Origin of the sequence: Streptomyces sp. NRRL S-87 (genome assembly GCF_000719335.1) — a bacterium.
GTDB lineage: Bacteria > Actinomycetota > Actinomycetes > Streptomycetales > Streptomycetaceae > Streptomyces.
Map to the genome: position 1 here is coordinate 113,875 of NZ_JOGB01000019.1, position 56,832 is coordinate 170,706.

Consider the following 56,832-nt stretch of genomic DNA (forward strand, 5'->3'; position numbering starts at 1 on the left):
CGGGACCTGTACGCGCCGCCCGCGGCCCCCGGGGGCGGCGACCCCGTACGGGCGCTGCACGTCCGCGAGCCGTTCCTGACCCTGCTCCCCAAGGGGCTGCGCGTGGTGGACAAGGGCGGCGACGGCGACGCCACCTACGCTGTGGTGGACGACGGCAAGGGCCGCTCGCTCGTGCAGATCAACGTCCAGCCGCGCATGGGCGACGTGGAGCAGGAGCTCTTCCCGGCCGGCGACTCGTCGGTGAGCCAGCTCGCCGACGGCACCAAGGTCCGGCTCATGCAGCGTCCGGGCGAGAAGGGCGGCCAGGGCGTCGTCTGGTGGACTGTGGACACGATCCGCACCGACGGCCTGCGGGTGGTCGTCTCGGCCTTCAACGCCGGGTCCCAGAACAAGGCCGCGACACGGGCCGAGCCCGCGCTGACGATGGAGCAGCTGAAGGCCGTCGCGCTGAGTGAGGTCTGGAAGCGGCAGGGTTAGCGGGGAAAGCGCGCCGGTCCAGGGCCGGGGGCCTGCAGCGGGGCCGGCTGGAGGGGCTGGTCAGGGGGTTGGCTGGTGGGGCGGCCGGATGGGCTGGTCGGGCGGGCCGGAGGGGCCGGCCGGGGGCGGCAGGGCTGGTTGCGGAGGTGCTACGTGGTCACTTGGCGTCCGCGTAGCACTCCACGACGGCCGTCGTGAACGGGAAGCGCACGGGGGTCTCCCCGAAGGCGATCCGCCCGGCCAGGTCGCCGGCCGTGCGGATCGCCCGGGCCACCTCCTCGGCCTCCTCCGCCGGGCAGTGCACCATCACCTCGTCGTGCTGGAAGAACACGAGCTCCGCCCGCAGGCCGGCGGTGGCCTGCCGCAGCGCAGCCAGCATCAGCAGCGCCCAGTCGGCGGCGCTGCCCTGCACCACGAAGTTGCGCGTGAACCGGCCCCGGGCCCGGGCGTCGGAGGAGGCGTACCCCGGGCCCCAGCCGTCCCGGCCCCGGCCGCTGCCGTCGCTGCCGCCGGTGCCGTCGTCACCGGGGCCGACCGCCGCCGGGTCGTACTGCGGCAGGCCCGCCTCGCCGCCGGCCCCGTCCGCCCCGTCCGGGTCGGAGCCGGCCGCGGGCGGGCAGGTGCGCCCCAGGTGGGTCCGGACGAGCCGGCCCTCCTCGCCGGCCTTCGCGGCCTCGTCCACGTACGCCACCGCCCTCGGGAAGCGGCGGCGCAGCGCGGCCAGGTTCTTGAGGCCGTCGCCGGAGGTCTGCCCGTACACGGCGCCGAGCACGGCGAGCTTGGCCATCTCGCGGTCACCGGAGAACGCCCGGTCGGACACGGCCTTGTACAGGTCGCCCGGCTGCCCGGCCACCTCCATCAGACCCGGGTCACGGGAGATCGCCGCCAGCACGCGGGGCTCCATCTGGTCGGCGTCGGCGACCACCAGCCGCCAACCCGGGTCCGCGACCACCGCCCGGCGGATCACCTTGGGGATCTGCAGCGCGCCGCCGCCGTTGGTGACCCAGCGGCCCGTGACCGTGCCGCCGGGTACGAACTCGGGCCGGAAGCGGCCGTCGTGCACCCAGTCCTGGAGCCAGGACCAGCCGTGCGCGGTGTAGATCCGGTACAGCTTCTTGTACGCGATCAGGGGCTCGACGGCCGGGTGGTCGACCTCCTGGAGCTCCCACCGGCGGGTGGAGCGGAGCTTGATACCCGCCTCGGCGAAGGCCTTGACCACGTCGGCGGGCAGGTCGGGGCGGACCCGGCGCCCGAAGGCGCGGGACACCTCGTCGGCCAGCTCGGCGAGGCGGCGCGGCTCACCCCGCCCCGCGTACCGCTCCCCGAGGAGCTCGGTCAGCACGGCCCGGTGCACGTCGGCCCGCCACGGTATGCCCGCCGCGTTCATCTCCGCCGCCACCAGCGCGCCCGCGGACTGGGCGGCGGTCAACAGCCGGACCCGCTCCGGGCGGGCGGTCGCCGCGTGCCGGCGGACCTGGTCGGCGTACACCTCCAGCAGGGCTTCGAACGGCAGCGGCGGGGCGGCCGCGGAGGCCGGGTCGAACAGCGACGACTGCGACTGGGGCGTGGCTGCCCGCTGCGGCGGGTCGGGGGGTACGGGCGCCCCGCGCAGCCGCGCCCAGGCGGCGGCCGCGGAGCGGGGCTCGCCGAACCGGCCCTCGTGGCCCAGGAGGAGGAGTTCGGCGTCCTCGACGTCGTAGCACCGCTCGACGCGTACGCCGGCGGAGAGGAGCTGGGGGTACACCTCGGCGGTGGACCGCCAGACCCAGCGCGTGCCGGGCGGGGCGGAGCGTACGGCGGTGGCGGCGTCCGGGGCGGTCCGGACGGGGGCGGCGGGGAGGCCGTCGGGGGTGAGGGGGACGTATGCGACGCCTTCGGCCTCGTCGGTGTTCCGGGCCTCGTTGGTGTCTCCGGCCGCGTCGTTGGTTCGGGCCTCGTCCCTGGTGCGGTTCGTGGCCGGGCCCAGTGCCCACCGTTCGCTCACGGGTGCGAGTGTGCCACCGGGGACTGACAGCGAGGGCATTCCGGCAGCGGGGGCAGTTGGGTCGGGTCGCCTGGTTCACCGGTGCGGGTGCAGGTGCGGGTGCGGGTGCGGGTGGTGTGTGGTGTGGTGTCGATCCACTGTCCACAGGCTGTGGACAGTGGGTGGTGGGAGGCGGGAGGGGGGTCGGTGGCGGGGCGTGCGAGGCTGGGCGTGTGAACCCGTCTGACCCGGTCGTCGACCGTGCCTTCGCCGCAGCCCTCTACTCCCAGGACGACACCGGCCTCGACACCGGTGCCTCGCTCCTGGCCGCCGATGCCGCCGGCTGGTCGGAGACCGGCCGCGAGCTGCTGGCGCGCGGCTCGGCGTTCGTGCGTACCGCCTGGGAGCGTGGGTGGCAGCCCGCCGACGTGCTCCGGCTGGTGCGGCGCGACCTCGACGAGCGCCACGAGCGCCTCGCCCTCGACCTGATCGCCGCCGAGGGCCGGCGCTACGGCGCCGGGCAGCTCTCGGAGCGCTGGACCGCGCAGCTCGCCGAGCTCGGTGGCGCCGGGGCCTGGTGGGGGAGTGACCCCGAGTACGCGGAGGGGCTCGCCCGGCGCGAGTCGGCGGACCGGTTCACGCTCGCCACCGCGCTGCTGGAGACGCTGCGGCTGCTGGTGCGGCTGCCCTCGGTCGAGCCGGTGGGGCCGGTGCCGGGCGATCCGCTGGCGGCCGTACCGCTGGAGCACGGCGACCCGAAGACCCTCGGGCGGATCCGGGCGCTGCTGGCCAAGGCCGAGGCGACGACCTATCCCGAGGAGGCCGAGGCGCTGAGCGCCAAGGCCCAGGAGCTGATGGCCCGGCACACCATCGACGAGGCCTCCCTGGCCCGGCCCGGACAGCGCCCCGGGGCGTGCCGGATCGGCGTCGAGCCGCCGTACGAGGAGGCCAAGGCGGTGCTCCTGGACGCGGTGGCCACGGCCAACCGGTGCCGGGCGGTGTGGAACTCGGCCTTCGGGTTCTCGACGGTGGTCGGCTTCGAGAGCGACCTGGAGGCCGTGGAGCTGCTCCACACGTCGCTGCTGGTGCAGGGCACGGCGGCGATGACCCGGGCCGAGGCGGGCCAGCGGGCCGGCGGCCGCAAGCGGACGAAGACGTTCCGGCAGTCCTTCTTCCTGGCGTACGCGAGCCGGGTCGGGCACCGGCTGGCGGAGGCGGCCGAGCACGTGGCGGAAGCCGTGCGCGCGGAGGCGGGGGAGCGGGCGGACGCGCTGCTGCCGGTGCTGGCGGCGCGGGACGTGGCGGTCGGCGCGCGGGCGGAGGAGATGTTCCCGCGGACCACGACCACCCGGCTGCGGGGCGCCACCGACGAGGCGGGCTGGCTGGACGGCACCGCGGCGGCGGACCGTGCCGACATGGGCGGGCGGCGCGGCCGTATCGGGCGGGAGGCCCGTTGACCTGAGGACCGCTGAGGCGGCGCGGGTGTGCTCCGACAGCGACCTCGCCGCCGCTTCCCCCGGCCCCCGAAGGAATGACGGGGCGCGCTGCCGCGCCGCGTCACGCAATCCGCTGAAGGCGGTGCGGAACCCGTGGGATGCGGCGGGGATCACATACGCCCGACGCGGAACCGAACCCCTCCGGAAATTCATCTCGGAGAACGGGAAAATTCGCGACTGCCGTGTGACACGTGTGACGCCCGGCAGGCACGGCAAGCCGCCCGCACCATCGGGAACGCCCGGGAAATTGCCCTTTTGCCCCACGGTTCCGGGCCGCCCCGAACCGCCGCGTGACCAGGGGGACACCCCGCGTGCACGTGCATCTGCCCATGCAGCAGCATATGAACACAGCTATGATCCGGTGGAGTTGACATCTGCACTATCGGGGGATTCCTGTGGACCACGCGTACAACGGCATGGCCGCCACAGAACTCGGCGGAGTCGTCTGGCAGAAGAGCCGACACAGCAACTCGCAGGGCTCCTGCGTGGAGTTCGCCAAACTTCCCGGGGGGAATGTCGCCGTCCGCAATTCCCGGCACCCGGACGGCCCGGCCCTCGTCTACACGCCGGCCGAGATAGAGGCGATGCTGCTCGGCATCAAGGACGGCGAGTTCGACCACCTCATCGCACCCTGAACGCCCTGAACGCCCGGAACGCCCTGGCCACCCTGAACGCCCTGGCCGCCCCGACCACCCTGGGCCGCCCTGAGCGCCGCCGGCCGAGGCGTCCCGGCGTACGCGGCAAGCGCGCCACGCAAAAGGGGCGGGGTCCCGTCGGCCCCTACCGGGCCGGCGGAACCCCGCCTCCTCCGTGTGCCGGTGTGTGCCGGCGGCGTACGCACGCGCCGCCGCGGCTCAGTCGTGCAGCATGAACAGCGCCCAGACCACCTTGCCCGTCAGCCGCCCGGCGAGCGGGTGCCAGCCCCAGCCGTCGCTGTACGAGTCCACCAGGAACAGTCCGCGCCCCGATTCCAGGTCGCAGTTCTCGTCCAGCCGCTCCGGGGAGAAGCCCTCGCCCTCGCCCGGTGCCGGGCAGTCCTCGCTCGGATCGCGCACCGCGCACACCAGGCGCGTGCTCCACCTCATGAGGTGCAGCCGTACGCCCGATTCGGGCGCCGCGCCCACGCCCGCCGGCAGGGCGTGCCGCAGGGCGTTGGTGACGAGTTCGGAGACCACCAGCGCGACGTCGTCGAACCGGTCGTCGAGGCCCCACTGGGAGAGGGTCGATCTCGTGAACGAACGGGCGCCCCGCACCGCTTCGAACTGGGCGGGCAGGGCGCAGGACGCGGACCCGGAGACGGCCGAGGGGTCGACCGGGGGCAGCCCCTGCCGTAAGGGCTCGAGCATGGTCGATCCATTCGTCCCCATGCGAGGCACTCCCGGGAGTCGCGGACGGAGCGGTACTGCGGGGTGGCGCCTTGCGCCCGCGCGAGAGACGCACGGTACGCGCCAACCATGGTTCCGAATGCGATGGGCAGATGCAAGGGCAGATGCACGTGCACGCGCCGGACGTGTCCGCTCCCGTGATGCTTCTTGCCCATTTCTTCCTACGCCGACTTACGGACTTCTTTTCCAGGAAGCCGGATTCCGTTACAGAACGAGTACGGGCGGCTGCGTTTTGGTGGCAGACTTCGGGCCCGGGGTACGGGGGTCCCGCAGGCAGCCCCTCGCGCCGGTGGGCGCCGGGGGCACGAGCGAGATGGGGAGGGCTGGAGAGTGACCGCAGGAGAGTCGAACAGCGGCTCCGTGGTGCGACGCATCCTCCTGGGATCACAGCTGCGGCGACTGCGTGAATCCCGTGGGATCACCCGTGAGGCGGCCGGCTACTCGATCCGCGCATCAGAATCGAAGATCAGCCGTCTGGAGTTGGGAAGGGTGAGCTTCAAGGCCAGAGACGTAGAGGACCTGCTGACGCTCTACGGGGTCACCGACGGCGCGGAGCGCGAGTCGCTCCTCGGTCTCGTGCGCGAGGCCAACGCGGCCGGTTGGTGGCACAGTTACGGCGACGTGCTGCCGGGCTGGTTCCAGACGTACATCGGCCTCGAAGGCGCGGCCTCCCTCATCCGTATCTATGAAGTGCAGTTCGTGCACGGCCTGCTGCAGACCGAGGCGTACGCGCACGCCGTCGTCAGCCGCGGCATGCCCGGGGCCTCGGCCGCCGAGATCGACCGCCGGGTGGCGCTCCGCCTCGAACGCCAGAAGGTCCTCGTCTCCGAGAGCGCGCCGCAGTTCCACGCGGTCCTCGACGAGGCGGCCCTGCGCCGTCCGTACGGCGACCGGGGGGTCATGCGCGGCCAGTTGGAGCACCTCATCGAGATCTCCCAGCGGCCGAACGTGCGGCTCCAGGTCATGCCCTTCAGCTTCGGCGGTCACGCGGGCGAGAGCGGGGCGTTCACGCTCCTGCGCTTCCCCGAGTCCGACCTCCAGGACATCGTCTACCTCGAACAGCTCACCAGTGCCCTCTACCTCGACAAGGACGACGAGGTGGCCCAGTACGGACGGGCGATGGAGCGCCTGCAGGGGGACTGCCCCGACCCCGGGGCGACCCGGGATCTTCTCCGAGGTCTGCTCCAACTTTCTTGACACGCAAGTAGGATGACGGCCATTCAGGCGCCAGTGCAGCGCAACGGTGCGCGCTCGCAGTAAGGGATGACATGTCCATATTCACCGAGCTGGCTCACCAGTACATCGACGGGCAGTGGCTTGCCGGTACCGGCTCGTGGGACATCATCGACGTCAACCCCTACAACGGCGAGAAGCTCGCGGCGATCACCGTCGCCACGGTCGAGCAGGTCGACGAGGCCTACCGGGCCGCCGAGCGCGCCCAGCGCGAATGGGCGCAGGTCAGCCCGTACGCCAGACGCGCCGTCATCGAGGGCGTGCTGCGCCTGACCGAGGAGCGCGAGGACGAGCTCGTCGAGGCGATGATCGACGAGCTGGGCGGCACCCGCGCCAAGGCCCGCTACGAGGTCTGGCTCGCCAAGGAGTTCCTGCGCGAGGCGATCCAGCTCGCCGTCCGGCCCGAGGGACGGATCCTGCCCTCCCTGGTGGAGGGCAAGGAGAACCGGGTCGAGCGGCTGCCCGTCGGCGTGGTCGCGGTCATCAGCCCGTTCAACTTCCCCTTCCTGGTCACCCTGAAGTCCGTGGCCCCCGCCCTGGCCCTGGGCAACGCGGTCGTCATCAAGCCGAACCAGAACGCCCCGGTCACCGGCGGCGGGGTCATCGCCAGGCTCTTCGAGGACGCGGGCCTGCCCGCCGGCCTCCTCAACGTCCTGGTCACCGACATCGCCGAGATAGGCGACGCGCTGCTCACCCACCCCGTGCCCAAGGTGATCTCCTTCGCCGGCTCGGACCGGGTCGGCCGGCACGTCGGCGCCGTCGCGGCCAAGCACTTCAAGCGCACCGTCCTCGAGCTCAGCGGCAACAGCGCGCTCGTCGTCCTCGACGACGCCGACCTCGACTACGCCGTGGACGCGGCCGTCTTCAGCCGCTTCGTCTACCAGGGGCAGGTCTGCATGGCCGCCAACCGCATCCTGGTGGACCGGGCGGTCGAGCACGACTTCACCGAGCGGTTCGTCAAGCGGGTCCGCTCCCTCAACACCGGCGACCCGCACGAGGACGACGTGCAGATCGGCCCCCTGATCAACCCCTTCCAGGCCGACGCCCTGACCGCGCTCGTCGACCGCGCGCTCGAGGAGGGGGCCACCGCGCTCGTCCGCGGCGCCACCCGCGGCAACCTCGTCGAGCCGACCGTGCTGACCGGCCTGCCCGAGGACTCCCCCCTGCTGGGCCAGGAGATCTTCGGCCCGGTCGCGCTGCTCGTGCCGTTCGACGGCGAGGACGAGGCCGTACGCCTGGCCAACGCGACCCCCTACGGGCTCAGCGGGGCCGTGCACACGCGCGACGTCGAGCGGGGCGTGCGCTTCGCCAAGCGCGTCGAGGCGGGGATGTTCCACGTCAACGACTCCACGATCTCGGACGAGCCGCTGGCCGCGTTCGGCGGGGAGAAGGCGTCCGGGCTCGGGCGGCTGAACGGGGACGCGACCGTCGAGGCCTTCACCACCCAGAAGTGGATCTCGATCCAGCACGGGCGCTCGCACTTCCCGTTCTGAGCCGAGCGGGCGGACCGTTTCTGCTTCCTGCGCCGCGGACGCCGCTCCTGAGCCGCGGAATTCTCCCCGCCGTGCCGCGGGTGATCGCGGACAGAAGCTGACCGCAAGCCCCCGTAGCGTCGTTCCTGTCAGAAGGAAGCAGGCGCAAGCCAGACGCGAAGGCGGCGGTCGGTCATGGTCACTCACGTTCCCGCGGAATCCCAGGGCGACGAGCGCGGCGCGCTCCTGAACTTCGTCGAGGCCCAGCGCGGTGCCCTGCGGCGGTCCGTCCTCGGCCTCACCGCCGAGCAGGCCGCCAGCCGCCCGAGCGCCAGCGAGCTGTCCCTCTCCGGCCTGCTCAAGCACGTCGCGGAGACCGAGCTCAACTGGCTGCGGATGGCGCAGCAGAAGCCCAACGAGAAGCAGCGCGACGAGTCCACCTGGGCCGACAGCTTCCGGCTGGTCGGCGACGAGTCGGTGGAGGGCGTGCTGGCCTTCTGGGACGGGGTGGCCGCCGAGCTCGCGGACTTCATCGCGGCCGTGTCCAGCCTCGACGACACCTTCCCCCTGCCGGACCAGCCCTGGTTCCCGAAGGAGGGCAAGGTCTCGATGCGCTGGTTGCTGCTCCACCTGGTCGAGGAGCACGCCCGGCACGCCGGCCACGCCGACATCATCCGCGAGTCCCTGGACGGCCGGACCGCCTTCGAGCTGGTCGCCGCCGCCGCGACGGACGCCTGAGGGCCGTCCGCCCCGGCGGTCCCCACCCGGCCCCGCCGCGACCCCACCTCCGTCGCCGCCCGGGCTTGCACCTCACGCCGCGTGAGGGGCCAGGCTGGAGTGCGTACCGAACGACAGGAGCGGGAACGATGAGCTATTCCGTGGGCCAGGTCGCCGGTTTCGCCGGGGTGACGGTGCGCACGCTGCACCACTACGACGAGATCGGCCTGCTCTCCCCGAGCGGGCGCAACCACGCGGGGCACCGGCGTTACGACGACGCCGACCTCGAGCGGCTGCAGCAGGTCCTGTTCTACCGGGAGCTCGGCTTCCCGCTCGAGGAGGTCGCGGTCCTGCTGGACGATCCCGACACCGATCCGCACGAGCACCTGCGCCGTCAGCACGCGCTGCTGACCGGCCGGATCGATCGGCTCCAGCAGATGGCCAAGGCCGTCGAGCAGGCGATGGAGGCACGCAGAATGAGCATCAACCTGACCCCCGAGGAGCGCTTCGAGGTCTTCGGGGACCAGGACCCCGAGCAGTACGCCGACGAGGCCGAGCAGCGGTGGGGCGGCACGGACGCCTACAAGGAGTCCGCCCGCCGGACCGCGACGTACACCAAGGAGGACTGGCTGCGCATCCGGGCCGAGGGCGACGCCCTCAACGGGCGGCTCCTCGCCCTGATGGAGGCGGGGGAGCCGGCCGACTCGGAGGCGGCCATGGACGCCGCGGAGGAGCACCGGGCGCAGATGAGCCGGAACTTCTACGACTGCCCGCACGCGATGCACCGCTGCCTCGGTGAGATGTACGTCGCCGACGTCCGCTTCACCGAGAACATCGACAAGGCAGGGCCGGGCCTGGCCGCGTACCTGAGCGCGGCCATCGTCGCGAACGCGGAGCGGCACGGGGCCTGATCCGAAGAGCCCCCTAGCCGCAGGGGCGCCGCAGACGGTAAAAAGGTGGCAAAGGAGCCCCCCTCCGGGCTGGAACCGGGCGGGGGCCCGCCGCGTTCATAATTGTGGGCAACCGCCCGGCGCACCTGTCCCCGCGACGGCACACCTGTCCCCGAATCCCAGGAGCCCGGATTCCCGTGTACACGACGACCCTCGCGACCGGACTCTCCGAGTGGATGTCCCCTGACTACTGGATCTCCAACTTCGGTCTGATCGGCATCCTGGCGATCGTCTTCGCCGAGTCGGGGCTCTTCGCCTTCCTCCCGGGCGACTCGCTGCTCTTCACCGCCGGTCTGCTGGTCGCCAACGGCCAGTACATCGAGGAGCCGCTCTGGCTGGTGGTCACGCTGATCGTGGCGGCGGCCGTGCTGGGCGACCAGGTGGGCTACCTGATCGGCAAGTTCTTCGGCCCCAAGCTCTTCAACCGGCCGAACTCGAGGCTCTTCAAGCGGGAGAACCTCGACAAGGCGCACGAGTTCATCGAGAAGTTCGGCCCCAAGGCCATCGTGCTGGCCCGCTTCGTCCCGATCGTGCGGACCTTCGCGCCGATCGTGGCGGGCGCCGGCCGCATGAAGTACCGCACGTTCATCACGTACAACGTGATCGGCGGCCTCGGCTGGGGCGCCGGCGTCACGATGGCGGGCTACTGGCTCGGCCAGATCGACCTCATCAAGAACCACGTCGAGTCGATCCTGGTGGTGATCGTCCTGGTGTCGGTGGTCCCGGTCGCCTTCGAGGTCCTCAAGGCCCGCCGCGAGGCGAAGAGCGCCCCCGCGGCCCCCGCCGGCGCCCAGGACACCGAGTTCACCGCGCCCCCGCAGCGCGGCCGCCACGCGCGCCGCTGACGCCGTACGCGCACTGCAGACTCCGCACGGAGGCCCGGGGCGACCGCCGCCCCGGGCCTTCGTCGTGCCCCGTGTGCTGCGGGCCTTCGCCCCGCAGGCGCCGCGCAGCGGCCGGGCGGGCTCAGTACCCGCGGGTGCGCTTGGCCGCGCCGCGCTTGGCGGCGCTCGCGCGCACCGGCCCGCGCATGAACAGGCGCGAGATCTCCGCGCCCAGGTTCACCCCGATCGCGATGGCCAGCGCCAGCGCGGCCGCGTTCACCAGCGAGGCCAGGCCCTTGTCCAGCCGGCCCTCCGCGATCGACAGCAGCCCGTAGTACGTCGCCGAGCCGGGCAGCAGCGGCCCGATCGCCGCCGTGACGTACGGCAGCGCCGACGCGTACCGGTAGCGCGAGAACAGCTGGCCGAACAGGCCCACCAGCCCCGCCGCGACCGCGGTGGACGGCACCGGCGGGATGCCGCCGGCGTAGTGCAGCGCCCCGAACGTCACCCAGGCCACCCCGCCGTTCAGCGACACGATCCACACCGTGGCCCACGGCTGCTGCAGCAGGATCGCGAACGTGAACACGAGCACCAGCGCGGCAGCGATCTGCACCGGCGGCCGCTCGGTGATCTGCAGGACCTCCTCCGGGTTCGGCGAGGTGTGCAGCTGCAGGCCCAGGTAGAGCACCGCCAGCACGCCGATGATGATCCCGATGAAGAGGTACATCACCTCCAGCAGGCGTGCCGAGGCGGTGATGTAGAAGCCGGTCAGGCCGTCCTGTACGGCCGCCACCAGGGCCCGCCCGGGCAGCAGCGCGAACAGCCCACCGGTGATCACCGCGGAGGCCTTCACGTCCCAGCCCGTCAGGCTGATCGCCACGCCGATCGCGGCCGGCGGCATCGCGGCCACCACGAACTGGTAGAACTCCGGCAGCCCGCGCCCCGCGCACACCCATGCCAGCCGGTCGCCCAGGATCGCGCCCAGTGCGGCCGCGAAGAACACGAGCACGCCGCCGCCGACCAGGATCGAGGCCGCGCCCGCCAGCAGGCCCGCCGCAGCGGTGAGCACCCAGCCGGGGTAGGGGTGGCGGTTGCGGCGGATCACCGCCAGCCGCCGGTACGCCTCCTCCAGCGAGATGTCGACCTCGGGCGCGCTGACGTCGTCGACCAGGCGGAACACCGCCGCCAGCCGGTTGTAGTCCGTACCGCGGCGGCGCACCGTGCGGCTGGCCGAGACCGGGTCGTCGACCAGCGAGGGCTGGTGCGTGATCGACAGCATCGTGAAGGTGACGGTCGGCTCGCACCGGTCCAGCCCGTACGAGCGGGCCACCGCGAGCATGGCGGCCTCGACGTCCTCCGCGCCCTCCCCGCCGGCCAGCATCAGCTCGCCGATGCGCAGGGTCAGGTCGAGGACGCGCGGCACGGCCGGGCCGCCCTCGCCGTGCTTCTGGGCCGGCTCCGGCACCGGCCGGTCGCCGACGGGCATGCGCAGCATCGTGCGCATGCGGTCCTGCCAGGGGGACTCGGTCATCCGGGCGAACGGCAGGTCCGCGGCGGCCTGGTGGCCCGGCGGGCCCGGCGGGCCGGACGGGGCGGCGTACGCGCCGGGACGGGCGAACGCGGAGCCCTCCAGCTCGGCCGGCGGGGGCTCCAGGCCCTCCGGGACCGCGAACTCCGACGTGGGGTGCTCGTCCTCGGCGGGCGGCGACGCGGCCACGCCGTCGGGCGGCGCGAACGCGCTGTGCGCCTCGTCCGACCGCGGCTTGCGGTCCTCTGCCCCCTCGGACTCCGCCACGCCCACTCCTGTCCCTGGCCACCCCGATCATCAGTATGCGGAACCGTTTCGTCCATGGCGAAAGCGGGTCGAGGGGGAGTGAGCTGAGGGTGTGGGGGGTGGTACGGGCGTGGGCGGGGGCGCGGGTACGCGAACGGGCGGCACCCCGTGCCGGGGTACCGCCCGTTCAGCTCGGCTCCGTCAGGAACCGGAAGGCTCGGCGAAGAGCCGGGGGCCTCAGTGGCCGCCGTGCTCCTGCAGGCGCTTGAAGGAGCGCTCGATCTCGGCCTCGGCCTCGGCGCGGCCGACCCAGTTGGCGCCCTCGACGGACTTGCCGGGCTCCAGGTCCTTGTAGACCTCGAAGAAGTGCTGGATCTCCAGGCGGTCGAACTCGGAGATGTGGTGGATGTCGCGCAGGTGCTCCACGCGCGGGTCCGAGGCCGGCACGCACAGCAGCTTGTCGTCGCCGCCCGCCTCGTCCGTCATGCGGAACATGCCGATCGCACGGCACTTGATCAGGCAGCCCGGGAAGGTCGGCTCGTCAAGGATGACCAGCGCGTCCAGCGGGTCGCCGTCCTCGCCGAGGGTGTTCTCGACGAAGCCGTAGTCGGTCGGGTAGCTGGTCGAGGTGAAGAGGCGACGGTCCAGGCGGATCCGGCCGGTCTCGTGGTCCACCTCGTACTTGTTCCGCGAACCCTTGGGGATCTCGATGGTGACGTCGAACTCCACGTCCTGCTCCTCCATGATCACGTGCTTCGAGTGACAGCGCGTCCACCCGGGGGCCGGGGTGCCATGCTCGCGGCAAGACGCAGTGGTTAAGTGTCCCTCACGCAGTCGTGTGATCGCGAAAGGGGCTGGTCCGAGGTGCCGCTGACAACGACGTGGCGGCTCGCCGCGGGATCGGCCGCGGCCGGTCTCGCCCTCGCGGCGGGTGCCGTGGCCGCCGCAGGGCCCTGGGACTCCGGCCAGCGTAAGGCCGAGCGGGCCTGGGCCGCCGCCCACGAGCGCACGGGTGGCGCACATCACGGCCGCGGCGGCCCCCAGGGGCCCCGTGAGCCCGCGGTGGCACCCAGTGCCCCCGGCGTGCTGTCCGCGGTCGCCGGGCCCGGCCTCACCGCCGCCCGTACGACGGCCCTGGGCAAGGCCCTGGCGCCCCTGATGGCGGATCCGGGCCTGGGCACCACCCGCACCGCCTGCGTCCTCGACGTGGCCACCGGACAGGTCGTCTACGCCGCCGACGCCGACCGGCCCATGACCCCCGCCTCCACCATCAAGATCGCCACCGCGGCGGCGGCCCTCGCCGGCCGCGGCCCCGACCACCGCATCGAGACCCGGGTGCTGGCCGACCCCGACGGCCGCCGGGTCGTCCTCGTCGGTGCCGGCGACCCCACCCTCACCGCCCGCGCCCCGCGCGGCGCCGGCTCCGACGGCGCCACCGGGCCCGGCCCGGCCGGCCACGGCCCCACCGGCGGCAGCCTCGTCGAGCTCGCCGACGAGACCGCCCGCGCCCTCAAGGCCCGCGGCGCCGGCGCGAAGGACGTACGCCTGGCCTACGACACCACCCTCTACAGCGGCCCCGCCGCCCACCCCATCGGCGCCGACAACGACAACATCGCCCCGCTGAGCGCCCTGATGGTCGACGAGGCACGCCTGGACCACTCGTACTCCGGTACGGCCGACCGCGCCCCGGACCCCGCCCGGGAGGCCGCCGAGGCCTTCGCCGGACTCCTGCGCGCCCGCGGGATCGCGGTCTCCGACGACATCGCCCCGGGACGCGCTTCGGCCAAGGCCGCGTCCGTCGCCGACACCGCCTCCGCACCGCTCGCCCAGCTGGTCGAGCGCATGCTCACCGAGAGCGACAACGACCTCGCCGAGGCGCTGGCCCGTCAGACCGCGCTCGGCGAGAAGAAGCCCGCCAGCTTCCAGGGCGGCGAGCAGGCCGTCACCGCACGGCTGCGCGCCCTCGGCGCCCCCCTGCGCGGCGCCCGCTTCGCCGACGGCAGCGGCCTGTCCCGCCAGGACCGGGTCAGCGCGCGCCTGCTGGCCGCCCTGCTCGCCCGGGCCGCCGACCCCACGCGGCCCGACCTGCGGCCCGTCCTGACCGGCCTGCCGGTGGCCGGGTTCACCGGGACGCTCAGCGGCCGCAACGCGGGCGACTCCCCCGCCGCGGGGTTGCTGCGCGCCAAGACCGGCACGCTCAACGGGGTGAACTCGCTCGCCGGCATCGTGGTCGAGCCGACCGGGCGGCTGCTCGCCTTCGCCTTCCTCGCGGAGGGGACGCCCGGGAAGGACGCGGCGCAGGGGGCCTTGGACCGGCTGGCCGCCGGGTTGGCGGGGGCGGGGGACGGGCCCGCGGCCGGGGCTGCCGGTTGAGGGCTGCCGGCTGACGGCGGGGGCCGGAGGCTGCGGGGCGGGGAGCAGGGCGCGGACGGTCCGAAGCCCGGTGCACAACCCCCTCCGCAGCGGGCCCGGTCCACGTACCGTTGACGTATGACGAGCCTCGGTGGTGCGGAGATGGTCGACTGGAATCTCGCGGTATCGACCGCGACCCGGCTGGTGCGGCCCGGACCGGAGGTGACCCGGGACGAGGCGCGGGCCGTCGTCGCCGAACTGCGCCGGCACGCGCGGGCCGCCGAGGGACACGTACGGCGGTTCGTCCGGATGATGCCCGAGGACGCGCCCGTCGCGGACACGCCCGTGCTCGTCGTGGACCGGGCCGGGTGGGCCAAGGCCAACGTGGCCGGCTTCCGGCACCTCCTCACCCCGCTCCTCGGCAAGATGCAGGAGCGCCGGACGACCGCGAACGCCCCCGGCGGGGCCCTCTTCGGCGCCGTCGGCGGGAAGGTCACCGGCGTCGAGCTCGGGATGCTGCTCGGCTTCCTGGCCTCGCGCGTGCTCGGGCAGTACGAGACCTTCGCCCCGGCCACCCGCGACCTGCCCGGCTCCGCGGGCGGCGGCCGGCTGCTGCTGGTCGCCCCCAACATCGTCCACGTCGAGCGCGAGCTGGAGGTCGACCCGCACGACTTCCGGCTGTGGGTCTGCCTGCACGAGGAGACGCACCGGACGCAGTTCACGGCCGTCCCCTGGCTGCGCGACCACCTCGAAGGGGAGATCCAGTCGTTCCTCGGTGCCACCGAGATGGACCCGATGACCGTCCTCGAACGGCTCCGCGAGGCGGCCCAGTCGCTCTCCGGGGGCCGCCCGGAGGGCGAGGACGGCGAGGAGGAGGGCGGGCGCTCGCTCGTCGACCTCGTCCAGACCCCCGAGCAGCGCGAGATCCTCGGCCGGCTCACCGCCGTGATGTCCCTGCTCGAAGGGCACGCCGACTACGTCATGGACGGCGTCGGCCCCGAGGCCGTGCCCTCCGTCGCCGAGATCCGCGAGAAGTTCCAGAAGCGGCGCGCCAGCGGCGCGGGGCGCCTCGACGCGGCCCTGCGCAAGCTCCTCGGGCTCGACGCCAAGCTCCGCCAGTACCGCGACGGGGAGCGCTTCGTGCGCGCCGTCGTCGACCAGGTCGGCATGGACGGCTTCAACCGCGTCTGGACCTCGCCCAACACCCTCCCCACGAAGGCCGAGATCGCCAAGCCCGCCGACTGGGTCCAGCGGGTGCACCGCAAGGGAAGTGACGCGGAGTGACGCAAAGCGACCACTGATGTCTCCTGGAGGCGCTCAGCATCACCCATCCGAGGGACCGTGGGCCGTGGATAGGCGTGCGATGCTCAGGGAACGGCTCGGCTCTGTCACCATCGACGCACTCTGAGTGACGTTCCGGTCCTCCGGGGCCGGGGCCACCACCCGAGCGCACCACCCCCGCACCACCTCCTGAGCACTGCCGCGCGCCCCCCGGGGCGAGCGCCTCCAGACTTCCACCGAAGGGCACCGGACATGGGACCCCATCCTGCGGTCGCGGCGATACGCCTGGCGGTCCGCCGCGTACTCCACGACGTACTGACCGACCTCGACCAGACCGCCCGCGACCGGGCCGCACGCGCGACCGACCCCGAGACGGCCGCGACCGGCCCCGGCCGCCCCGCCGGCGGCATCCCCGCCCCCGCCTCCGGCGGCGACCGGCGCCCCCTCGTCCTCGTCGCCTGCTCCGGCGGCGCGGACTCCATGGCCCTCGCCTCCGCCCTGGCCTTCGAGGCGCCCAAGCTCGGCATCCGCGCCGGCGGCATCACCGTCGACCACGGCCTCCAGCCCGGCTCGGACCTGCGCGCCTCCGAGGTCGTCGCCCGCATGACCGCCCTGCGGCTCGAACCCGCCGAGTCCGTGGCCGTCACCGTGGGCCGCGACGGCGGCCCCGAGGCCGCCGCCCGCGACGCCCGCTACGCAGCGCTCGACGCCGCCGCCGAACGGCTCGGCGCCGTCGCGGTCCTGCTCGGCCACACCCGCGACGACCAGGCCGAAACCGTCCTGCTCGGACTCGCCCGCGGCTCCGGCATCCGGTCCCTGTCCGGCATGGCCGAGAAGTCCGGCGGGACCGGCTACGGGGCGGCGGCCCCCGGCCGCTACCGCCGCCCGTTCCTGAACATCGACCGCCAGACGGCCCGCAAGGCCTGCATGGTGCAGTCGCTGGCCGTCTGGGACGACCCGCACAACGCCGACCCCGCCTACACCCGCTCGCGGCTGCGCCACGAGGGCCTGCCCGCCCTGGAGAAGGCCCTCGGCAAGGGCGTCGTCGAAGCCCTGGCCCGCACCGCCCAGCTGTCCCGGGACGACGCCGACGCCCTCGACGCCTGGGCCGTCCAGGCCGACCGGACCGTGCGCGACGAGGCAGGCCAGCTGGAGTGCGCCAAGCTCTACGCCCTGCCCCCGGCCGTGCGCCGCCGCGTGCTGCGCCGGGCCGTGGTCCAGGCAGGTTCCCCGGCCGGCTCCCTCTTCGCCCGCCACATCGAGGAAGTCGACCGTCTCATCACCGGCTGGCGGGGTCAGGGCGCGATCAACCTGCCCGGCCGCGTCATGGCCCAGCGGCAGGGTGGCAGACTTGTCATCCGGCAGGGCTGAGTGCTGAACCACGGCCGAGGCCTCCGGGGGAACGTCCGGGGCCGCGGCCGCCAACGAAAGCGATGCGGGTGAACGAGAAGGACATGGGCAACGATCTTGCGTCGGTGCTCATCACCAAGGAAGAGATCGACGCGAAGCTGGCCGAGCTGGCCGCGAAGATCGATGCGGAGTACGCGGGCAAGGACCTGCTCATCGTCGGCGTCCTCAAGGGCGCGGTGATGGTGATGGCGGACCTGGCGCGCGCCTTGTCCACCCCGCTCACCATGGACTGGATGGCGGTGTCCTCCTACGGCGCGGGTACCCAGTCCTCCGGCGTCGTCCGGATCCTCAAGGACCTGGACACCGACATCAAGGACAGGCACGTCCTGATCGTCGAGGACATCATCGACTCCGGTCTGACGCTGTCCTGGCTGCTGTCGAACCTCGGCTCCCGCCAGCCGGCCTCCCTCGAGGTCGTCACGCTGCTGCGCAAGCCCGACGCCGCCAAGGTCGCCATCGACGTGAAGTGGGTCGGCTTCGACATCCCGAACGAGTTCGTCGTCGGCTACGGCCTCGACTACGCGGAGAAGTACCGCAACCTCCCGTTCGTGGGCACGCTCGCCCCGCACGTCTACGGCGGCTGAGCCCCGGCTCGCACCGTGTCCACCCCCGGCGGCCACCGCCGGGGGGTGGCGCGCCCCCGTCGGCGCGGGTCGGCGGGGAACCACTCCCGCGTTCCCGCCGTTGGAGCATGCGAAGGCGGATTTGTCAGCCGTCCAACCAGGCCACGGGTGACAATGCTGGGGTACCTTCCGAAGAACAGTCTTTACTCACAGCAGCATTTACCTACGGGCAGGAGGGACGGGGCGATCACCGCCCCGTATGGATGGACGTGAAGCGATACTTCCGTGGGCCGGTCATGTGGATCGTGCTGGCCGTCCTCGCCGTGGTCGTGCTGATGAATGTCGTCGGCTCGGGTGGCGGCTACAAGTCGGTTGACACCAGCAAGGTTCTGAACGCGATCAGCCAGAACCAGGTCAAGCAGGCGAGCCTCACCACCGGCGACTCGCAGATGATCAAGATCGAGCTGAAGGACGGCCAGAAGCTCGACGACGAGTCCGGCAGCAAGTTCCAGGCGAACTACATCGGCGACCAGGGCGTCGACATCGCCAAGGACCTGCAGGCCAAGTCCGACGGGGGCCAGATCCCCGACGGCTACTCCGTGACGCCGGACAAGACCAACCCGTTCCTGGGCGTGCTGCTCTCCCTGCTGCCGTTCGTCCTCATCGTCGTGGTCTTCCTGTTCCTGATGAACCAGATGCAGGGCGGCGGCTCCCGGGTGATGAACTTCGGCAAGTCGAAGGCCAAGCTCATCACCAAGGACACCCCGAAGACGACCTTCGCCGACGTGGCCGGCTCGGACGAGGCGGTCGAGGAGCTCCACGAGATCAAGGAGTTCCTCCAGGAGCCGGCGAAGTTCCAGGCCGTCGGCGCCAAGATCCCCAAGGGCGTGCTGCTGTACGGCCCGCCCGGCACCGGCAAGACCCTCCTCGCGCGCGCCGTCGCCGGTGAGGCGGGCGTCCCGTTCTACTCGATCTCCGGCTCGGACTTCGTCGAGATGTTCGTCGGTGTCGGCGCCTCCCGCGTCCGCGACCTCTTCGAGCAGGCCAAGGCCAACGCGCCCGCCATCGTCTTCGTCGACGAGATCGACGCCGTCGGCCGGCACCGCGGTGCGGGTCTGGGCGGCGGCCACGACGAGCGCGAGCAGACGCTGAACCAGCTGCTCGTCGAGATGGACGGCTTCGACGTCAAGGGCGGCGTCATCCTGATCGCCGCCACCAACCGGCCCGACATCCTCGACCCGGCGCTCCTGCGCCCGGGCCGCTTCGACCGGCAGATCGCCGTCGACCGCCCGGACATGCAGGGCCGTCTGGAGATCCTCAAGGTCCACCAGAAGGGCAAGCCGGTCGCGCCCGACGTCGATCTGGCCGCCGTCGCCCGCCGCACCCCCGGCTTCACCGGTGCCGACCTGTCGAACGTCCTGAACGAGGCCGCGCTGCTCACGGCCCGCTCGGACCGGAAGCTGATCGACAACCACATGCTGGACGAGGCGATCGACCGCGTCGTGGCGGGCCCGCAGAAGCGGACCCGGATCATGTCGGACAAGGAGAAGAAGATCACCGCGTACCACGAGGGCGGCCACGCCCTGGTCGCGGCGGCTTCCCCGAACTCCGACCCGGTCCACAAGATCACGATCCTGTCCCGCGGCCGGGCCCTGGGCTACACCATGGTCCTGCCCGACGAGGACAAGTACTCCACGACCCGCAACGAGATGCTCGACCAGCTGGCGTACATGCTGGGCGGCCGCGCGGCCGAGGAGCTGGTCTTCCACGACCCGACCACGGGCGCCGCGAACGACATCGAGAAGGCCACCGCCACGGCCCGCGCGATGGTTACGCAGTACGGCATGACCGAGCGCCTGGGTGCGATCAAGTTCGGCGGCGACAACACCGAGCCGTTCCTGGGCCGCGAGATGGCGCACCAGCGCGACTACTCGGAAGAGGTCGCGGCGCTGGTCGACGAAGAGGTCAAGAAGCTCATCGAGGCCGCGCACAACGAGGCCTGGGAGATCCTGGTCGAGAACCGCGACGTCCTCGACAACCTCGTCCTCGCGCTGCTGGAGAAGGAGACGCTGGGCAAGGAGGAGATCGCCGAGATCTTCTCGACCATCGTCAAGCGCCCTGCCCGCCCGGCGTGGACCGGCTCCTCGCGCCGGACCCCGTCGACCCGCCCGCCGGTGCTCTCGCCGAAGGAGCTCCAGCTCACCAACGCGGCCAACGGCGTCGCCGCCGGCGCCGGCACCGTCTCCACGGAGAAGGGCATCGAGGTCGCACCGGAGGACCGCCCCGAGGCGTGACGCCGATCACCGGAATGGATGCCGCGCCCCCCAGGTTCTAGCCTGGGGGGCGCGGCATTTTCGTATGCCCGTGTGAGCGCAGACAGGAACGAGGCAGAGATGACCGACCCAGTGACCCTGGACGGCGAGGGCACGATCGGCGAGTTCGACGAGAAGCGGGCCGAGGCCGCAGTCCGCGAGCTCCTCATCGCGGTCGGCGAGGACCCGGACCGCGAAGGCCTCCTCGAGACCCCCGCCCGGGTCGCCCGGGCGTACCGGGAGATCCTCGCCGGCCTCTGGCAGAAGCCGGAGGACGTCCTGACGACGACCTTCGACCTCGGGCACGACGAGATGGTCCTGGTGAAGGACATCGAGATCGTTTCTCTGTGTGAGCACCACCTGCTGCCGTTCCACGGGGTGGCCCACGTGGGCTACATCCCGGCCGAGAGCGGCAAGATCACGGGGCTGTCCAAGCTGGCCCGCCTCGTCGAGGTGTACGCCCGCCGCCCGCAGGTGCAGGAGCGCCTCACCACGCAGATCGCGGACTCCCTGATGGAGATCCTCGAGGCCCGTGGCGCCATCGTCGTCGTCGAGGCCGAGCACATGTGCATGTCGGTCCGCGGCATCCGCAAGCCGGGCGCCAAGACCACCACCTCGGCCGTCCGCGGCCAGCTCCGCGACTCCGCCACGCGCGCCGAGGCGATGGCCCTGATAATGGCCCGCTGACCGGCCGCAGCGCCGTACGGACGACGAAGGGGCCCCTCACACGGGTGAGGGGCCCCTTCGGCTGCGTAGGCGTCTCGCGCTCACGCGTCGGCGCGGGCGTGGTCCTTGTCGTCGTCCTCGGGCAGCCGGCAGACGCGCTCCAGGAACATGGCGGCGGCGATGACGCAGGCGCCGGCGAGGACGGCGAAGCCGGCGTAGACGGCCTGGTCGCGGCGGGCCGGGACCTCCAGGCTGTCCATGGCCAGGAAGGCGCCCACGCCGCCGTAGATGCCCGCCACGACGGCCGAGACGAGGGCGCTGGCCTGTCCGAAGACCACGGCGCGCGCCGCCATCAGGGGCTCGACGCCCTTGGCGCCGGGAACGCGCTCGCGCTGCGCCTTCAGCCGGCCGCGCAGCGAGAGCGCGGTGGCGAACAGGACGACGGCGATCACGGCCAGCACGATGGGGGCGGCCAGCGGGACGCCGGGCAGGGTGCCGTACGCGTTCCAGAGCTTCGCGCCCGCCCACGACAGCACCCCGGCGATCACGAAGATTCCGGTCAGGACACCCAGCCGCAGTTGCTTCACGTCCCCGTTCCCCGCTTTCCGCTCCGCTGCCAGCTCACACGCTAACGCTTACTCGGGCAGGCGGAGTTCCAGGTCGGGGCGCGGCGTGACGCCGGCCGTGCCGAGGGCGGCCAGGAGGGCGGTGACGGGGCCGTGGCCGGGCAGCGCGGCGGCGGGGTCGACGTCGTGCCAGGGGGCCAGCACGAAGGCGCGCTGGTGGGCCCGGGGGTGCGGGAGGGTGAGGACCGGGTCGTCCGAGACCACGTCGGCGTACGCGACGATGTCGACGTCGATGGTGCGGGGGCCCCAGCGCTCCTCGCGGACGCGGTCGAAGGCCTCCTCGATGGCCTGGCCGCGCTCCAGCAGGGAGCTCGGCGGCAGGGTGGTCTTCACCACGGCCACGGCGTTGAGGTACGACGGCTGGGAGCCGGGCTCGACGCCCCAGGGCTCCGTCTCGTAGACGGGGGAGACGGCCTTGACCCGGACGCCGGGGGTGTCGCCGAGGGCGTCGACGGCGCCCTGGAGGGTCTCCAGGCGGTTGCCGAGGTTCGAACCGAGCGCGACGACGGCGAGCCTGGGGTTGGACAGGGTGGTGTCCGCGGCGTCGACGGTCTCGACGACGGACGCGGGCACGGGCTGCACGGTGGGATCGACCTGGGGCTGGTTCATGCGCGGCTCCGCGTGATCGTGACGGTCACATCGTCGAAGGGCACGGTGATCGGGGCGTCCGGCTTGTGGACGACCACCTCGACCTGGGCGACGCCCTCGTGCTTGAGGCACTGCTGGGCGATGCGCTCGGCGAGGGTCTCGATCAGGTCCACGGGCTCGCCCTGGACGACGTCGACGACCTCCTCGGCCACCACTCCGTAGTGGACGGTCTTCGCCAGGTCGTCGTCGGCCGCCGCGGGGCGGGTGTCGAGGTGCAGCACCAGGTCGACGATGAAGGTCTGGCCCTCCTCGCGCTCCCGGGGGAAGACGCCATGGTGCCCGCGGGCCTTCAGGCCGCGCAGCGCGACACGATCCACGCGAATCACTCCTGCTTTCGTAGGTTCTTCCGGCCCCGGGAGTTCTCCGGAGCCTTGGGCCTACGCCGAGTGCGGTCGGCGTCGTCCACCTTCGAATCTACCTGCGGGAGACGACAGCGCTTGCCCATGGGGGTCAGGAGGCGTCGTCTTCCTCGTCTTCTTCGGTGTCCGTCAGGACGGGAGAACCGTGGTGGGACCACAGGCGCCACCCCCCGGGTGTGCGTCTGAACACATTCGTGGCGACGACCAGCTGCCCGACGAGCGGGCCGAGTGCACCGCCGTCCTCGGCGGGCCCGCCGCTGAGGATGTTCTCGGTGCAGGTGACGACGGCGGTGTCGCCGATCACGGCGGTGCGGGTGTCCGTGAGGAAGAACTGGATGTACTCGGTGTTCGCCATGATCAGGGCGTACGAGCGCAGCACCTCCCCGCGTCCGGAGAGCACCGGCCAGCCGGGGTGGACGCAGGAGACCTCGTCGTCCAGCCACATGCCGGACATGCCCTCGAAGTCGCCCTGCTCCATGGCCTCGTAGAAGGCGGTGTTGGCCGTCTCGACGGCGTCGACGTCGCTCTCGCGTCGGGTCACCGGGCGGCCTCGACGGCCCGGGCGACCCGGACGGCGTCGGCGGTGGCCCGTACCTCGTGGACCCGGACGGCCCAGGCGCCCTCGTGGGCGGCGATGGCCGAGACGGCGGCGGTGGCGGCGTCGCGTTCGCGGGCGGGCGGCGGCGCGGCCTCGGCGGTGCCGGCCAGGATGCGGCCCAGGAAGCGCTTGCGGGAGGCGGCCACCAGCACGGGGCGGCCCAGGGCGCGCAGCTCGGCGAGGTGCGCGACGAGGGCGAGGTCGTGCTCGGCCTGCTTGGCGAAGCCGAGGCCGGGGTCGATGACGAGGCGCTCGGGGGCGATGCCGCCGTCGATGACGGCGTCCATACGGGCCCGCAGCTCGGCGGTGACCTCCGCGACCACGTCGGAGTAGACGGCGCGGCTGTTCATGTCGGCGCTGAAGCCGCGCCAGTGCATGACGACGAACGGCACGCCGGTGTCGGCCACGGCGGGGATCATGCCGGGGTCGGCGAGGCCGCCGCTGACGTCGTTGACGAGGGTGGCGCCGGCGGCGACCGCCCGTTCGGCGACGGCCGCGCGCATGGTGTCGACGGAGACGGTGACGCCTTCGGAGGCGAGGCCGCGGACGACGGGGACGACGCGGCGGAGCTCTTCGTCGGCGTCGACGCGGGTGGCGCCGGGGCGGGTGGACTCGCCGCCGACGTCGACGAGGTCGGCGCCCTGGGCGACGAGGTCGAGTCCGCGCTTGACGGCGGCGGTGGTGTCGAACCAGCGGCCGCCGTCGGAGAAGGAGTCGGGGGTGACGTTGACGACCCCCATGACCGCGCAGCGGTCCCACTCCGGCAGGCCGACGACCCGGCCCCTGGCGGCTGCGCCGCGCATCGTGTTCATACCTCCAAGGGTAGGGCCGGGGCCTTGCGGCGCCCGGCCGGGCCCGGGGCCGGCGGCCGGGGGCCGGCGCCCCGGGGGGACGGACGACCCGGCCCCCCGGTCGGGGATCAGGCGACCTGGACCTCGCGCTCGGCGGCGGGCTGGGTACGGGTCTTCGGCGCCGGACCGGGGCGGCCGGCGGTGCCGGTGGTGTCGGCGCCCGTACCCGCACCCGCACCGGCGGCCGTGTCGGCGGGCTCCGGGGCGGCGGTCAGGTGGGCGCACGGGCGGGCCGGCTTCGGGCCGCGGCGGGCGGCGAACAGGCGGGGCAGGGCGAGGGTGACGAAGCCCTCGGCCTGCATGGCGGCGAGCCCGATGCGGGGCAGGTCGCGGGTGGTGCGGAAGACCACGAAGCGGGGCTCCCAGCGGGGGCGGAACTTGGCGTTGAACTTGTAGAGGGACTCGATCTGGAACCAGCGCGAGAGGAAGACCAGGAGGCCGCGCCAGATGCGCAGGACGGGGCCGGCGCCGATCTTCTCGCCGCGCGCGAGGGCGGAGCGGAACATCGCGAAGTTCAGAGAGACGCGCTCGATGCCCAGCTGCGGGCAGGCGGCCAGGGCCGCGACGATCAGCAGCTCGTTCATGCCGGGGTCGGCGGCCCGGTCGCGGCGCATGAGCTCCAGCGACATGCCGTCCTTGCCCCAGGGCACGAAGTGCTGGATGGCCTTGAGGTCGCCGAAGGGGCTGGTGTCGCCCTCCTCGGAGCGGTGGGCGGTGACGATGACGCAGTCGCCGTCGCCGGGGTCGCCCACGCGGCCGAGGGCCATGGAGAAGCCGCGCTCGGTGTCGGTGCCGCGCCAGGCCTCGGCGGCGCCGCGGACGGCGGTGAGCTCCTCGTCGGTCAGCTCGCTGACCCGGCGCACCTTGGTGGTGTAGCCGTTGCGCTCGATGCGCTTGACCATCTGTCGGACGTTGCGCATGGCGCGTCCGGTGAGGGAGAAGTCCTTGACGTCGACGATGGCCTCGTCGCCGAGTTCGAGGGCGTCCAGGCCGGTCTCGCGGGTCCAGACCTCGCCGCCGGTCTCGCTGCAGCCCATGACGGCGGGGGTCCAGGAGTGGGCCCGGGCCTCCTCCATGAAGCGCTCGATGGCGCCCGGCCAGGCCTCGACGTCGCCGATGGGGTCGCCCGAGGCGAGCATGACGCCGGAGACGACGCGGTAGGTGACGGCCGCCTTGCCGCTGGGGGAGAAGACGACGGCCTTGTCGCGGCGGAGCGCGAAGTGGCCGAGGGAGTCGCGGGCGCCGTGCTTGGCGAGCAGCTCGCGCAGGTGGGTCTCGTCGGCGGGGGTGAGCCGGGCGGCCGGGTGCTCGGGGCGGAAGGCGAGGTAGACGGTGGTCAGCGCGGTGAGCATGCCGAGGGCGCCGAGGGAGTAGCCCACGGTCCAGGACACCTGGCCGGAGTAGGCGACGGGGCCCTCGAAGCCGAAGAGTCCGTAGAGGACGTGGGTGAGCTGGTCGGCGATGCTCGGCTGGCCCAGCAGGCGCTTGGGGTGGGAGTTGACGATGACCAGTCCGAGGCCGATGGAGCCGGCGCTCATGAGGACGAAGTTGGCCAGCGCCTTCCACCGGCTGCGCGGGTCGGGCAGGGCGTCGAACTCACTCCGGTGGCGCAGCAGCAGCGCGAGGAGCGCGGCGGCGATGAGGACGCCGACGACGGAGTGGCGGTACGTGAACTGCGCCACGGCCCCCGCGGGGAGCAGGACGACGGCGGCCCGCCAGGCCCGGCGCTTGCGGCGCTTGAGGCCGTGGGCGAGCAGCAGGAGCAGGACGCCGGCGCTGATGGCGAGGGCGGCCGCGAACGGGCCGAGGGCGCCGGGGAGGACCTCGGCGAGGGTGTGGATGCGGCTGTGCCGGAACCGCGGGAACACGCCCGCGGCGACGTCCAGCAGGCCCACGACGGTGCATGCCGCGCCGACGAGACGGGGTACGGACTCGGGACGTGGGCCGCTGAGGATGCGGCGTACCTTGCTCGGAACCTGTCCCGACTTATCGCCATCTATCCTGACAGACATCGCTTCCTGCAGCTCCGCGAGAGATCCTGTGACCGAAGGCCACAGCGGCTTCCGGACATGTGCGCCCACTAGGACGGCTCGAGCGGGACGCGGGTTCACTGTTTCCGAAGAAAAAACTCATTCCGCCTTCAGAAAGTCGCTGACTGCATCATGGGTCTCACCAGCAATACGGTCCTGGCGCTGGCCATCGTCGCGGGCGTGCTGCTCTTCGTCGCGACCGTCTGGTTCTGGCCGCGGCTGTCGGGCCGCACCTGGCGTGCCGTGTCCGGACGGGTGGGCCTGCTGCTCGCCACGCAGCTCGCGCTGTTCTCGGCGGTGGGCCTCGCGGCCAACAAATCGTTTCTCTTCTACGGTTCCTGGGCGGACCTGTTCGGCCAGGAGACCGAGTTGGGCGTGGTGGTCGACCACTCGGCGGGCGCCAAGGACATCAAGGTCGTCGGTACCCAGAAGCTCGACGTGCCCGGCGGGGCCCGGCCGGCCGTGGGCGGCCAGATCCAGAAGGTGGTGGTGGCCGGGCAGAAGTCGAAGATAACCAGCCCGGCGTACGTGTACCTGCCGCCGGAGTACTTCCAGCCGCAGCACGCCAAGGACGCCTTCCCGGCCGCCGTGGTCCTGACGGGCTATCCGGGCACCGCGGAGAACCTGATCAAGGGGCTGGACTACCCGATGAGGGCCTACAAGCAGGCCAAGGCGGGCAAGATGAAGCCGATGGTCCTGGTCATGATGCGGCCGACGGTGGCGCCGCCGCGGGACACCGAGTGCGTGGACATACCCGGGGGACCGAAGACCGAGACCTTCTTCGCCGAGGACCTGCCCAAGGCCATCGGCGAGAGCTACCGCGTCGGCAGCAAGCCGCAGAACCTGGGCTTCGTCGGCAACTCCACCGGCGGCTACTGCGCGCTGAAGATGGGCATCCACTACCCGGGCACCTTCGGCGCGGTGGCCGGCCTGTCCGCTTACTACAAGGCCGCGCAGGACCCGACCACCGGCGACCTCTTCCACGGCGACAAGGCCCTCAAGACGCGCGCCAACCTGCTGGCCAGCCTGAAGGCCAAGGCCCCGTCCCACACGTCGTTCCTGGTCACCAGCAGCCGGACGGGTGAGGGCAACCTCGCCGACACCAAGAAGTTCATCGCGGGCGTGAAGCAGGGCGACCGCGTCTCGTCGATCATCCTCGACAGCGGCGGCCACAACTTCAACACGTGGCGGCGCGAGATCGAGCCGATGCTGATCTGGATCAGCGGCCGGCTGCAGGCCTGACGGGCCGTCCGGTCACCCGGACGGCCGTCCTGTCGGACCGTTAACCCGCCCCGGTCAGGGCTCCGCCCGGCGCAGCGCGCGGTGCACCGCCGCCGGGGTCAGCACGCCCAGCACCGCCCCGTCCGGCCCGTCCTCCGCGGCCGTGACCGCGATCCGGCCCGCGTCCTGCTGGAGCAGCAGCGCCAGTGCCTCCCGCAGCGAGGCGCCCAGGGGCAGGCGCGCGTGGGGGAGCTCCGCCCCGTCGGGGACCGGTTCGAGGTCCGCGCGCTCCACCCGCGTCACCGCCAGCCGCTTCAGGCCGCGGTCCGCGCCCACGAAGTCCGCCACGTACGGGGTGGCCGGCGCGGCCAGCACGGTGGCCGGGGGCGCGAACTGCTCGATGGTGCTGTGCCCGTAGACCGCGATCCGGTCCCCGAGCCGGACCGCCTCCTCCAGGTCGTGCGTGACCAGCAGGATCGTCTTGCCCACGGTGCGCTGGAGCGCCAGGAACTCGTTCTGCAGGCGCTCGCGCACCACCGGGTCCACCGCACCGAACGGCTCGTCCATCAGGAGGACGGGCGGATCGGCGGCCAGCGCCCGGGCCACTCCCACGCGCTGGCGCTGCCCGCCGGACAGCTGGTCGGGGAAGCGGCCGCCGTGCACCGCCGGGTCGAGGCCGACGAGTTCGAGGAGTTCGGCGGCGCGCTCGCGGGCCTTCGCCTTGGGCGTGCCGAGCAGCCGGGGGACGGTGGCCGTGTTCTCCAGCACGGTCTTGTGGGGGAAGAGCCCGACCTGCTGGATGACGTACCCGATGCGGCGCCGCAGTTCGACCGGATCGGTGCCCGCGACGTCCCGGCCGTCGATCAGGACGCGGCCGGAGGTCGGCTCGACCAGCCGGTTGACCATCTTCATGGTCGTCGTCTTGCCGCAGCCCGACGGGCCCACCAGGGTGACCAGTTCGCCCTCGGCCACCTCGAAGGAGAGGTCCTCGACCGCGGTGGTGCCGTCGTCGTAGCGCTTGGTCACATGCTCGAATCGGATCACGGGCCCATCTTCGCAGTGGGTTTGTGAAGGCGGTGTTGCCCCGGTGCGAAGGATCCGGGCGTTGTCGGCGGCGGGGGTTAGGGTCGTGGTGATCGCCGCGGACGCGGCGCCGGGACGAGCCGACCGGAGGGGGTGGGGGGATGGCCGCTGCACCGAACTGCCTCGTGGCGAACGACTGGATCTGCTGGGAGTACGTGCGCTCGCGCAGCCAGGAGCTGACCGACGCGACGCTGCAGCACGTGTGGATCACCGTGGTCTCGGTGCTCGTGGGACTGGCCGTCTCGGTGCCCCTGGCCCTCCTGGCGCGCCGCCGCCCGGCCTTCGCCGGCCCGATGCTGGCGACCACCACCCTGTTGTACGGGATCCCCTCGCTCGCCATGTTCTCGCTCCTGACGCCCGTGTTCGGGTTGTCGGCGTCGGTGGTCGTCACGGGGCTGGTGCTGTACTCGCTGACGATCCTCGTGCGTAACCTCCTGGCGGGCCTGGCGGCCGTGCCGGACGAGGTCCGCGAGGCCGCCCGCGGCATGGGGTACGGGCCCGCGCGGCTGCTGTGGCAGGTGGAACTGCCGCTGGCGCTGCCGACGCTGATGGCCGGGATACGCATCGCGACGGTGTCCACCGTCGCGCTGACCTCGGTGGGCTCGATCGTCGGCAGCGGCGGGCTGGGCAACCTCATCGCCCCGGCCGTGCAGAGCTCCTTCCGGGCCCAGGTGCTGACCGCTTCCGTGCTGTGCGTCCTGCTGGCCCTGGTGGCGGACCTCCTGCTGCTCGGCGTGCAGCGGCTGGTGACGCCCTGGGCGCGCGCGGCGAAGGGGGGCTGAGCGGTGTCGGTACCGGTCGGGACGTGGCGCTGGCTGAGCGACGGGGCGCACTGGACGGGGGAGTCCGGGGTCTGGCACCGGCTCGCCGAGCACGCGTACGTGAGCGGCGTCGCGCTGGGGCTGGCATGCGCGGTGGCGCTGCCGGTCGGACTGTGGCTGGGGCACCTGGGCCGCGGCGGGACGGTGGCCGCGCAGGTGGCGAACGTGGGCCGGGCGGTACCGGTGTTCGCGGTGCTGGCGCTCTTCATGGTCTCGCCGCTGCGCAATGCCGGGTACCTGCCGACGATCACGGCGCTGGTGCTGTTCGCGCTGCCGCCGCTGCTGACGAACGCGTACGTCGGTGTCCGCGAGGTCGACCGGTCGGTGGTCGAGGCGGCGTGCGGGATGGGCATGTCCGGGCCGCAGGTGTTCCGGCGGGTGGAACTGCCGCTGGCGCGACCGCTCCTGATGACGGGGGTGCGCTCGGCGGCCGTGCAGGTCGTCGCGACCGCCACGATCGCCGCGATGGTCGGCCAGGGCGGCCTCGGCCGCATCATCACGGCCGGCTTCAGCACGTACAGCACGCCGCAGGTGGTGGCGGGCGCGCTGCTGGTGGCGGCCCTGGCCCTGGTGGTCGAGGGGGTGTTCGTGGTGGCCGACCGGCTCCTCGGGCCGGCCCGCCGCTGATCCGCCGTCCCCGCCGTCCCCGTCGCCCCGCCCCCGCTGTGCCCCTGTCCGCTTCCGTCGAACGGAGTTTCCCCATGAGCAAGACCACGCGCCTGCTCGGCGCCGCGCTGGGTGTGCTGGCCCTGACCGGAACGCTGGCCGCCTGCGGCGGCGACAGCCTGGAGAAGAGCAAGGACGCCGGCTCCGCGCCCGCGGGCGGCTCGGGCGAGAAGGGCTCGCTGGTGGTCGGCGCCGCGGGCTTCACCGAGTCCAACGTGCTGGCCGAGCTGTACGCTCAGCTGCTCGGCGCGGCCGGCTACGGCACGTCCGTCAAGACGGTCAGCAACCGCGAGCTGTACGAGCCCGCCCTGGAGAAGGGCGAGATCGACGTCGTGCCCGAATACGCGGCGACCCTCGCCGAGTTCCTGAACGCCAAGGCCAACGGTCCGGACGCACCCCAGAAGAAGCCCGTCGCCTCCGCGGACGTGGCCGCCACGGTCGCGGGCCTGGAGAAGCTGGCCGCTCCCCTGGGCCTGAAGGTCCTGCCGGCGGGCGCGGCGGTCGACCAGAACGCCTTCGCGGTGAGCAAGGAATTCGCGGCCGAGAACAAGCTCAAGACCCTTTCCGACCTCGGTGCGGCGAAGCTGAAGGTAAAGGTCGCGGCAGGTGACGAATGCGCCGTGCGCCCCTTCTGCGCGGTGGGCCTGAAGGAGAAATACGGAATCGACGTCTCCGGTATCGACCCCAAGGGCGTCGGCACCCCGCAGGCCAAGCAGGCCGTCAAGGACGGGGTCGACCAGCTGGTGCTGACCACGACCACGGACGCCACGCTGGAGGCCTTCGGCCTGGTCCTCCTCGAGGACGACAAGAAGCTGCAGAACGCCGACAACGTCCTGCCCGTGGTGAATGCGAAGGACGCCGGAAGTGCGGAGATCGCGGCCGCCCTGGCGAAGTTGACCAAGGTGCTCAGCACGGCCGATCTCGCCGAACTCAACCGCAAGGTCGACGGCGAGCGCGCCAAGCCCGGCGACGTCGCGAAGGCCTACCTCACGGAAAAGGGCCTGATCGAGAAGTAGCCGCGGGGCCTTGGGGTAACCGCCTGGAAACAGATTGCCGGGCGGCTCCCCCAAGGCAGTGCACGCACTGTAAATTTCAGGCCATGCCACGTGGACGCCACCGCCATTCGCCGCCCCTGCACAGGCTCCTCACCCCCACGACGATCGCCGGTGTCTCGCTCACCAGCGCCGCGGTCGCCTGGCTCCTCGCGGAACCGGTGGCGCTCCGCCTCCTGGTGGCCGCCACCGCCGCCGCCGGCGTCACGGGCGCGGTGGTCATGCGCGGCTGGGACCGCGCGGCCGGCCGTCGCGTCGCGGAGTTGACGCGCGAGCGCGTGCGCGACGAGTGGCGCGCCGAGGACCGCATCGCGGAGCTGGAGTCCGACCTGGAGGAGTCCCGGGCGCTGCGCGCCAAGCTGGAGAAGACGCTGCGTGCCAAGCGGGTCGAGCTCGCGGGTCTGCGCGGCGAGCACGCGGCGCTGCTGCGCCGGTACGCGACGGCCGAGACGGAGCGCGCCAGCGCCCTGGAGGGCCGCCGACTGCTGGCGAAGGCCGCCGCGCCCACCTCCCCGGCGAAGGAGCTCCCCGCCCCGTCGGAGGACCGGACGACCGCCGGCGCGCCGACCGCGCTCGGGTACGCCCGGGCGCACGCGGCCCTGACCGCGCTGGCCCGCAAGGCCGGGGCGCCGGCCGCGCCCGGTGCGGTGCAGGCCGGCGGCGCGGCCGCCCCCGCCGAGGCGCACGCCAGGGCCCTGCCGCAGGGCCCGGCCCCGGCCGCGGCCCTGCCGCCGGCCGCCCCCGCGACCCTGCCCGCCCGCCGGACGCCCTCCGCGGTGGCCCCGTACGCGGCGGCCCGCCGTACGGTCTCCCGTGCCGAGGGCGGCTTCGACTTCTTCGGCACCAAGTCCGCGGCCCGGACCCGCGCCGCCATCGAGGCGGTGCAGAACGAGGACCTCGCCGACGTGGTGGGCGCCGAGGCCCTGGCGGTCCACAAGGCCGAGTCCGCCGAGCCGGAGTTCAAGCCGCGGGCCCCCGAGCACCGGGCGGTCGGCCAGGTCATCGACCTGACCGCGCACGACGAGACCGAGGCCATCGACGTGGCGTCCCTGCGCACCGCGATCTCGTGACGCCCGGCAGGAACCTTCCTGCGGACAGCACCCCGGCGAGAACACCCGGGCGAGCACACCCGGGCGAGAACACCCCGGCAACGCACGAGAGCCGGCCAGGCGCCCCGCGCCCGGCCGGCTCTCGCGCGTCCGCCGGCTACTTGTCGATGTCGCCGACGACGAAGAACATCGAGCCGAGGATCGCGACCATGTCGGCCACCAGCGTGCCGGGCAGCAGCTCGGTCAGCGCCTGGATGTTGTTGTACGAGGCCGAGCGCAGCTTGAGCCGGTACGGCGTCTTCTCGCCCTTCGAGACGAGGTAGTAGCCGTTGATGCCCAGCGGGTTCTCGGTCCACGCGTAGGTGTGGCCCTCGGGCGCCTTCAGGACCTTCGGCAGCCGCTGGTTGATCGGGCCGGGCGGCAGCTGCTCCAGCCGGTCGAGGCAGGCCTCGGCGAGTTCCAGCGCGTTGTGCGTCTGGTCCAGCAGGCACTCGAACCGGGCCAGGCAGTCGCCCTCCTGCCGGGTGACGACCTTGAGCACGTCCTGGAGCTCGCCGTACGCCAGGTACGGCTCGTCGCGGCGCAGGTCGAAGTCGACGCCCGAGCCGCGCGCGATCGGCCCGCTGACCCCGTAGGCGTGCACGGCCCCGGCGGACAGCACGCCCACTCCGCGGGTCCGGCCGCGGAAGATCTCGTTGCCGCGGACCAGGTCGTCGTACACGGACATGCGCGAGGTGACGTCCGCGATCGCGGCCCGGGCCCGGCCCGTCCAGCCCAGCGGCAGGTCCTCCTTGAGGCCGCCGACGCGGTTGAACATGTAGTGCATGCGGCCGCCGGAGATCTCCTCCATGACGGCCTGGAGCTCCTCGCGCTCGCGGAACGCGTGGAAGATCGGGGTGATGCCGCCCAGTTCGAGCGGGTACGACCCCAGGAACATCAGGTGGTTCAGGACGCGGTTGAGCTCGGCCAGCAGCGTGCGCATCCACACGGCGCGCTCGGGCACCTCCATGCCCAGCATCCGCTCGACGGCCATGACGACGCCCAGCTCGTTCGAGAAGGCCGACAGCCAGTCGTGGCGGTTGGCCAGCATCACGATCTGGCGGTAGTCACGGGCCTCGAACAGCTTCTCCGCGCCCCGGTGCATGTACCCGACGACGGGCTCGGCCGAGCGGATCCGCTCGCCGTCCAGGACGAGGCGCAGGCGCAGCACGCCGTGCGTGGAAGGGTGCTGGGGGCCGATGTTGAGCACCATGTCGGTGCTCTCCGCCGCACCGCCGATGCCGACCGTGGTCTCCGTCATGGGAACAGTCTCTCAGCCCCCGCTCGATCCCCGGCCGCAGCCCTACTCTGGGGGGATGGAAACGGGGACGGGCACGGGGACCGGTGCGGGGACGGGGGCGGCGCCCGGGGCGGAGGTGCCCGGGGCGGAGCCCGGGTGGACCGGCCTGCCGGGTGGGCTGCTCACCCTGAGGCGCCTGCTGCTGGTGGTCTGGCTGGGCGCGGCGGCCGTCGTGGCGGGGGTGCTGCCCGGCGTGCTGGCGGGGCCGGCCTGGGCGGCGTGCGCGCTGCTGCCGCTGGCGGTGCTCGCCTGGGGCTGGGTGCTGCTGGGGCGGAACTGGCGCTCGTGGCGGTACGCCGAGCGCGCCGACGACCTGCTGATCAGCCGGGGAGTGCTGTGGCGGGAGGAGACGGTGGTCCCGTACGGCCGGATGCAGCTGGTCGAGGTCACCTCGGGCCCGCTGGAGCGGCGCTTCGGGCTGGCCTCCGTACAACTGCACACGGCGGCCGCCGCCACGGACGCGCGCATCCCCGGCCTGGACCCGCGCGAGGCGGAGCGGCTGCGCGACCGGCTGACGGAGCTGGGCGAGGCGAGGTCGGCGGGCCTGTGAGCAGTACGGAAGCGGAAGCGCGTGCCGCCGCCCGGGAGCGGCGGCTGCACCCGGTGACCCCGCTGCGCCGCGCCTGGGCCCCGATCGCCCTCGTCGCGGGCCTGGTCGTGCAGAACCCCGACCGGGCGCGCGAGTGGAGCACGGGCCTGTCGACCGGCTGGGGCGCCCTCGCGGTGGGCCTCGCGATCCCGCTCGCCGGCCTCTACGGCTTCCTCAGCTGGTGGTTCACCCACTTCGCGGTCACCGACACCGAGCTGCGCATCCGCACCGGACTGGTCTTCCGCCGCACCGCCCACATCCGCCTCGACCGGCTCCAGGCGGTGGACGTCACCCAGCCGCTGCTGGCCCGGATCGCCGGCGTGGCCCAGCTCAAGCTGGACGTGGTCGGCACGGAGGAGAAGGACGAGCTGGCCTACCTCGGGGAGAGGGAGGCCCGGGCGCTGCGCGCCGAGCTGCTGGCCCGGGCGGCCGGCTTCGCCCCCGAGGCGGCGGCCGAGGTCGGCGAGGCCCCCGTGCGCGAGCTGCTGCGGCTGGCGCCCCGGCAGCTGGTGCTCTCGCTCGCGCTGAGCCTGTCGGTGCCGTGCGCCGTGGCCGCCGGGCTGCTGGCGCCGCTCGTGGTGTGGCGCTTCAGCGCCAACCCGTGGGCCGCGCTGGTGGTCCTGCTGCCGATCCTGGGCGCGGTGTGGCAGGCCAGCGCCGGCCGGTTCCTGACGGAGTACGACTGGACGGTCGCCGAGTCCCCCGACGGGCTGCGCCTCGACCACGGCCTGCTCGACAAGGCCCACGAGACCGTCCCGCCGGGCCGCGTGCAGACCGTCCGGCTGGTCGAGCCGCTGCTGTGGCGGCGGCTCGGCTGGGTGCGGGTGGAACTGGCGGTGGCCGGCTCCAAGAACGAGGTCCTGGTGCCGGTCGCCGAGCGGGCCGCCGCCGAGCGGGTGATCGCGTGCGTGCTGCCCGGGGTGGACCTGGGCGCGCTGTCCTTCGCCCCCGCGCCCCGCCGGGGCGCCCGGTGGGTGGTGCCCGTGTGGTGGCGCGGCTACGGGCTGGCCGTCTCGCCGGCGGTGTTCGCGGTGCGCGGCGGGCTGCTGTGCCGGCGCACGGCGATCGTGCCGCACGCCAAGGTGCAGAGCGTCCGCCTCACCCAGGGCCCGTGGGAGCGGGCCATGGGCGTGGCGGACGTGGCCGTGGACACCGGCGCCGACAAGACGGTGACCGCCCGGCTGCGCCCGGCAGGCGAGGCCGCGGAGCTGCTGGCCGCCCAGGCGGAGCGGTCCCGGACGGGCCGGCGCACCGCCCGCCCGGACCGCTGGATGACCTAACGGGTGTGGGGCGGATCAGGGTCGGGTAGCCCCCGGGGCCGCCCCGTACCCCGCCGGCGGTCGGACGTCAGGCCGCCGGCCCGCTGCCCGCCCGCACCATCCCGGTCTCGTACGCCAGCACCACGACCTGGACGCGGTCGCGCAGGCCCAGCTTGGTCAGGATGCGCCCCACGTGGGTCTTGACGGTGGCCTCCGACAGCACCAGCCGGGCCGCGATCTCCCCGTTCGACAGCCCCTGCGCCACCAGCAGCATGACCTCGCGCTCGCGATCGGTCAGCCGTTCCAGCTCCTTGTGCTGCGGCTCCGCCGTGGTCGTCGGCAGCATCGGCGCGAACCGGTCCAGCAGCCGCCGCGTCGTGGACGGGGCCACCACCGCGTCACCGCTGTGCACGGAGCGGATGGCCGCCAGCAGCTCCGCCGGCGGCACGTCCTTCAGCATGAAGCCGCTGGCCCCCGCCTTCAGCCCGGAGAACGCGTACTCGTCCAGGTCGAAGGTGGTCAGGATGATGACCTTGGGGTGGTTCTCCTGCTCGCAGATCCGGCGCGTGGCCTCGACCCCGTCGAGCTTCGGCATGCGGACGTCCATCAGCACCACGTCGACGGTCGTCGCCCGCAGCACCTCCAGCGCCTCCAGGCCGTCGCCCGCCTCCGCGACCACGTCCATGTCCGGCTGGGCCGCGAGGACCATCCGGAAACCGGTGCGCAGCAGCACCTGGTCGTCGACCAGCATGACTCGGATGGACATCCCGTAATCCCTATCCCTTGGTTCGGGGCCCTTCGGCCCTGTGCCTCTACGGCCCTGTGCCTCTTCGGCCCTGTCAGGACCCGCCGGCCCGCCCGGCCCGCCCCCGCGTCAGGACTTCCCCTTCAGCGGCAGCAGCGCGCTGATCCGGAAGCCGCCGCCCGGCCGGGGACCCGCGTCCAGCGTGCCCCCCACCATGCCGATCCGCTCCCGCATGCCGATCAGTCCGTGCCCGGCCCCGTCCGCGCCGCCGTCCTCGTACAGCTCGTGCGCCGCGCCCCGGCCGTCGTCCTCGACCAGCAGGCCGAGCCCGTCGTCGAAGTAGACCAGGCGCACCCGGGCCTTCGCCTCGGGGCCGCCGTGCTTGCGCGTGTTCGTGAGGGCCTCCTGCACGATCCGGTACGCCGTCAGCTCCACGCCGCTGGGCAGCGGGCGCGGGGCGCCCTCGACCTCGAAGTCCACCACGAGGCCGGCCTGCCGGACCTGTTCGACCAGGACCTCGATCTGCTCCACGTCCGGCTGGGGCACGTAGTCCTCGGAGTCCTGCGGCTCGCCGGTGCGCAGCACGCCCAGCAGGCGGCGCATCTCGGCCAGCGCCTGGCGGCCGGTGGTGGAGATCGTCTCCAGGGCCTGCTTGGCCTGCTCCGGCGCCATGTCGATGACGTACGCCGCGCCGTCCGCCTGCACCACCATCACCGAGACGTTGTGCGCGACGACGTCGTGCAGCTCGCGGGCGATCCGGGCGCGCTCGGCGGCCACCGCCACCTTCGCCTGGGCCTCGCGCTCCTTCTCCAGCCGGCGGTTCTTCTCCTCCAGCTGCGCGAAGTACGCCCGCCGGGTGCGGATCGAGTCGCCCAGCACCCAGGCCAGCGCGAACGGCACGGTCGCCATGAACGGCGTCGCGATGTCGTTGGTGGGGTCGGCCCCGGTGAAGCCCCAGCGCAGCGCCGCCAGCGGGGCGGCCAGGAGACCGGAGCCGAAGGCGACCCGCGAGAGCCATCGGGGCACCTCGGCGGAGGCGGCGACCGTGTAGAGGATGAGGAGCATGGCCACGTCTGCCATGTGGGGCTGGACGTCCGCCGCGAGCTGGAACGCCCCCGCGCCCACCGCCAGCCAGTACATGGCGGCGGTGAAGCGCCGGCGCAGGGCGGTGACCACGCAGAGCGCGGTCACCGAGACCATCGCCAGCAGCCGGGCCGGCACCGAGCCGTGCTCCGAGGCGACCTCCAGCGTCGAGACGCCGAAGAGCAGCACAGCCCAGAAGCTGTCGACGCCCGTCGGGTGCCTGCGGAGGAAGTCGTAGAAGCGCTGCACGTAACCCAGAGTAGGGAAGGGGGATAGGTGCCGGAGTCAACCGCAGGGGCGATCTCTCTCCTGGGGCGCCTACTCCCCAAGGTGGAGTACCTCCCGCCCCTCCGGGTGCACCTACCTTTGTGCGCATGAGCGGTGATCTGGGGACCGGGGCGGCGGAGCCGGCCGGGCCGGTGGGCTGGCGGCGGGCGATGGAGCGGGCCCTGTACGGGCCGGACGGTTTCTACGTGCGCCCGCAGGGCCCGGGCCCCGCCGGCCACTTCCGCACCTCCGTGCACGCCTCCCCCCTGTACGCCGGGGCGGTGGCCGAGCTGCTGCGGCGGGTGGACGGGGCCCTCGGGGGGCCGCCGGAGCTGGCGTTCGTCGACATGGCCGCCGGGCGCGGGGAGCTGATCACCGGGGTGCTGGCCGCGCTGCCGGCGGACACGGCCGCGCGCGTGCGCCCGTACGCCGTGGACCTCGCCCCGCGCCCGGCCGGCCTGGACCCGCGGATCGACTGGAGGCCCCGGCCGCCGACCGGGGTGGAAGGGCTGCTGTTCGCCAACGAGTGGCTGGACAACGTGCCGCTCGACGTCGCCGAGGACGGCCGGTACGTGCTGGTGGCCGAGGACGGCTCCGAGGAGCCCGGCGGGCCGGTGGCCGCGGCGGACCGGGACTGGCTGGATCGGTGGTGGCCGGGCTGGCGCGACGGCGGGCGGGCCGAGATCGGCCGCCCGCGCGACGAGGCCTGGTCCGCCGCGGCCGGCTGCGTGGCGCGGGGCCTGGCGGTGGCCGTCGACTACGCGCACGCGCGCGCCGAGCGGCCCCCGTACGGCACGCTCACCGGCTTCCGCGGCGGCCGCGAGGTACGCCCGGTCCCGGACGGAAGCTGCGACGTCACCGCCCACGTGGCGCTGGACGCGTGCGCCGGGCCGGACGCGGTGCTGCTGACGCAGCGCGCGGCGCTGGCGGAGCTGGGGGTGTGGGGGGCGCGGCCGCCGCTGTCCCTGGCGGCGGCGGACCCGGCGGCCTACGTCCGGGCCCTGGCGGGTGCGGGCGAGGCGGCCGAGCTCACGGCGCGCGGGGGCCTGGGGGACTTCGGGTGGCTGGTGGAGGCGCGGGGGATCGACCGGGTGCTGTGACGCGCCGACCGACCGGGTTCTCCGACGCGCCGAGGGGGTGCCGCCACGACCCTGGCGGCACCCCCTCGGCGGGTGTTCCGTGCCGTTACTCCGTCACGTCGTGGCCCTCGTGCAGGCCGCCGCCGCTGCCGCTGCCGCCGGTCGGGGTGGAGGTCACCGGCTGCGTCAGGGGCGCGAGGTCGTAGGCGTAGTGGCCGACCGCGTCCGCGATGACGTCGATGTTCACGTCGAAGGCCGGCATGTTGATGTTGGTGATGTCGTCGCCCTTGGCGTGGTAGTTCACGTCGTACGCGACGCCCGCCGTGCCGCCGTACCTGGCGGCCTGGGCCTCGGTCTTGATGCCCTCGGCGCCGGTGAACGTGCCGCCGGACGGGATGCCCGCGCCGATGAACGGCCCGTAGTCGGAGCGGCCGGTGAAGTCCGTGCCCTCGTGCGGGATGTTCTGCGAGGTCAGGAAGTCGTTGATGCCCTTCTCGAGCTGCGCGGAGCCCTCGGGGCCGGGGCCGGAGCCGACGCCGTCCGAGTCGTCGCCGTCGTAGACGAAGTACGCGGCGTTCGGCGAGGCGATCATGTCGAAGTTCAGGTACAGCCTGATCTGCTTCTTCTGCGCCTCGGAGAGCGAGTCGACGTACGCGTCGGAGCCCAGCAGGCCGAACTCCTCCGCCGACCACCAGGCGAAGCGGACCTTGTTCTTGACCTTCTCCTTCGACTTGGCCAGCTGCTGGGCCACCGTCAGGATGCCCGCCGAGCCGGAACCGTTGTCGTTGATGCCGGGGCCCGCGGTGACGGAGTCGAGGTGGGCGCCGAGGAAGACCGTGTTGTCCGGGTCGCCGCCGGGGGTCTCGGCGACCACGTTGAAGGTCTTCCGGGCCTCGTGGATCTCCCGGATGTCCAGGTTCACGGTGACGGGGCCGGCCGCGATCTCGGCGGCCAGCGCCTCGCCGTCGGCCTGGGTGAGGCCGCCGGTGGGGATCTTGCCGACGTTCGGGTCGGCCAGGGTGCCGTTGAGGGTGCCGGCGGTGTTGTTGTAGACGATCGCGCCGATGGCGCCCGCGGCCGCCGCGTTGGCCTGCTTGGCCGCGAAGGTGCAGCCGCCGCGCTTGATCAGGGCGATCCTGCCGGCATAGTTGCCGGTGGCGTAGTCCCCGGCGTCGCAGCCGTTGGTGTTGTCGGCGTCCACCGGGACCGCCGCGAGCTGCCCGGTGATGCCGCCCTCGGGACCGCTCGCCGTGTACGTCATCAGCTTGATCGCGACGTCCCGCGGGGTGGGGGAGACCACCTTCAGCTTCTCGGCGATCGGGGCCGTGTAGACGAAGTCGAACTCGTGCCGGACCGGCTTGTAGCCGGCGCCGCGCAGGACCGCCTCCACGTACTTCGCGGACTGCTCGTGGCCCTTCGAGCCGGCCACCCGGGTGCCGCCGTTGTAGTCCGCGATGGACTGCAGCGTCTGGAGGTGCTTGAAGGCGGCCTTCGCGGTGGAGTCCTTCACGAGCTTCCTGGCCAGCGCGTCGCCCTTGTTGGCCCAGCTGGGGCTCCCGTCGCCGGGCGTGGCGCCGGCGGGGCCCGCGATGAGCAGCGGGGAGACGAGGGCGGCGGCCGCCAGGGCGGCGGTGGCGGCGGCTATACGGCGTGCGGGCATGGACGTCCTTTCACACGGCAGGCAGGGGAGTGCACCGAGGTGGGGCGTGGAGCTGGGACGCGCGGTGCACGCACGTTATGCGGGTGCCGCCCGGTCTCGCCAGGCTTTTCGCTGATTCCGGTTGATGAATTCCATATATCGGTACCGCGGCAGGGGGGCGCGAGTGTTGACCCGGCATCAGGGGGAAGCGCTGGGCCATCAGGGCCGCGGCGTCGCGGGTGGCGGCCGGCGAACCGCCGCCCACGGGCCGGGGCCGCCGGCTCCGCCCGCCGCCGGGTCAGCGCAGGATGCCCTCGACGAGGTCGGAGCCCAGCCGCGCCACCGTTCCGATGTCCAACTGGTGCTGGACGTAGCGCCCCTGACGGCGGGTGGTCAGCAGCCCGGCCTTCTTCAGCACCGACAGGTGGCGGGAGACCTCGGGGGCGCTGATGCCGTACGTGTTCGCCAACTCCCCCGTGGTCGCGGGCCCGCGCGCCAGGCTCCGGCACAGCCGCATGCGCATCGGGTGCGCGAGCGCCTCCATCCGGCGCTGCAGCAGCTCCACCGGGCCCGGACCCGGCAGCTCCGCGGAGCGCACCGGGTACTGCACCACGGGCCGCCAGCCCGCGGCGTGCAGCACCAGCAGGTGGGGCCAGCCGAAGGTGGACGGGACCAGGACCAGTCCGGGGCCGAGCTCCGGGTCGACGGCGGAGGTGTCGCCCGTGGTCATCTTGTCGACGGTGATCACGGATCCGGCCGGGTCCACGGACAGGGCGGTGGACACCCCCGCCAGCGCGGCCGCCAGGCCCTTGCGCCGCAGCAGCTCGGTCTGGTGGCGGGCGTGGGCCGCCAGCCCCGGCGCGATGCGCCGCCAGGTCTCCCCGAAGAAGGCCTCCTCGCAGTCCTCGAGGAGCCGGCGCAGCCAGGCCCGTACGGTGCCGGGCTCCGCCAGCAGCCGGTTCGTGAACCCGAGCTGCCGCGGCCCCCGGGCGGCGGCCGCCTCCAGCGCGCGGGTCCGCGCGGCCGGGTCGGTCAGGGGGGAGGGGCCGCCGCCCTCGTTGTAGTGGGCGAGCGCGCAGTGCTCCAGGGCGGCCGCGACGAACCGCTCGTCCGGCAGCCGGTCGAGCAGGTCGAGCTCCTCGGCCAGCGTCGCCCCGGGCAGGCGGGGGCCGTCGGGGGCCGCGGGCAGTCCCGCGAAGGGCATGAAGACGTCCGAGTACGACACCTGCCACAGGAACCCGGCCTCCAGCAGCCGGTCCGCCAGGCCCGGGTCGAGCCGGGCGGCGGTGGCCGTGGTCCAGGAGGCCAGGTTCGGGTGGTGGGCGGGCTGCGCGAGCGCGTGCAGCACCATGCACAGCTCCGCGAGCGGCGACGGGGCGAACACGATCCGTCCGTGCTCCAGCCCGCCGATGTCGATGGTCACGCCCATCGGGCCATTGTCCCCGTACGTCCGGCGGCGCCCGGGGGCGCCTCCGCAGCGGCCGGCGGCGTCGGGACGCGGCCCGGGACGCGGGCCGGGGCGCGGGCCGGGGCGCGGGCCCGGGTCAGGCGAGCGCCCGTACCTCCTCGACGAAGTCGAGGACCGCGCGGCGGACCTCGTCGGCCGACCAGGACAGCGCCTCCGAGGCCACCGTCAGCTCCGTGACCGCCAGTCCGGGCGGCCCGTCAGCGAAGAACCGGCCGAAGAGCGCCGTCCGCGTGGACTCCGCCTGCCGCACCGCGGCCTCCGTCAGGAGGTCGGCCGCGTACGGCAGCCACACGTGGAACTGGTGCGTCGTCGGCACCTCCGGCACCAGCCGGAACCACGGCACCCCCGCCTCCGCGAACCCCGCCCGCAGCCCCTCGGCCACCACCTTCGCGTGCGCCACGTACCCCGGCAGCCGCGGCAGCTCCCGCTCCAGTCCGGCCAGCGCCGCCAGGGCCTGCGGGAACTGCCGGAACACCTGGCCGCCGTACCGGTGCCGCCACACCCGCGCCTCCGCCACCAGCGAGGCGTCCCCGGCCAGTGCGGCGCCCGAGAACCCGCCGAGGGACTTGTAGAACGACACGTACACGCTGTCCGCCAGGTCCGCGATCTCCGCGAGCGGCCGCCCGAAGTGCTCCGTGGTCTCCCACAGCCGCGCCCCGTCGAAGTGCACCACCGCCTCCCGCTCGCGGGCCGCCTCCACCAGCTCGGTCAGCTCCTCCCAGGAGGGCAGCAGGAAGCCGGGGTCGCGCAGCGGCAGCTCCACCATCAGGGTCCCGAACGGCTCGGGCAGCTCGCGCACCTCGTCGGCCGTCGGCTGCCGGGCCTCGGTCGTGGTGTGGACGACGCGCAGCCCCGACACGACGGAGAGGGCCTCGCCCTCCCACCGCTCCGGGTGGGACTCGGGGTGCAGGGCCACGACCGGGTTGCCGGTCCGGCCCGCCCAGCAGCGCAGCGCCACCTGCTGGGCCATCGTGCCGGAGGGGAAGAACGCCGCCGCCTCCTTGCCGAGGAGCTCCGCGACCCGGCGCTCCAGCTCGGCCACGACCCCGTCGCCGTACTTGTCGCCCGGCTCGTCCAGGTCGTAGCCGCGCTCCGCCCAGGCCGCCAGGTCGGCCAGGTGCTCGCCCAGGCTCCGGTCCACCACGTTCTGGTTCAGGATCCGCTCGGCCGCCCGCCAGGCGGCCCGGCGCCGCCGTGCGGCGGCCTCCTCGGCGTCCGGCTCCGCGCCGAGGCTCCCCTCCGCCACGTCCGCCACGTCCCCCACTCCGTCCCCCGCATCCTCTGCGCCCTCGCGCCGCGCGTCCGTCATACGGCCGATCATCACCCGCCCGGGGCGGGCCCGGCCACGGAAATTCCGGCCGGGGGGCCAGCGGCTAGCATGGCGACGTATCGTCCGGTACCCCCCGCGGACTGGAACGGAAGGCCCGCCCCGCGTGAACCCAACCCAGCAGCCCCGCCCCGCCCGGCTCACCGTCGGAGTCGTCGGCGCGGGCCGTGTCGGCCCCGCCCTGGCCGCCTCGCTCCAGCTCGCCGGGCACCACCCGGTCGCCGTGTCGGGCGTCTCCGACGCGTCCCGGCGCCGGGCCGAGGCCCTGCTGCCCGGAGTGCCGCTCGTACCGCCCTCCCAGGTGCTGGAGATGGCCGACCTGGTGCTGCTGACCGTCCCCGACGACGCCCTGCCCGGGCTCGTCGAGGGCCTGGCCGCCACCGGGGCCGTCCGTCCCGGGCAGCTGCTCGTGCACACCTCCGGCCGGTACGGCACCGCCGTCCTCGACCCCGCACGCCGCGCCGGCGCGCTGCCGCTGGCACTGCACCCCGCCATGACGTTCACCGGAACCTCGGTCGACGTGCAGCGGCTCGCCGGCTGCTCCTTCGGGGTGACCGCCCCCGAGGAACTGCGGCTCGCCGCCGAGGCCCTGGTCATCGAGATGGGCGGCGAGCCGGAGTGGATCGCCGAGGAGGCCCGGCCGCTGTACCACGCGGCCCTCGCCCTCGGCGCGAACCACCTCGTCACGCTCGTGGCCCAGGCCATGGAACTGCTCCGCAAGGCCGGTGTCGGCCACCCCGACCGGATGCTCGGCCCGCTCCTCGGCGCCGCCCTCGACAACGCCCTGCGCTCCGGTGACGCGGCCCTGACCGGGCCGGTCGCGCGCGGCGACGCCGGCACGGTCGCCGCGCACGTGGCGGAGCTGCGCAAGCACTCTCCCGCCAGCGTCGCGGGCTACCTCGCGATGGCCCGCGCCACCGCGGACCGCGCCCTCGCGCACGGGCTGCTCAAGCCGGAGCTCGCCGAGGACCTGCTCGGCGTGCTCGGCTCCGGCACGTCCGACCACGAGGTCGCCCCCGGCGCGCCGGGTACCCCCGCGGGGCCCGCCGCGACCGACGGCACCGGGGACCCGGACGGCTCCGGCGGCCCGGCCGGCGGCTCCGGCAGCGCCGGCCCTCCGGGCGGCCCCGGTCCGGACGACGACCCCGACGGCCGCCACGGCCCCAACGGCCCCCAGGGAGGGGAACGATGAACCGCCAGCTCCCGCCGGTGCTCCGCACGGCCGCAGAGCTGCACGCCCTGCGCGCCGACGCGAAGGGCCGCCGCACCGTCGTCATGACGATGGGCGCCCTCCACGAAGGCCACGCCACGCTCGTCCGCACCGCCCGGGACCTCGCCGGCCCCGACGGCCAGGTCGTGGTCACCGTCTTCGTCAACCCGCTCCAGTTCGGCCCGAACGAGGACCTCGACCGCTACCCCCGCACCCTCGACTCCGACGTCGAGATCGCGGGCGCGGCCGGCGCCGACGCCGTCTTCGCCCCCGGCGTCGACGAGGTCTACCCGGGCGGCGAGCCGCAGGTGCGCGTCACCGCCGGCCCGATGGGCGACCGCCTCGAAGGCGCCACCCGCCCCGGCCACTTCGACGGCATGCTCACCGTCGTCGCCAAGCTGCTGCACCTGACGCGCCCCGACACCGCCCTGTTCGGCCAGAAGGACGCGCAGCAGCTCGCCCTCATCCGGCGCATGGTGAGCGACCTGAACTTCCCGGTCGAGATCGTGGGCGTGCCGACCGTCCGCGAGGGCGACGGCCTGGCCCTCTCCAGCCGCAACCGCTACCTGTCGGAGGCCGAGCGGGGCACCGCCCTGGCCCTCTCCCGCGCCCTGTTCGCCGGCCGCGACCGGCTGGCCGCCCAGTACGCCCTCGTCGCGCGCGCCTCCAGCGCGCCCACCACCGACGAGCGGGCCGCCGCCCTCGCCAAGATGGGCGAGTCCCGGGCCTCCGCCGACGCGCACGCCGTGTCCGTGGCCGCCGCCGGACTGCCCGCGGCCGTCCGCGCCGCCGCCGGGGCCGTCCTGGCCGACGCGGCCGCCGCCGAACCGCCCCTGGCCCTCGACTACGTCGCCCTGGTCGACCCCGCCACCTTCACCGAGGTCCCCGACACCTTCACCGGGACGGCCGTGCTGGCCGTCGCCGCGAAGGTCGGCACGACCCGGCTCATCGACAACATCCCCCTGGAATTCGGCCCCGTGGACGCCGTCGGAACCGCAGCCGCGACCGCCGCCCCGCCCTCGGGGGACCGTACGGCAGACGGAGCACACCTGTGAGCAGCACCGGCCGCACCCCGGCCCTCAGAGCCACCGGCCCGGGTACGGGCACCGCCACCGGCATACGCCTGCACGCCCCCGCCCCCGGCTGGGCGATCGAGGCGGACGTCGTGGTCATCGGCTCCGGCGTCGCCGGCCTGACGGCCGCGCTGCGCTGCGCCGCCGCCGGCCGCCGTACGGTCGTCGTCACCAAGGCACGGCTCGACGACGGCTCCACCCGCTGGGCCCAGGGCGGCATCGCCGCCGCCCTCGGCGAAGGCGACACCCCCGAGCAGCACCTGGACGACACCCTGGTCGCCGGCGCCGGACTGTGCGACGAGAACGCCGTACGACTCCTGGTCACCGAGGGCCCCGACGCGGTGCGCCGCCTGATGGCCGCCGGCGCCGAGTTCGACCGCGACGCCACCACCGGCGAGATAGAGCTGACCCGCGAAGGCGGCCACCACCGGCGCCGCATCGCGCACGCCGGCGGCGACGCCACCGGCGCCGAGATCTCCCGCGCGCTCGTCGAGGCCGTCCACGCCTCCGGCATCGAGACCGTCGAGAACGCCCTCGTCCTCGACCTCCTCCAGGACGCGGCCGGCCGCACCGCCGGCGTCACCCTGCACGTCATGGGCGAGGGCCAGCACGACGGCGTCGGCGCCGTCCACGCCCCCGCCGTGATCCTGGCGACCGGCGGCATGGGCCAGGTCTTCTCCGCCACCACCAACCCCGCCGTCTCCACCGGCGACGGCGTCGCGCTCGCGCTGCGCGCCGGGGCCGAGGTCTCCGACCTCGAATTCGTGCAGTTCCACCCGACGGTGCTCTTCCTCGGGCCCGACGTCGAGGGCCAGCAGCCGCTGGTCTCCGAGGCGGTGCGCGGCGAGGGCGCCCACCTCGTCGACGCGGACGGGGTCCGCTTCATGGTCGGGCAGCACGAACTCGCCGAACTGGCTCCCCGCGACATCGTCGCCAAGGGCATCATGCGCCGCATGCAGGAGCAGGGCGCGCAGAACATGTACCTGGACGCCCGGCACTTCGGCGCCGCGATGTGGGAGCAGCGCTTCCCCACCATCCTCGCCGCCTGCCGCGCCCACGGCATCGACCCCGTCACCCAGCCGATCCCGGTCGCCCCCGCCGCGCACTACGCGAGCGGCGGCGTACGGACCGACCTGCGCGGCCGGACCACCGTCCCCGGCCTCTACGCGTGCGGCGAGGTGGCCTGCACCGGCGTCCACGGCGCCAACCGGCTCGCCTCCAACTCCCTTCTGGAGGGCCTGGTGTTCGCCGAGCGCATCGCGGCGGACATCGCCGCCCGCGCCGCCGCCGGCGAACTCACGTCGGCCGGCCCCGGCATACCCGTGCCGTCCACCGGCCCGCTGCTGCCCGGCGACGCCCGCTTCGAGGTGCAGCGCATCATGACCGAGGGCGCGGGCGTGCTGCGCTCCGCCGACAGCCTCCAGGACGCGGCCGACGCGCTGGAGTCCCTGTACTGCCGCGCTCTCAACGAACTGGAGACGCACGGCAAGACGGCCGAGCCCGGCACCGACACGTGGGAGGCCACCAACCTCCTGTGCGTGGCCCGGGTGCTGGTCGCGGCCGCCCGCCGCCGCGAGGAGACCCGCGGCTGCCACTGGCGCGAGGACCACCCCGACCGCGAGGACGCCGCCTGGCGACGCCACATCGTCGTACGGCTGTCGGCGACCCGGCGGCGCGCGCTGGTCGTCGCGACGACCCCGACGGCGGACTTCCCGCCGGTGGACGGGCCCTCGGCCCTGGTGCCGGTGCCCGAGGAGCGGCCCGACCGGCGCTCCGACTGCAGCGAGCGCCCCGGGCGCTCCGAAGAGACTTCCGTACGCCACCCCCTGACGCAGGAGCAGTGACCGTGAGCACCCCCGAACTCCCCCTTGTGCAGAACGAAGAGGGCTGCGGCGACGACTGCGCCTGCGGCCCCGCCGAGTCCGGCCTGGACCCGGCCCTCGCGCAGCTGCTGGCCGACGCCGGCCTCGACCCGATCGAGGTCGAGGACATCGCCCACATGGCGCTCTCCGAGGACCTCGACGGCGGCGAGGACGTCACCACCGTCGCCACCGTCCCCGAAGACGCCGTCGCCACCGCCGACTTCACCGCCCGCGAGGCCGGCACGGTCGCCGGCCTGCGGATCGCCGAGGCCGTGCTGTCGGTCGTCTGCGAGGAGGCGTTCGAGGTCGAGCGGCACGCCGAGGACGGCGACCGCGTCGAGCCGGGCCAGGTCCTGCTCTCCGTCACCGCCCGCACCCGCGACCTGCTCACCGGCGAGCGCAGCGCCCTGAACATCCTGGGCCGGCTGTCCGGCATCGCCACCGCCACCCGCGCCTGGGCCGACGCGCTGGAGGGCACCGGGGCCCGCGTGCGCGACACCCGCAAGACCACGCCCGGCCTGCGGGCCCTGGAGAAGTACGCGGTCCGCTGCGGCGGCGGCGTCAACCACCGCATGTCGCTCTCGGACGCGGCCCTGGTCAAGGACAACCACGTGGTGGCCGCCGGCGGCGTCGCCCAGGCCTTCGAGGCCGTCCGCGAGATGTGGCCGGACCTGCCCATCGAGGTCGAGGTCGACACCCTGCACCAGGCCCGCGAGGTCATGGACGCCGGTGCGGACCTCATCCTGCTCGACAACTTCACGCCGATGGAGACCGAGGAGGCCGTGATCCTCAACAAGGAGCACAACAAGGGCCGCGCGGTCCTGGAGTCCTCCGGCCGCCTGACCCTCGACAACGCCCGCGCGTACGCGGAGACCGGCGTCGACTACCTCGCCGTGGGCGCCCTCACGCACTCCGCGCGCGTCCTCGACATCGGCCTGGACCTGCGAGAGGCAGCGCGCTGATGCTGCTCACGATCGACGCCGGCAACAGCCAGACGGTGCTGGGGCTCTTCGACGGCGAGGAGATCGTCGAGCACTGGCGCATCTCGACCGACCCGCGGCGCACCGCCGACGAGCTGGCCGTCCTGATGCAGGGCCTGATGGGCATGCACCCGATGCTCGGCAGCGAGCTGGGCGACGGGATCCACGGCGTCGCGATCTGCTCGACGGTGCCGTCCGTCCTGCACGAGCTGCGCGAGGTCACCCGGCGGTACTACGGGGACGTGCCGGCCGTCCTCGTCGAGCCGGGCGTCAAGACCGGCATCCCGATCCTGACCGACCAGCCGAAGGAGGTCGGCGCCGACCGCATCGTCAACGCGCTGGCCGCCGTCGAGCTGTACGGGGGCCCGGCGATCGTCGTCGACTTCGGTACGGCCACGACGTTCGACGCGGTGTCGGCGAAGGGCGAGTACCTCGGTGGGGTCATCGCGCCGGGCATCGAGATCTCGGTCGAGGCGCTCGGGGTGCGCGGCGCGCAGCTGCGCAAGATCGAACTGGCCCGGCCGCGCAAGGTGATCGGCAAGAACACCGTCGAGTGCATGCAGTCCGGCATCGTCTACGGCTTCGCGGGCCAGGTGGACGGCGTCGTCACCCGCATGACCCGGGAACTCGTCGGTCCCGACGGGGACCCCTCCGACGTCCGCGTCATCGCCACGGGCGGCCTGGCGCCGATGGTCCTCGGCGAGTCCACGGTCATCGACGACCACGAGCCGTGGCTGACCCTGATCGGCCTGCGGCTCGTGTACGAGCGGAACGTGGGCGCGTTCTCGTAGCGTCCGGCCCCCTGCCGGGGCGGGCGGTTGAGCCGCCCGCCCCGCCGGGCGCCGACGTCGGTGGGGCGCCGGCGGCCCGCCCGCCGTGGCCCCGGGGAGCGCCGCCCCGGCCCGTCCGCCGCCCGCCGCGCCGGGAAGCGCGTGGTCAGGGGATTTTGTCCGATTAGCGCGTATCTTCTGGACATGCCCACGCCCTACGGATCCCGCGGCGGCATGGCCTTCAGCGCTGCTGAGCTGGTCGTGCTCCGGCGGTCCCTCGCCCATGCCCTCCACTCCGGAACCGACCGGGCCCTGGCGCCCGGGGAGGTCAAGGACTGCCTGCGGCTCGCGCAGGCCCTCGACGACGCCGTGGGTGAGGCCGAGCGGCTCAGAGCCTTCCTGCTCGACGACCTGCGCCGGTACCGGGATGCCCTGCCCGGGAGCCTGGGCGGGTACCTCGAGCTGCTCCAGGACGCGCTGGCCGCCGGGTACCAGCCGGTGCCCGACGACCTCGCCGCCCTGCGCGCGCTGCGCGGCAACCGGGTCGCGGCCGCGCTGCTGCAGCGCTGCCAGGTGCTCGCCGAGAAGGCCGTACGCGCCAAGCTCGGCGCCGCCCTCACCCGCCCCCAGCCGGCGCTGGGGGTCCCCCCGGCGCCGCGGCTGCGACTGCTGGCCCTGCCCGGTGGCGGGGAGCGGCGCTCGCAGCCCGATCCGAAGCCCAGGCCCGACCCGGCCCCCGCCGAGCCCAAGGCGCCGCGGCCCGACCGGCCGATCCCGACGCCCGGCGAGGTCTTCCCGCCACGGCGGAAGCCGGCGCCCCCTGCCGAGGGGCGGGCCGCAGGGTAGCTACGCTGAGGGGCATGGACTACGTATCCGCGCTCGTGCCCCCCATCGTGATGGCCGCGTTCTTCATCGCCCTCGTCGTGACGATCGTGAAGAGCCAGGGCGGCGCCAACAAGGCGAAGGAAGACGCGGCCGTCGACGCCGCGCTCGCCCGCGCCGAGGCGACCCGGCAGGCCAAGAGCTAGCTCCCTTCCCTTCTCGTTCTCCCCCACGGGCCCCGCCTCCTTGCGGCGGGGCCCGTCGGCGTTCGCCGGTCCGCCCGGGACGGCTCGGCCTTTCGCGGGGTGCGGCGATTTCGTCGCGCGAATAGCCGGGCAATTTTGGACATCTCGCACTATGGTGCTGGTGTGCCTCGCCCCTTGGGAGAACTCGAAGACGCCGTCATGACGCGGGTGTGGCAGTGGAACCGCCCGGTCACAGTTCGGGAAGTGCTGGAGGACCTCCAGAAGGAACGGTCCATCGCGTACACCACCGTGATGACCGTTATGGACAATCTCCATCAGAAGGGCTGGGTCCGCCGGGAAGCCGAAGGCCGCGCCTATCGATATACGGCGGTCTCCACCCGCGCCGCCTACTCGGCCGCACTGATGAACGAAGCCTGGCAGACGAGCGACAACCCGGCCGCCGCCCTCGTCGCCTTCTTCGGCATGATGTCGCCCGAGCAGCGGGAGGCGCTGCGCGACGCCGTACGCATCGTGCAGCCCGCCGAGGACGCCGACGGCGCCGGGGCCTCCGACGAGGGCGGCCGGGGCGATGCCGGCGCACCGCCCGGGGAGGCGGGGCGATAGCGTCCCCCCATGGACGCACAGCATGGCGATTCGCATCCGGAGGACTTTCCCGGTGCGAATGCAAAAGCCGTAACGATCCGGCGGGCCCGCACCACGGATGTGGCCGCCCTGCGCCGCCTGCTCGACCAGTACGTGAGCCAGCGCATCCTGCTCGACAAAGCCCCGGTGACCCTTTACGAGGACATCCAGGAGTTCTGGGTCGCGGAACGCGAGGTCGACGGCCGGGTCGTGGGGTGCGGCGCCCTCCACGTCATGTGGGAGGATCTCGCCGAAGTCCGCACACTCGCGGTCGACCGCGAGCTGAAGGGCGCCGGAGTCGGGCACCAGCTGCTGGACAAGTTGTTGCAGACCGCCCGCTGGCTCGGCGTGCGCCGGGTTTTCTGCCTCACCTTCGAAGTCGACTTCTTCGCGCACCACGGCTTCGTCGAGATCGGCGAGACGCCGGTCGACACCGATGTCTACAGTGAGCTCCTGCGTTCCTATGACGAGGGCGTCGCCGAGTTCCTGGGTCTCGAACGGGTGAAGCCGAACACCTTGGGCAACAGCCGGATGCTTCTGCACCTCTGAACGAGTGCGGGAAGCAGTCCCGCGATCACACCCCGTTCGTACCGGCTATTCCGCCCGGGCGGCCCGGCCGTGGCCTATGTCCGAATCGCGTGCGTTTCCCGTCGTGTGGAGCTCCTGAACCTCTCCCGGGGGTTTGTGTTTTCCAGGCAAAAGCGGTTTCCTTTCCGCGTACTGCATTTTCGATGAAAGGAAATCCGGTGGCACAGAAGGTTCAGGTCCTTCTTGTCGACGACCTCGACGGTGGCGAGGCGGACGAGACCGTGACGTTCGCGCTGGATGGCAAGTCCTACGAGATCGACCTCACCACCGCCAACGCGGACAAGCTCCGCGGTCTGCTCGAGCCTTACACCAAGAGCGGGCGTCGCACCGGCGGCCGGGCGGCCGCGGGCCGTGGAAAGGGTCGTGCCGCTTCCGTGGCCAGCCCCGACACCGCCGAGATCCGCGCGTGGGCGAAGGCGAACGGCTTCAACGTGAACGACCGCGGCCGCGTGCCCGCCGAGATCCGCGAGGCCTACGAGAACGCCAAGGGCTGACCCGCCCGAGCGGGGTTCCCGGCACGGGCCAGCCGTGCGCGGTGGCATTCGGTCGCCGCGGCGCCCGCCAGCCGGGCCAGATCGGGAGCCGCCCCGGCCGCGCCGGGGACTCCCCGGCCGGTCCCGCCGCCCACGGCGGCCAGGGACGGCAGCAGTGCCTCGCAACCCGGCTCCGGGGGCCGTAGCCAGACGGCGGCCCCCGCCGGGTCACCCCCGGCCGGGCCGGGGGGCTCGGGGGCGGTGATCCGGCCGCCGGCCCCGAGGGCGGTGAGGTCCAGTGCGACCCCGCCCCATTCCAGCCATTCGAGCAGCCCCGGCAGCTCGTCCGCGCTCCCGGCGGCCACCAGGAGCCGCATCCGCCGCCCCATCAGGGCCACGGGCCCGGTCGGCACGCCGCGCCGCAGTACCGCGTAGCCCGCGTCCGCCGGGAGCTCCAGGACGTCGAACCGCACCCCGGTCAGCAACTGGACGGGCGGCCCGCCCGGCACCGGCTCGGCCACCGGCCAGCCGAGCACGTGCGCGTACCAGTGGACGAGGGCCGCCTGGGCGGCACCGGACCGGTACGGCGCACCCAGCGGCGCGCGGGGCGGCGGGACGGTGAGGGCCATGCCCAAGCAAACTCCCGAAACGCCCGCGGGTTACGCACCGTGCGCCGGAGGGTGCGGAGCGTGAACTTCCGCCGGAGGGTGTCCCGCATTTGAGACGCAACTGTGTTCGCCCGTAGCGGAGGGAACCGGTGTGGAGGGCATGGAGTGTCGGTGCCGACGGGTAAGACATTCCTAGTGGATCGGGGCGACAGGCTGATTAACCCGGCTCCCGTTCGCCATCGGCGTACTCGTGAGACGGGTATCTGTCTGGCCTGCGGGAACATCGTCTCGCACCATCGGGTTAGAGCAGTTGTCGGCTGTGCAGGGCGGGTTTTCCCCAACGACGGGGGTGAGCCGTGGACGGATGTCGGCAGTTGGAATGAGCTGTCCCGCCCCGCGGGACTAGCATGCGGAAGGACAGGGCGGGGACCGACCCCGAACTGCCCGACCGCTCTGAGGAGCGAATAACGATGTTCGAGAGGTTCACCGACCGCGCGCGGCGGGTTGTCGTCCTGGCTCAGGAAGAAGCCCGGATGCTCAACCACAACTACATCGGCACCGAGCACATCCTCCTGGGTCTGATCCACGAGGGTGAGGGTGTCGCCGCTAAGGCCCTGGAGAGCCTCGGGATTTCGCTCGAGGCTGTTCGCCAGCAGGTCGAGGAGATCATCGGGCAGGGCCAGCAGGCGCCGTCCGGTCACATCCCCTTCACCCCGCGGGCGAAGAAGGTCCTGGAGCTGTCGCTCCGCGAGGCCCTCCAGCTCGGCCACAACTACATCGGCACCGAGCACATCCTGCTCGGCCTGATCCGCGAGGGCGAGGGCGTCGCCGCCCAGGTCCTCGTGAAGCTGGGCGCCGATCTCAACCGGGTCCGTCAGCAGGTCATCCAGCTGCTCTCGGGCTACCAGGGCAAGGAGACCGCCACCGCCGGCGGCCCGGCCGAGGGCACCCCCTCGACCTCGCTCGTCCTGGACCAGTTCGGCCGCAACCTCACCCAGGCGGCCCGCGAATCCAAGCTCGACCCGGTCATCGGGCGCGAGAAGGAGATCGAGCGGGTCATGCAGGTGCTGTCCCGCCGTACCAAGAACAACCCGGTCCTCATCGGCGAGCCGGGCGTCGGCAAGACCGCCGTCGTCGAGGGACTGGCGCAGGCCATCGTCAAGGGCGAGGTGCCCGAGACCCTCAAGGACAAGCACCTCTACACCCTGGACCTCGGCGCGCTCGTCGCCGGCTCCCGCTACCGCGGTGACTTCGAGGAGCGCCTGAAGAAGGTCCTCAAGGAGATCCGCACCCGCGGCGACATCATCCTGTTCATCGACGAGCTCCACACCCTCGTGGGTGCGGGTGCCGCCGAGGGCGCGATCGACGCCGCGAGCATCCTCAAGCCCATGCTGGCCCGCGGTGAGCTGCAGACCATCGGCGCCACCACGCTGGACGAGTACCGCAAGCACCTGGAGAAGGACGCGGCCCTCGAGCGCCGCTTCCAGCCCATCCAGGTCGCGGAGCCCTCGCTGCCGCACACCATCGAGATCCTCAAGGGTCTGCGCGACCGCTACGAGGCCCACCACCGGGTCTCCATCACGGACGAGGCCCTCGTCCAGGCGGCCACCCTTGCCGACCGGTACATCTCGGACCGCTTCCTGCCGGACAAGGCGATCGACCTGATCGACGAGGCCGGCTCCCGGATGCGCATCCGCCGGATGACCGCGCCGCCGGACCTCCGCGAGTTCGACGAGAAGATCGCGGCCGTCCGTCGGGACAAGGAGTCCGCGATCGACTCCCAGGACTTCGAGAAGGCGGCTTCTCTCCGCGACAAGGAGAAGCAGCTGCTGGCGGCGAAGACCAAGCGCGAGAAGGAGTGGAAGGCCGGCGACATGGACGTCGTCGCCGAGGTCGACGGCGAGCTGATCGCCGAGGTCCTCGCGACCGCCACCGGCATCCCGGTCTTCAAGCTGACCGAGGAGGAGTCCTCGCGTCTGCTGCGCATGGAGGACGAGCTCCACAAGCGCGTCATCGGCCAGAAGGACGCCATCAAGGCGCTTTCCCAGGCGATCCGCCGTACCCGCGCGGGGCTGAAGGACCCCAAGCGTCCCGGTGGCTCGTTCATCTTCGCCGGCCCCTCGGGCGTCGGTAAGACCGAGCTCTCCAAGACGCTGGCCGAATTCCTGTTCGGCGACGAGGACGCGCTGATCTCCCTCGACATGTCGGAGTTCAGCGAGAAGCACACGGTTTCCCGCCTCTTCGGTTCGCCCCCCGGTTACGTGGGCTACGAGGAGGGCGGCCAGCTCACCGAGAAGGTGCGCCGGAAGCCGTTCTCCGTCGTCCTCTTCGACGAGGTCGAGAAGGCGCACCCGGATATCTTCAATTCCCTGCTGCAGATCCTGGAGGACGGTCGCCTGACCGACTCCCAGGGCCGCGTCGTGGACTTCAAGAACACGGTCATCATCATGACGACCAACCTGGGTACGCGCGACATCTCGAAGGGCTTCAACCTCGGCTTCGCGGCCACGGGTGACGTCAAGACGGGCTACGAGCGGATGAAGGCCAAGGTCAACGAGGAGCTGAAGCAGCACTTCCGCCCCGAGTTCCTGAACCGTGTCGACGACACGGTGGTCTTCCACCAGCTCAGCCAGGAAGACATCATCCAGATCGTCGACCTGATGATCGCGAAGGTGGACGAGCGCCTCAAGGACCGCGACATGGGCATCGAGCTCAGCGGCGAGGCCAAGATCCTCCTGGCCAAGCGCGGCTACGACCCGATCCTGGGTGCCCGCCCGCTGCGCCGGACCATCCAGCGCGAGATCGAGGACATCCTCTCGGAGAAGATCCTCTTCGGCGAGCTGCGCCCCGGCCACATCGTGGTCGTCGGCACGGAGGGTGAGGGCGAGACCGCCAAGTTCACCTTCCGCGGCGAGGAGAAGTCCGCCCTGCCGGACGTGCCCCCGATCGAGGCCACGGGCTCCGGCCCGGACCTGAGCAAGGGCGCGTAACGCCCGCAGGCACAGCCCGACGGGGCGGCCCCGGAACCCACGAGGTTCCGGGGCCGCCCCGTTTTCGGTGCTCCGGCCGATCTCAGAACAGCAGTACGCGCAGGTTCTTGGGCAGGTAGCGGTGGACGTTGATGCGTCCGGTCGGCCGCCGCAGGATCAGTTGAGTGAGTGCGGGGAACACGGTGGTGACTCGCTTGAGCGTGTCCTTGGTGACGTCCGCCGTACCCCCGAGGTGGAGCCGGCGCACCGTCGGAAGCCTCACGTCCTTGGGCGCCGCCAGCACCCCTCCCAGCGGAAGGTTGAGGTTGGTCAACCGCGGCAGGGCGGCGACGTCCCGCCATTCCTCCGCACCTTGGAGGGTCGTTCCGGGATCGAAGCTGATCAGGTTCTCCAGGGTCCGAAGCCCGTGCAGCGCTCGTGGTACCACTCCCTGCCCGAGGTTCAGCTCTTCCAAGGACCCCGGGCACCCGAGGCCATCGGCGAGGGTCCAACCGGGAGGGAGGGTGCCGGAGAGCGTCAGGCACCTCAGCCGCGTCCAGGACCGGATCACGGCAAGGGAGCTGAGCAGCTCGGACGTCTGGAGCCAGGCCCGGGAGACGGCGCAGTCCCCCAGGCCGTCCAGGCTCCGGAGGTTGCCGCAGTCGGTGATCTGGAGGTCATGGAGGCCGGACTGGTCGTGCAGGAAGTCGAGGTCCTGGAGACGCGGGTTCCGATGGATGCCGAGCTGCTGGATCGGCACCTGGGCCGCATAGCGGGCGAGGGCGGATGGCGAGATCGCCCCTGAGACGGCGAGACGCGGCTGCGGAGCGAGCTCGCCGAGCAGTTCCAGGCGCTCCTCGTCCCCGACAGAGGCGGTGAGATCCGGCGTCGGTGCGATGCCGGAGATCACCTGCTCCGCGTAGGTGCGGGCGTCGAAGTACTGCCACCCGTCGAAGAGCAGGCTTCGGGCATGCGGGTTCACGTGGCGGCGGTACCCGGCCAGCACCGGGATGGCAGCCTCGGCCCTGGTCTGCGCAGCCGCCATCACCACGTAGGGCGCGTGTTCGTATGTGCAGTCGGCAGCGTTCGGGAGCAGCTCCAGGATCAGCGGTCCGGCCTCCGCCAGGAGCAGGGCGGCGGAGTGGCCCGACGGTGGGATCAGGTGGCTCGCGGCGGCTGCCACGCTCTCCCGCACACCCGGGTCGACCTCGGTGGCGTACGGCAGGCTCGCGAAGGCCAGCAGTGTCGCACGGCTGGTGCCGCGGTCCAGCAGGGCCCGGAGGATGTCGGCGCGCTCACGGGGGCGGGCCTGGGCGACGGCGAGACGGATGACGTCCTCCCACTGGTCGTCGTCCGCGTGCCTGGCCAGTTCACCCCAGCTGCCTTCGTCGACGATGGCTCGGGCTCCCAGGAAGTCCTGGAAGGTGCGGTGGACGAAGTGCACCCGTCCTGGGGTCGGACGGCGCAGCAAGCCGGTGCGCAGCAGCAGGTGGGCAAGGACGGTGGCCCCGTCTCCGCCCACGGCCGTGGCCTCGGGCAGGGCCGGTAGTGCCTCGTGGATCAGCCGCTCGGCCAGCGGCAGCTCCATCTCGGACCTGCCGTTGCGGATCAGCCAGTGGGCCAGCCGCTGGAGGAGTTGGAGCTGCGTCTCCTCCCGGATCTCCGTCATGGCGACCTGGCGCTCGCGGTCACGGCGGGTGAGCAGCATGGAGAGGGCTGCCTCGTACAACTCCTTGCGCCCCCGGGGCAGGAATCCGTGCCGGTCCCGGTGCAGGGCGCAGATCAGACCGCACATGAGGGGGTTGGTGGCGAGCCGGCCCAGGTCGGTGTTGGAGCGCACGGTGGCTGAGAGCTGGGTCTCGTAGCCGGCCAGCGCGGTGTCCTCCTCGGGGTCGCCGACCTGCGCGGCGGTGTGCCAGCGGCTGATGAAGGCGGTGACCTCCGCCTGGGACATGGGGGCGAGCGTCAGCTCGGTG

52 protein-coding genes and 1 pseudogene (2 of these 53 cut by a window edge) are annotated in these 56,832 nt (G+C 73.1%); 34 read left to right on the plus strand and 19 right to left on the minus strand.

Features of this window, described 5'->3' with window-relative positions; all coding sequences use genetic code 11:
- Positions 1–477 carry the 3' end of a hypothetical protein gene (locus IF43_RS0114360; protein WP_030199627.1) on the plus strand. Its footprint begins 777 nt before the window's first position, so 477 of the gene's 1,254 nt are visible here — the last part of the coding sequence; the start codon falls outside the window, past its left edge; the stop codon is at positions 475–477.
- Between the two features lie 157 nt (positions 478–634).
- Here the strand turns inward: IF43_RS0114360 and IF43_RS0114365 are convergent, their stop codons facing one another.
- Positions 635–2,500: a bifunctional 3'-5' exonuclease/DNA polymerase gene (locus IF43_RS0114365; RefSeq protein ID WP_078910149.1), complete on the minus strand. Its 1,866-nt coding sequence runs from the start codon at positions 2,498–2,500 to the stop codon at positions 635–637.
- A gap of 173 nt (positions 2,501–2,673) precedes the next feature.
- Here IF43_RS0114365 and IF43_RS0114370 point away from each other — a divergent pair, with 173 nt between their 5' ends.
- The 3 genes and pseudogenes from IF43_RS0114370 (at position 2,674) to IF43_RS0114375 (ending at position 4,571) form a co-directional block, all read left to right on the plus strand.
- The gene (locus IF43_RS0114370; protein WP_030199631.1) at positions 2,674–3,897 is read left to right on the plus strand and encodes a DUF2786 domain-containing protein; all 1,224 of its coding nucleotides are present in this window, start codon (positions 2,674–2,676) and stop codon (positions 3,895–3,897) included.
- A 112-nt stretch (positions 3,898–4,009) separates the two neighbouring features.
- Positions 4,010–4,230: pseudogene (locus IF43_RS42675) on the plus strand (30S ribosomal protein S18).
- 101 nt (positions 4,231–4,331) lie between these two features.
- Positions 4,332–4,571 (plus strand): DUF397 domain-containing protein, encoded by a 240-nt coding sequence (locus IF43_RS0114375; protein ID WP_030199639.1) that lies wholly within the window; start codon positions 4,332–4,334, stop codon positions 4,569–4,571.
- Positions 4,572–4,790: 219 nt separating this feature from the next.
- On the opposite strand, the gene IF43_RS0114380 is transcribed toward IF43_RS0114375, so the two are convergent.
- Positions 4,791–5,282 (minus strand): ATP-binding protein, encoded by a 492-nt coding sequence (locus IF43_RS0114380; protein ID WP_030199641.1) that lies wholly within the window; start codon positions 5,280–5,282, stop codon positions 4,791–4,793.
- 369 nt (positions 5,283–5,651) lie between these two features.
- Here IF43_RS0114380 and IF43_RS0114385 point away from each other — a divergent pair, with 369 nt between their 5' ends.
- From IF43_RS0114385 to IF43_RS0114405, 5 genes are all read left to right on the plus strand, one after another.
- The gene (locus IF43_RS0114385) at positions 5,652–6,518 is read left to right on the plus strand and encodes a helix-turn-helix transcriptional regulator (protein WP_037888521.1); all 867 of its coding nucleotides are present in this window, start codon (positions 5,652–5,654) and stop codon (positions 6,516–6,518) included.
- 71 nt (positions 6,519–6,589) lie between these two features.
- Positions 6,590–8,047: an aldehyde dehydrogenase family protein gene (locus IF43_RS0114390; protein WP_030199645.1), complete on the plus strand. Its 1,458-nt coding sequence runs from the start codon at positions 6,590–6,592 to the stop codon at positions 8,045–8,047.
- Positions 8,048–8,221: 174 nt separating this feature from the next.
- Entirely contained in the window at positions 8,222–8,764 is a 543-nt protein-coding gene (locus tag IF43_RS0114395; protein ID WP_030199651.1) for a DinB family protein, read from the plus strand.
- Positions 8,765–8,892: 128 nt separating this feature from the next.
- Complete coding sequence (locus IF43_RS0114400; RefSeq protein ID WP_030199654.1) at positions 8,893–9,654, plus strand: MerR family transcriptional regulator; 762 nt, start codon at positions 8,893–8,895, stop codon at positions 9,652–9,654.
- 176 nt (positions 9,655–9,830) lie between these two features.
- The gene (locus IF43_RS0114405; RefSeq protein WP_234332158.1) at positions 9,831–10,538 is read left to right on the plus strand and encodes a DedA family protein; all 708 of its coding nucleotides are present in this window, start codon (positions 9,831–9,833) and stop codon (positions 10,536–10,538) included.
- Between the two features lie 121 nt (positions 10,539–10,659).
- Here IF43_RS0114405 and IF43_RS0114410 read toward each other — a convergent pair whose 3' ends face one another.
- Together IF43_RS0114410 and IF43_RS0114415 are read right to left on the minus strand one after the other, a co-directional pair.
- Complete coding sequence (locus IF43_RS0114410) at positions 10,660–12,312, minus strand: threonine/serine exporter ThrE family protein (protein ID WP_030199661.1); 1,653 nt, start codon at positions 12,310–12,312, stop codon at positions 10,660–10,662.
- Positions 12,313–12,528: 216 nt separating this feature from the next.
- The gene (locus IF43_RS0114415) at positions 12,529–13,020 is read right to left on the minus strand and encodes an inorganic diphosphatase (RefSeq protein WP_030199665.1); all 492 of its coding nucleotides are present in this window, start codon (positions 13,018–13,020) and stop codon (positions 12,529–12,531) included.
- A gap of 135 nt (positions 13,021–13,155) precedes the next feature.
- Here IF43_RS0114415 and dacB point away from each other — a divergent pair, with 135 nt between their 5' ends.
- From dacB to folE, 6 genes are all read left to right on the plus strand, one after another.
- Positions 13,156–14,664, plus strand: a complete 1,509-nt coding sequence (dacB, locus tag IF43_RS0114420) for a D-alanyl-D-alanine carboxypeptidase/D-alanyl-D-alanine-endopeptidase (RefSeq protein WP_037888524.1) — start codon at positions 13,156–13,158, stop codon at positions 14,662–14,664.
- Positions 14,665–14,781: 117 nt separating this feature from the next.
- Positions 14,782–15,927, plus strand: coding sequence for a zinc-dependent metalloprotease (locus tag IF43_RS0114425; RefSeq protein ID WP_030199668.1), 1,146 nt, complete (start codon positions 14,782–14,784; stop codon positions 15,925–15,927).
- Between the two features lie 249 nt (positions 15,928–16,176).
- The gene (gene tilS / locus IF43_RS0114430; RefSeq protein WP_030199669.1) at positions 16,177–17,295 is read left to right on the plus strand and encodes a tRNA lysidine(34) synthetase TilS; all 1,119 of its coding nucleotides are present in this window, start codon (positions 16,177–16,179) and stop codon (positions 17,293–17,295) included.
- A gap of 62 nt (positions 17,296–17,357) precedes the next feature.
- Positions 17,358–17,918, plus strand: a complete 561-nt coding sequence (gene hpt / locus IF43_RS0114435; protein ID WP_030199670.1) for a hypoxanthine phosphoribosyltransferase — start codon at positions 17,358–17,360, stop codon at positions 17,916–17,918.
- Between the two features lie 242 nt (positions 17,919–18,160).
- Complete coding sequence (gene ftsH / locus IF43_RS0114440; protein WP_030199678.1) at positions 18,161–20,191, plus strand: ATP-dependent zinc metalloprotease FtsH; 2,031 nt, start codon at positions 18,161–18,163, stop codon at positions 20,189–20,191.
- A 99-nt stretch (positions 20,192–20,290) separates the two neighbouring features.
- On the plus strand, positions 20,291–20,896 hold the full coding sequence (gene folE, locus IF43_RS0114445) for a GTP cyclohydrolase I FolE (RefSeq protein ID WP_030199681.1): 606 nt from the start codon (positions 20,291–20,293) through the stop codon (positions 20,894–20,896).
- An 80-nt stretch (positions 20,897–20,976) separates the two neighbouring features.
- Here the strand turns inward: folE and IF43_RS0114450 are convergent, their stop codons facing one another.
- The 6 genes from IF43_RS0114450 to IF43_RS0114475 form a co-directional block, all read right to left on the minus strand.
- A complete protein-coding gene (locus tag IF43_RS0114450; protein ID WP_030199683.1) occupies positions 20,977–21,462 on the minus strand; it encodes a DUF3180 domain-containing protein in 486 nt (161 codons plus the stop codon).
- Positions 21,463–21,510: 48 nt separating this feature from the next.
- On the minus strand, positions 21,511–22,110 hold the full coding sequence (gene folK / locus IF43_RS0114455) for a 2-amino-4-hydroxy-6-hydroxymethyldihydropteridine diphosphokinase (RefSeq protein ID WP_030199685.1): 600 nt from the start codon (positions 22,108–22,110) through the stop codon (positions 21,511–21,513).
- On the minus strand, positions 22,107–22,466 hold the full coding sequence (gene folB, locus IF43_RS0114460; protein ID WP_030199688.1) for a dihydroneopterin aldolase: 360 nt from the start codon (positions 22,464–22,466) through the stop codon (positions 22,107–22,109). Before folB ends, folK begins: the two co-directional genes overlap by 4 nt.
- Before the next feature lie 133 nt (positions 22,467–22,599).
- Positions 22,600–23,049: a nuclear transport factor 2 family protein gene (locus IF43_RS0114465; RefSeq protein ID WP_030199691.1), complete on the minus strand. Its 450-nt coding sequence runs from the start codon at positions 23,047–23,049 to the stop codon at positions 22,600–22,602.
- Positions 23,046–23,918, minus strand: coding sequence for a dihydropteroate synthase (gene folP / locus IF43_RS0114470; protein WP_199922725.1), 873 nt, complete (start codon positions 23,916–23,918; stop codon positions 23,046–23,048). Before folP ends, IF43_RS0114465 begins: the two co-directional genes overlap by 4 nt.
- Positions 23,919–24,025: 107 nt before the next feature.
- Positions 24,026–25,969, minus strand: a complete 1,944-nt coding sequence (locus tag IF43_RS0114475; protein ID WP_078910151.1) for a phosphatidylglycerol lysyltransferase domain-containing protein — start codon at positions 25,967–25,969, stop codon at positions 24,026–24,028.
- Positions 25,970–26,119: 150 nt separating this feature from the next.
- Between IF43_RS0114475 and IF43_RS0114480 the strand changes: the two genes are divergently transcribed.
- Positions 26,120–27,229 (plus strand): esterase family protein, encoded by a 1,110-nt coding sequence (locus tag IF43_RS0114480; RefSeq protein WP_030199694.1) that lies wholly within the window; start codon positions 26,120–26,122, stop codon positions 27,227–27,229.
- A gap of 54 nt (positions 27,230–27,283) precedes the next feature.
- Here the strand turns inward: IF43_RS0114480 and IF43_RS0114485 are convergent, their stop codons facing one another.
- Positions 27,284–28,252, minus strand: a complete 969-nt coding sequence (locus tag IF43_RS0114485; RefSeq protein WP_030199696.1) for an ABC transporter ATP-binding protein — start codon at positions 28,250–28,252, stop codon at positions 27,284–27,286.
- 140 nt (positions 28,253–28,392) lie between these two features.
- Between IF43_RS0114485 and IF43_RS0114490 the strand changes: the two genes are divergently transcribed.
- The 4 genes from IF43_RS0114490 (at position 28,393) to IF43_RS0114505 (ending at position 31,900) form a co-directional block, all read left to right on the plus strand.
- Positions 28,393–29,073, plus strand: a complete 681-nt coding sequence (locus tag IF43_RS0114490) for an ABC transporter permease (protein ID WP_030199702.1) — start codon at positions 28,393–28,395, stop codon at positions 29,071–29,073.
- Between the two features lie 3 nt (positions 29,074–29,076).
- Positions 29,077–29,739, plus strand: a complete 663-nt coding sequence (locus tag IF43_RS0114495; RefSeq protein ID WP_030199705.1) for an ABC transporter permease — start codon at positions 29,077–29,079, stop codon at positions 29,737–29,739.
- Between the two features lie 74 nt (positions 29,740–29,813).
- Positions 29,814–30,794: an ABC transporter substrate-binding protein gene (locus IF43_RS0114500; protein ID WP_030199706.1), complete on the plus strand. Its 981-nt coding sequence runs from the start codon at positions 29,814–29,816 to the stop codon at positions 30,792–30,794.
- Between the two features lie 83 nt (positions 30,795–30,877).
- Entirely contained in the window at positions 30,878–31,900 is a 1,023-nt protein-coding gene (locus IF43_RS0114505; RefSeq protein WP_030199709.1) for a hypothetical protein, read from the plus strand.
- Between the two features lie 136 nt (positions 31,901–32,036).
- Here IF43_RS0114505 and IF43_RS0114510 read toward each other — a convergent pair whose 3' ends face one another.
- Positions 32,037–33,179, minus strand: coding sequence for an NADH-quinone oxidoreductase subunit D (locus IF43_RS0114510; RefSeq protein ID WP_030199710.1), 1,143 nt, complete (start codon positions 33,177–33,179; stop codon positions 32,037–32,039).
- A 55-nt stretch (positions 33,180–33,234) separates the two neighbouring features.
- Between IF43_RS0114510 and IF43_RS0114515 the strand changes: the two genes are divergently transcribed.
- Both IF43_RS0114515 and IF43_RS0114520 read left to right on the plus strand, forming a co-directional pair.
- Entirely contained in the window at positions 33,235–33,768 is a 534-nt protein-coding gene (locus tag IF43_RS0114515; RefSeq protein ID WP_030199711.1) for a PH domain-containing protein, read from the plus strand.
- Positions 33,765–35,087, plus strand: coding sequence for a PH domain-containing protein (locus tag IF43_RS0114520; RefSeq protein WP_030199712.1), 1,323 nt, complete (start codon positions 33,765–33,767; stop codon positions 35,085–35,087). The genes IF43_RS0114515 and IF43_RS0114520 overlap by 4 nt, the downstream gene beginning before the upstream one ends.
- A gap of 67 nt (positions 35,088–35,154) precedes the next feature.
- On the opposite strand, the gene IF43_RS0114525 is transcribed toward IF43_RS0114520, so the two are convergent.
- Positions 35,155–35,832 (minus strand): response regulator transcription factor, encoded by a 678-nt coding sequence (locus IF43_RS0114525; protein WP_030199713.1) that lies wholly within the window; start codon positions 35,830–35,832, stop codon positions 35,155–35,157.
- Between the two features lie 108 nt (positions 35,833–35,940).
- Entirely contained in the window at positions 35,941–37,143 is a 1,203-nt protein-coding gene (locus IF43_RS0114530; protein WP_030199715.1) for a sensor histidine kinase, read from the minus strand.
- A 125-nt stretch (positions 37,144–37,268) separates the two neighbouring features.
- On the opposite strand from IF43_RS0114530, the gene IF43_RS0114535 reads away from it, so the two are divergent.
- Complete coding sequence (locus tag IF43_RS0114535) at positions 37,269–38,261, plus strand: SAM-dependent methyltransferase (RefSeq protein ID WP_030199716.1); 993 nt, start codon at positions 37,269–37,271, stop codon at positions 38,259–38,261.
- 85 nt (positions 38,262–38,346) lie between these two features.
- On the opposite strand, the gene IF43_RS0114540 is transcribed toward IF43_RS0114535, so the two are convergent.
- The 3 genes from IF43_RS0114540 to IF43_RS0114550 form a co-directional block, all read right to left on the minus strand.
- Entirely contained in the window at positions 38,347–39,900 is a 1,554-nt protein-coding gene (locus IF43_RS0114540; protein WP_030199717.1) for a M28 family metallopeptidase, read from the minus strand.
- Between the two features lie 277 nt (positions 39,901–40,177).
- Positions 40,178–41,308 carry a DUF5937 family protein gene (locus IF43_RS0114545; protein ID WP_030199719.1) on the minus strand — a complete coding sequence of 377 codons (1,131 nt, stop codon included), beginning with the start codon at positions 41,306–41,308 and terminating at the stop codon, positions 40,178–40,180.
- Positions 41,309–41,423: 115 nt separating this feature from the next.
- Complete coding sequence (locus tag IF43_RS0114550; RefSeq protein ID WP_107048485.1) at positions 41,424–42,656, minus strand: low specificity L-threonine aldolase; 1,233 nt, start codon at positions 42,654–42,656, stop codon at positions 41,424–41,426.
- Positions 42,657–42,780: 124 nt separating this feature from the next.
- Here IF43_RS0114550 and IF43_RS0114555 point away from each other — a divergent pair, with 124 nt between their 5' ends.
- The 10 genes from IF43_RS0114555 to IF43_RS0114600 all read left to right on the plus strand — a co-directional run bounded on the left by IF43_RS0114555 (position 42,781) and on the right by IF43_RS0114600 (position 51,300).
- A complete protein-coding gene (locus IF43_RS0114555; protein WP_051795311.1) occupies positions 42,781–43,866 on the plus strand; it encodes a Rossmann-like and DUF2520 domain-containing protein in 1,086 nt (361 codons plus the stop codon).
- Positions 43,863–44,939 carry a pantoate--beta-alanine ligase gene (gene panC, locus IF43_RS0114560; protein WP_051795314.1) on the plus strand — a complete coding sequence of 359 codons (1,077 nt, stop codon included), beginning with the start codon at positions 43,863–43,865 and terminating at the stop codon, positions 44,937–44,939. The genes IF43_RS0114555 and panC overlap by 4 nt, the downstream gene beginning before the upstream one ends.
- Entirely contained in the window at positions 44,936–46,801 is a 1,866-nt protein-coding gene (locus IF43_RS0114565) for an L-aspartate oxidase (RefSeq protein WP_078910152.1), read from the plus strand. The genes panC and IF43_RS0114565 overlap by 4 nt, the downstream gene beginning before the upstream one ends.
- A 2-nt stretch (positions 46,802–46,803) precedes the next feature.
- A complete protein-coding gene (nadC, locus tag IF43_RS0114570) occupies positions 46,804–47,781 on the plus strand; it encodes a carboxylating nicotinate-nucleotide diphosphorylase (RefSeq protein ID WP_030199734.1) in 978 nt (325 codons plus the stop codon).
- Entirely contained in the window at positions 47,781–48,590 is an 810-nt protein-coding gene (locus tag IF43_RS0114575) for a type III pantothenate kinase (protein WP_030199736.1), read from the plus strand. Before nadC ends, IF43_RS0114575 begins: the two co-directional genes overlap by 1 nt.
- Before the next feature lie 183 nt (positions 48,591–48,773).
- Positions 48,774–49,415, plus strand: a complete 642-nt coding sequence (locus IF43_RS0114580; protein ID WP_078910153.1) for a hypothetical protein — start codon at positions 48,774–48,776, stop codon at positions 49,413–49,415.
- A 14-nt stretch (positions 49,416–49,429) separates the two neighbouring features.
- On the plus strand, positions 49,430–49,597 hold the full coding sequence (locus IF43_RS42120; protein ID WP_030199741.1) for a hypothetical protein: 168 nt from the start codon (positions 49,430–49,432) through the stop codon (positions 49,595–49,597).
- 162 nt (positions 49,598–49,759) lie between these two features.
- A complete protein-coding gene (locus IF43_RS0114590; protein WP_030199743.1) occupies positions 49,760–50,200 on the plus strand; it encodes a BlaI/MecI/CopY family transcriptional regulator in 441 nt (146 codons plus the stop codon).
- Positions 50,201–50,209: 9 nt separating this feature from the next.
- Positions 50,210–50,767: an amino-acid N-acetyltransferase gene (locus IF43_RS0114595; protein WP_078910154.1), complete on the plus strand. Its 558-nt coding sequence runs from the start codon at positions 50,210–50,212 to the stop codon at positions 50,765–50,767.
- Between the two features lie 197 nt (positions 50,768–50,964).
- The gene (locus IF43_RS0114600) at positions 50,965–51,300 is read left to right on the plus strand and encodes an Lsr2 family protein (protein ID WP_030199749.1); all 336 of its coding nucleotides are present in this window, start codon (positions 50,965–50,967) and stop codon (positions 51,298–51,300) included.
- On the opposite strand, the gene IF43_RS0114605 is transcribed toward IF43_RS0114600, so the two are convergent.
- Positions 51,279–51,908, minus strand: a complete 630-nt coding sequence (locus tag IF43_RS0114605; RefSeq protein ID WP_030199750.1) for an SCO3374 family protein — start codon at positions 51,906–51,908, stop codon at positions 51,279–51,281. The two genes, IF43_RS0114600 and IF43_RS0114605, sit on opposite strands and share 22 nt — an antisense overlap.
- 449 nt (positions 51,909–52,357) lie before the next feature.
- Here IF43_RS0114605 and IF43_RS0114610 point away from each other — a divergent pair, with 449 nt between their 5' ends.
- Positions 52,358–54,877 (plus strand): ATP-dependent Clp protease ATP-binding subunit, encoded by a 2,520-nt coding sequence (locus IF43_RS0114610; RefSeq protein WP_030199753.1) that lies wholly within the window; start codon positions 52,358–52,360, stop codon positions 54,875–54,877.
- 82 nt (positions 54,878–54,959) lie between these two features.
- On the opposite strand, the gene IF43_RS0114615 is transcribed toward IF43_RS0114610, so the two are convergent.
- A protein-coding gene (locus tag IF43_RS0114615; RefSeq protein ID WP_199922726.1) for an NACHT domain-containing NTPase crosses the window boundary here: on the minus strand, positions 54,960–56,832 show its 3' portion. Its footprint extends 1,280 nt past the window's final position; 1,873 of the gene's 3,153 nt are visible here — the last part of the coding sequence; its start codon lies off the right edge, out of view; its stop codon occupies positions 54,960–54,962.

Excerpts from the sequence above, each read along its gene's own strand:
- IF43_RS0114605 (WP_030199750.1), bottom strand. The coding sequence starts at position 51,908 with ATGGCCCTCACCGTCCCGCCGCCCCGCGCGCCGCTGGGTGCGCCGTAC.
- IF43_RS0114595 (WP_078910154.1), top strand. The coding sequence starts at position 50,210 with ATGGACGCACAGCATGGCGATTCGCATCCGGAGGACTTTCCCGGTGCG.
- IF43_RS0114480 (WP_030199694.1), top strand. The coding sequence starts at position 26,120 with ATGGGTCTCACCAGCAATACGGTCCTGGCGCTGGCCATCGTCGCGGGC.
- folP (WP_199922725.1), bottom strand. The coding sequence starts at position 23,918 with ATGAACACGATGCGCGGCGCAGCCGCCAGGGGCCGGGTCGTCGGCCTG.
- IF43_RS0114475 (WP_078910151.1), bottom strand. The coding sequence starts at position 25,969 with ATGTCTGTCAGGATAGATGGCGATAAGTCGGGACAGGTTCCGAGCAAG.
- IF43_RS0114510 (WP_030199710.1), bottom strand. The coding sequence starts at position 33,179 with ATGACGGAGACCACGGTCGGCATCGGCGGTGCGGCGGAGAGCACCGAC.
- IF43_RS0114380 (WP_030199641.1), bottom strand. The coding sequence starts at position 5,282 with ATGCTCGAGCCCTTACGGCAGGGGCTGCCCCCGGTCGACCCCTCGGCC.
- IF43_RS0114550 (WP_107048485.1), bottom strand. The coding sequence starts at position 42,656 with ATGACGGACGCGCGGCGCGAGGGCGCAGAGGATGCGGGGGACGGAGTG.
- IF43_RS0114535 (WP_030199716.1), top strand. The coding sequence starts at position 37,269 with ATGAGCGGTGATCTGGGGACCGGGGCGGCGGAGCCGGCCGGGCCGGTG.
- IF43_RS0114610 (WP_030199753.1), top strand. The coding sequence starts at position 52,358 with ATGTTCGAGAGGTTCACCGACCGCGCGCGGCGGGTTGTCGTCCTGGCT.
- IF43_RS0114490 (WP_030199702.1), top strand. The coding sequence starts at position 28,393 with ATGGCCGCTGCACCGAACTGCCTCGTGGCGAACGACTGGATCTGCTGG.
- IF43_RS0114505 (WP_030199709.1), top strand. The coding sequence starts at position 30,878 with ATGCCACGTGGACGCCACCGCCATTCGCCGCCCCTGCACAGGCTCCTC.
- hpt (WP_030199670.1), top strand. The coding sequence starts at position 17,358 with ATGCGGGTGAACGAGAAGGACATGGGCAACGATCTTGCGTCGGTGCTC.
- IF43_RS0114525 (WP_030199713.1), bottom strand. The coding sequence starts at position 35,832 with ATGTCCATCCGAGTCATGCTGGTCGACGACCAGGTGCTGCTGCGCACC.
- folE (WP_030199681.1), top strand. The coding sequence starts at position 20,291 with ATGACCGACCCAGTGACCCTGGACGGCGAGGGCACGATCGGCGAGTTC.
- IF43_RS0114515 (WP_030199711.1), top strand. The coding sequence starts at position 33,235 with ATGGAAACGGGGACGGGCACGGGGACCGGTGCGGGGACGGGGGCGGCG.
- IF43_RS0114545 (WP_030199719.1), bottom strand. The coding sequence starts at position 41,308 with ATGGGCGTGACCATCGACATCGGCGGGCTGGAGCACGGACGGATCGTG.
- IF43_RS0114390 (WP_030199645.1), top strand. The coding sequence starts at position 6,590 with ATGTCCATATTCACCGAGCTGGCTCACCAGTACATCGACGGGCAGTGG.
- tilS (WP_030199669.1), top strand. The coding sequence starts at position 16,177 with ATGGGACCCCATCCTGCGGTCGCGGCGATACGCCTGGCGGTCCGCCGC.
- IF43_RS0114575 (WP_030199736.1), top strand. The coding sequence starts at position 47,781 with ATGCTGCTCACGATCGACGCCGGCAACAGCCAGACGGTGCTGGGGCTC.
- IF43_RS0114540 (WP_030199717.1), bottom strand. The coding sequence starts at position 39,900 with ATGCCCGCACGCCGTATAGCCGCCGCCACCGCCGCCCTGGCGGCCGCC.
- IF43_RS0114500 (WP_030199706.1), top strand. The coding sequence starts at position 29,814 with ATGAGCAAGACCACGCGCCTGCTCGGCGCCGCGCTGGGTGTGCTGGCC.
- IF43_RS0114580 (WP_078910153.1), top strand. The coding sequence starts at position 48,774 with ATGCCCACGCCCTACGGATCCCGCGGCGGCATGGCCTTCAGCGCTGCT.
- IF43_RS0114425 (WP_030199668.1), top strand. The coding sequence starts at position 14,782 with ATGACGAGCCTCGGTGGTGCGGAGATGGTCGACTGGAATCTCGCGGTA.
- panC (WP_051795314.1), top strand. The coding sequence starts at position 43,863 with ATGAACCGCCAGCTCCCGCCGGTGCTCCGCACGGCCGCAGAGCTGCAC.
- IF43_RS0114365 (WP_078910149.1), bottom strand. The coding sequence starts at position 2,500 with ATGCCCTCGCTGTCAGTCCCCGGTGGCACACTCGCACCCGTGAGCGAA.
- IF43_RS0114395 (WP_030199651.1), top strand. The coding sequence starts at position 8,222 with ATGGTCACTCACGTTCCCGCGGAATCCCAGGGCGACGAGCGCGGCGCG.
- ftsH (WP_030199678.1), top strand. The coding sequence starts at position 18,161 with ATGGACGTGAAGCGATACTTCCGTGGGCCGGTCATGTGGATCGTGCTG.
- IF43_RS0114400 (WP_030199654.1), top strand. The coding sequence starts at position 8,893 with ATGAGCTATTCCGTGGGCCAGGTCGCCGGTTTCGCCGGGGTGACGGTG.
- folK (WP_030199685.1), bottom strand. The coding sequence starts at position 22,110 with ATGAACCAGCCCCAGGTCGATCCCACCGTGCAGCCCGTGCCCGCGTCC.
- IF43_RS42120 (WP_030199741.1), top strand. The coding sequence starts at position 49,430 with ATGGACTACGTATCCGCGCTCGTGCCCCCCATCGTGATGGCCGCGTTC.